The sequence below is a fragment of the Streptomyces canus 299MFChir4.1 genome, assembly GCF_000383615.1.
In the GTDB taxonomy this organism is placed as follows: domain Bacteria; phylum Actinomycetota; class Actinomycetes; order Streptomycetales; family Streptomycetaceae; genus Streptomyces; species Streptomyces canus_C.
The window spans coordinates 1-46160 of record NZ_KB911631.1 but is presented as its reverse complement, the minus strand read 5'-3'; the positions used below and the strand labels follow the sequence as shown (position 1 = coordinate 46160).

Genomic DNA, 46160 nt, shown 5'->3' with positions numbered 1-46160 from the left:
AGATCGCCGCCGTGGTCGGCACCCGCCACGAGCCTGACCAGCGCTTCGCCCAGGTCAGGCCCTGCGTGAGCAGCCGCGCAACCTCCTCATACCCCTGCCCGGAGAACAAGCACATCGCCAGCACGAAGTAGACCACCACCCGCGGCGGCAGCAGCCGAGTGCGCTGACCCGAACGACCGGACTCAGCGACCACCCGGTCCACCAGCTCCGGCGGAAATGTACGCGTTAGCAGCCCGACCGCGATCCGGTCCGACAACCGCTCATCCGTCTCCGGCTTGACCTGCCCAGGGCGTGGCATCCAGGCACCTCCTGGATGCCACGCTACCAGTCGAGACCCTTAAGTCACTGGTATTGAGACTAACCTCGAACTTTCGTGACGGTCCGTCGGTTCTTTCGGCAGGCCGGTTCGGCTGTTCGGGCTGGTGGCAGCCAGGCTGATGGCCCGGCTGTCGCGTCGGGTGGGCGCCGGGTTCCATGGCTCCGGTCGGGTTGATGCTGCTCGCAGGGGCGGGAATGTGCTGCTCAGCCGGGGTTCGGGAGAGCTTCGAGCCGTGCCAGGGCGTCGGTGATCACGCCCGTCCAGGGCCAGTGGCGGGCGAACCGCAGATATCGGCGGCGGGCGGTCGTGACGAAATCTGGGCGGCGGCGGAGAGAAGGCGGAACCGGCGACGGCGGGGCTCCCGCCTGCGCATTTCGCCGCTCAGAGCGAGCATCGGCATCCAGGCCAGCAGGTCCAGGGCGAGCTGGACGATCTCCAGCCAGATCCGGTTCTGCGCGGTGTCGTGCAGGGGCAGGTTGCGCAGGCCGGGGGTCCGCGCGGCCCGGATGCGGTCCTCGGCCCGCGCCCGCTGGCGGTGTCGTAGCTCCAGTGCCGCGATCGGCATGACGGTGGTGTTGGTGGCGAACCAGGTCAGCCGCAGTCCATCGGCGTCGGTGATCCGCGACTGGGCGCCGGGGGTGGGGCCGTTCCTTGCGGACGATCAGCCGCATTCCCTTCGGCCAGCCCTTCAGGCAGTCGCCGGACAGTCCGGCGACCCAGGCGCCGTCGCGGATCTCGCCGCTGGGCTCGATCGCTGCCGTCCAGGCCGTGGCGGGAGCCTTGAGGACGGCCTGGTGGATCTGCTCGGTGATGGTCATGCCGACCGAGTACGACAGCCACGGGCCCCGCTGGGGGAGCCAACCGGAAGAGCTGGCCGCGGCCGTACGGGGCATCGGATCGATCTGGGTGCTTTCTCGCGGCGGCGCCGGCCGAACCATGCGTCCTCCGGCACCGTCATGGGCTGAAGCGGCGCCGCCTGCTTGCGCACATGACCTCATATTGCACGCCAGTACGGGACTGGCCTCCCCGCCGCACCTCCTCCTCGGTACCGGGCCGTACGCAACCTCCTGCGTCTGTCATGACCGGGGGGAAGTAGGTGATTGCTGAGCAGGGCCAACAGCACCGGCGCGAGGGCGGGAGACGAACGCGCCGACGGGCTGCATCCACGCCGCGAAGGGCAGGCAGATGCGTTCCGTCTCGGCCTTGCTCATACCGGACAGCTCCGCGACGACGAAAGCGAGGAACGCGGCTGTCACGAAGGACGCCAGGCGGGCTTACGCGGCCGCTGGGGCGAAGTGGCCGACATGAGCGTGCGTACAACCGGTGGGATGCTGACCTGGACAGGCGCCGAGCCCAGGCCGACTGAAGGAGCGTGCTGCTGACAGCAGGCGATGCGTGCCTTCTGGCCGGGCCCGTGCGACGGCGCGGAAGGGATCGAGGACGCCCGCACTGGAGTTCACCGGCCTCCGCTTCCGGGCCACGGACGGGCGCCTGCCTGGGGCCGGCGTCATCGTGGTGCGGCCGCCGTGGTCGCGCGAGATGCGGCAGGTGCCGTCGTCGATGCGCGTGTACCGGGATGCCATGAGGCCCTGGTCATCCTCGTCCTCGTCCTCGTCGTCGTCGTCGTCGTCCAGGATGCCGCACCAGGCCACTCTCTTGCGCCGGACGTACACGATGCCCGCCGACGCAATGCGGTGCGGCAGCGGCAGCCGTCCGGGATGCCGGTGACGTCGGGGCGGCCGCTCTGGCAGCAAAGGAACCGATACGCCGATCTCACCTGAAGTGCTCGTCGGCCTTCCGCCAGCGCCGACGACCGGTCGGTGAGGCGCGCCTGGTCGGCGTCGTCACCGGCACGAGCCTCGCTGCGGTGGCCCCGTGCCAGGTAGTCCTGGACGATCAACTCGCCAGCGTTCCATTCTGTAACGAGCTCAAGAACCTGGCCCTCTACGGCAGGCAGCGGCAAGAGGTCTCTCGAGTGGGGCAGGCTTGTCGCGCGGGGACATGGTGTTTTCGGTACTGGTTGAATTGGGCCGCTGTCTGCATTCCTGTGTGTGCCGAACGGCAGAACGGTCTATCTCAGTCTCGGGCAGGCACTCCGCCCGCGTGATACTGACTCACCCGGGTTATGTGAGCCGGAAATCCCTCCTCGCCGAAAAGCGGAACTCGGCCCCCGGCCCACTGACGGATCCAGTCGCCGCACGACCGCAGGCCGGGGTAGCCCCTACCAGTTGTATCTCCGGCATGCAGCACACAACATGGCATGTATCTTCCTTGGTATCACTGCAAGGCACTGTGCGGTCGTCGCCGTCGCACACCGTGAAGTACAAGTCGAGAAACATCGTCGGCATCGCCCACGCCACGGGCATCCGCTCGCTGACCGGGACGCCCGAGAAGGATATGAGGACCATGTCTGAAACCACCGCCGAAGCCACCGAGTTGGCTTCGCAGTACAGCGCTCGCGTGGCCAGCGATCTCGAGCACAACGTCAAGGAGCAGGAACGCCTCAGCAATGAGATCGAAGCGCTCCAAGCACAGTTGACCGCTCTGCGGCACGACCAGACGGTTCTGGTGAACATCCAGCAGGCGATCGGTGCCACGACGGTCCCCGCCTCGGAAATCGTCGCGACCGTACCTGCATCTCGAAAGAAGCCGTCCACCCCGTCCGGCAAGGGCAGGAAGCCCGCCGCGGAAAGCCGCAAGCAGGCCACCAAGAAGAGCACTGCGAAGAGCTCGTCTTCCCGAGCGGGCGTGCCCAAGCTCGTCGACCTGGTGCGTGAACACCTTGTAGGCCTGAGCGAGCCGCGTTCCGCGGCCGAAGTCACCACGTCGTTGGTGAAGCAGCATCCGGAGCGCAACATCAAGGCGACTGTGGTGCGCACTACCCTTGAAGGTCTCGTAGCCAAGAACCAGGCCGAACGGACCAAGCAGGGAAGGGCCGTCTTCTACACGGCCACCGAAGCGGCGAATCGGATCACATCGGTGGAGCAGACGAAGCAATCTGCTTGACTGTCGGGCGGTGGTCGCGCGAATCATGTCCTGATTCGCGCGACCGCCCGATCTCGCCCCGCCGTAATGACATCAACTGCCGAAGTACCGGCAAACGAAACGGTGCGCCACCTTTCTGCCGCTTCCCCCTCGGGAGCTGGGCGCCTTCTTGCCGTGGCAGCCTGTCGCCGGATCCTGGATGCGCCCAACTTCAGGCGACGCCGTTGAAAAACATACCGGAGGATGAGAAACGGGCACCTGGGAGCAACGGGCCCGTACGGGAACGGCGTTGAACAGGCGGCTGACCCGCCGCACCGCCCGGCCCGCCGAACGCCGCGACGTCAGCCCGTACTACCTGGCACAGGCGGCATGACTGGATCGAAACGTCCGGGTCGTGCCACCACGGGCGAGGACGGGAAGACGGCTTCCGCGTCGGTGACCGTGTCATAGCCCCGCAGCAGCTGATCCGCCCCGGTCATCTGAAGGATCCGCCGCAACGACCGGGGCACACACGCCGGCACCAGCACAGCCCCGCCCGCATCCGCCCGCATCCGCCCGCCGCCACGAGCCGATCAGCACGTTCAGCCCGGCCGAGTCACAGAACGACACCCCGGCCAGATCCAGCACGATGAAGCGGCCACCACGCGCGATCAGCTCCTTGAACTGCGCACGGAACCACTGATCGTTCACGTGGTCCATGTCACCGCTGACCCTCGCAACCAGGCAGCGGCCGGATGCGACCGTCACGACCGAAAGATCAGCCACAGCGCTCTCCCCCGCCGTCTCGTCCGGAAACCGCGGCGGTATCTCGGCCCGAGCCTGGGGCCCCTGCCCCACCCTGGACGTCCTACGCAGTTCTTCACTCTCCGGGTGTCAAAAAACGCGAACGTTCCTGACCTCTTGCACAATTCACTCATGAAGCCGCTGCCGGTTCCCTGCCCCGCCCACCTCATCCCCAACGCCAGTGGCACCGAGGCGTTCCACACGGCATACCGGCAGGCCATGGCGCACGGCGTCGTGTTCGTCGCCATCGAATCCGACGGCCCACGCTGGACCGTGAAGGCGGACACCCTCACCGCGGGCCCCGGACACTCCGTCGACGACACCGTCAACGACGCCATCCGAGCCGCGATCCTCCGCATGGTCCACGATCGCCAGATCGGTGCGGACGCCTACACAGGACCGATCTACTTCATGATGCACAACGTCTCAAGCGAGGAACGGGCCCGTGACCTCGCAGCCGCACTCCACGCCGCCCTGTACGGCGACCTGGAACCGCTCAACCGCGCCGTCCCTGAGTCCTCCTGACCTCAACGCCCGGCAGCCCTGACGAGCCGACATCACACCTCTCATGTCATGACCTGATCAGGAACAGACACACCGGCGGCAGCCGAGTCATCGGCGCAGGGCCCGCGACACACCCGGTCTCACCGATGTCGTCGTCAACTCGGCCGGCGCCGGAGGGGGCGACCGTCCCCTCAACGACAGCGGCCCCGGGCATGGGACCGCGTCATGGGTGTCCACCTGCGCGGCACCTACCTCGTGGCGCGGTGCGTACTACACAGCGATGAAGGACAAACGCCGGGGCGCAGCGGCCGGCGGCCACCACCATCTGGTCGCCCACTCGCCACGAGAGCGGCATCGTCGGCCTCACGCGCGCTCTGGCACTCGATGCCGCATCGCACTGCGTGCCCGTCGACGCCATTCGCTCCGGGGCCCCTCGCCACCGTGCTCCTGCCCAGGCGCAGCGACGGCCGGCTCGCCGACAAGCGGACCTCGCTCCTCCGGCAGAGTCGGTGAAGTCGAGGAGATCGCCCCCACGGCGCTGCTCCTCGCCTCGGCCGCGGACGCCCTCTCCGTCGGGCAGACGCTTTGCCCACCTCGGGGGGCCTGCTGTAGACGTGCTTCACGTGTCTTCGCTGCGCTGCCGACCGCGATCGACGAGACAGGACCGAACGTTCTCTCTTAAGGTGGCATCGTGATGGCTGGGAGAAACCGCCTCGACGGCGGTGTGCTGGCTCTGTCCGACAGCACGGCACCTGCGACCGCCGCACTGCGGCGCGCGTCGGAGGAGCGGACAACGGTGGATGAGGGACTGATCCGGCCGCTGCCGGAACTGCTGAAGGAACACGCGAAGAGGTCTCCTTCGCGGGTCGCCTTCGCCGACGACGCCCGTGCCGTCACGTACAAGGATCTCGAGCAGCGCACAGCGCGCCTGGCCGCGTCTCTGGCCCGCATGGGACTACGACGCGGGGACCGGATTGCCATCTGTCTGGGCAACTGCGTGGAGCTGGCAGAGATCCTGCTGGCCGCCGTCAGGGCAGGAGCGGTCGGTGTGCCGCTCAATCCCCGGTCCTCCGACGTCGAACTCGCCCACTTCCTCAAGGACAGTGGCGCGTCCCTCCTCGTGACCGACCCCTCACAACTGGCCCGGCGGCACCGCTTCGCCCCCGAATCCGGCAGTCCGCGCATACTGCTCACGGGCGCCGGTCCCGTTCCCCAGGACGCCCCCGAGGGGACGGCCCTTTTCCGGATTGCCGTCACCGACGCCGGCGACGCACCGCGGGACGATCTGGGACTCGACGAGCCGGCCTGGATGCTTTATACGTCCGGCACCACGCACCGCCCCAAGGCCGTGGTGTCCACGCAGCGCGCCGCGCTGTGGTCGACGGCCGCGTGCTACGGCCCCCTCTTCGGTCTCTCGTCCCAGGACCGGGTTCTGTGGCCGCTGCCGCTGTCCCACAGCTTCGGGCATTCCTTCGCCGTCCTGGGCGTCACCGCCACCGGTGCAAGCGCGAGACTCATGCCCGAACACCTCCCGCCCGATGGGCTGTTACGTGAACTCGACAAACCTCACCCGGCCCTGGACGGCCCCTACACGCTCCTCGCCGGAGTACCCGCCACCTACCACCAAGTCGTGGCATCGGCGCACACACCTCTGACGTCCGGCTTGCGCGTCTGCATCGTGGCCGGGGCACCGAGCGCCCCCTCCCTGCGCACCTCCGTGGAGACGCTGCTGGGAGCACCGCTCCTCAACGCCTACGGCAGCACCGAGACCTGCGGAATGATCGCGGTGATGCGTCTGAACGAACCGCGGCTCGACGGCTCGTGCGGACCGCCCGTTCCCGGAATGGACGTACGCATCGTGGACCCCGGTCTCGCCACCGACGTCGCGGACGGCGACGAAGGCGAGATATGGGTACGCGGTCCGAGCCTGATGAGCGGCTACCACAACCAGACCGAGGAGACGGAAGCCGCGCTGTACGACGGCTGGTACCGCACCGGAGACCTGGGCCGGCGCGCCGAGCACGGTCATCTCGTCGTCACCGGCCGGGTCAGCGAGTTGATCATTCGCGGAGGCGAGAACATCCACCCCGCGGAGATCGAGCAGGTGCTTCTGCGCTGTCCCGGGGTGCGGGACGCGGTGGTGGTGGGCCTGCCGCACGAGATCCTCGGTGAAGTACCCGTCGCCTACCTGGTACCGGGACCGGAAGGATTCGACCCCAGCGACGTCCTGGATGCCTGCCGCGCGCACCTGGCCGAGTTCAAAGTACCCGTGGAGATCCGTGAAATCGCGGCTGTCCCCCGCACGGCATCCGGAAAGATCGCCCGCCATGCGGTCGTCACCAGCACGGCCCGGACCACGACAAGTGCCCGTCGGGCCCCTTCCGGCCCCGCGAGCACCGATGCCGCTCTGCGCCGGCACCTGCTGTCCCTTCCCCCGCACGCGCGCGAGCGCACACTGCGTGAAGCGGTGCTCGCCGAGACGGCCGCCGTCTGCGGTGACACAGCGCACGAGGCACTCGACAGCGACAGCACCTTCGCCGATCTCGGGCTGACGTCCGTGGGAGCCGTGACGCTGACCGACCGCCTGGGCGAGGCGACCGGACTGCGGCTTGCGTCGACGCTGGTCTTCGATCACCCCACACCGGCCGCACTGACCCGGCAGATCCACAACACCCTCTTCCCCTCGCACACCAACGCCGAACCACACCCCGCCGCAGACTCCGATACGTCCGACCCCGTGGTCATCGTCGCCATGGCCTGCCGCTATCCCGGTGAGGTGAACTCTCCCGAGGACCTGTGGGAACTGGTGTCGGCGGGCCGCGACGCGATCACCGAGTTCCCCACGGACCGCGGCTGGGACCTGGCCGCCCTCTACGACCCGGACCCGGACCGCACAGGCACCTCGTACACCCGCAACGGCGGCTTTCTGCACCAGGCCGCGGAGTTCGACCCAGGACTGTTCGGCATATCCCCCCGTGAAGCACTGGCCATGGACCCGCAGCAACGGCTGCTGCTGGAGACGTCGTGGGAACTGTGGGAACGGGCCGGCATCGCACCGAGCGCCTTGCGCGACAGCGACACGGGCGTCTTCGTGGGCGTGATGCACGGAGACTATGCCTCCCGCCCCATCGACCCGCACGACGCGGAAGCCCACCTGGCCCTCGGTGCGACCGGAAGCGTGGCCTCCGGCCGCGTCTCCTACGTCTATGGCCTGCGCGGACCCGCCATCACGCTCGACACCGCCTGCTCGTCCTCGCTGGTGGCGCTGCACTGGGCGGCCAAGGCGCTTCGCTCCGGCGAGTGCTCCCTCGCCGTGGCCGGCGGAGTCACCGTGATGGCGACTCCCAGGGCGTTCACGGCTTTCAGCCGACAACGCACGCTCGCACCCGATGGCCGCTGCAAGTCCTTCTCGTCCGCCGCCGACGGCACCGCCTGGGCCGAGGGCGTCGGTCTGGTCCTGCTGGAGCGTTTGTCCGACGCCCGCCGCCACGGCCATCCCGTGCTGGCCGTACTGCGCGGGTCCGCCGTCAACTCCGACGGCGCATCCAACGGCCTCACGGCCCCGAACGGCCAGGCCCAACAACGCCTGATCGAGCGAGCGTTGGCCGACGCGGGCCTCCGACCGGGCGACGTGGACGTGGTCGAGGCACACGGCACGGGCACCATGCTCGGCGACCCCATCGAGGCAACGGCCCTGCTGGCCACGTACGGGCAGGGCCGGCCTGCGGACGGGCCGCCTTTGTGGCTCGGTTCCGTCAAGTCCAACCTCGGGCACACGCAGGCGGCTGCCGGTGTCGCCGGGGTCATCAAGATGGTGCAGGCCATGCGTCATGAGGAATTGCCCCGGACGCTTCACGCGCAGAACCCCACGCCGAAGGTCGACTGGTCCACGGGCCACGTGGAACTGCTGGCCGAGCCCCGCCCCTGGCCCACGAAGGGCTCCACACCGCGCCGGGCCGGTGTTTCGGCCTTCGGTATCGGCGGGACGAACGCCCACGTGATCCTGGAGGAGGCGGCCCCAGTCCCGCCTGTTGACGGTCCTGGCGCCGCGGTGACAGCGCCCTGGATTCTTTCCGGCGCCGACGAACAGGCCCTGCGGTCCCAAGCCCGGCGTCTGACGCACCACTTGGCGGGCCGTCCTGATCTCTCGGCGTCCGACGTCGGTTTCTCACTGGCGGCATCGAGGTCGGCGCTCACCCACCGTGCGATGGTTGCGGCAGCGGACCGTTCCCGCATGACGGCCGCATTGCATGGGCTGGCCGAGGGCCGCGAGGTCCTGGACTCGGTACGAGCTGTCGCCGACACGAGCCTGCGCACCTCGTTCCTGTTCACCGGCCAGGGCGCCCAACGTGCCCGCATGGGCGCACAGCTGCGTACGGCGTTTCCGGTGTTCGCTGCCGCCTTCGACGAGGTCTGTGAGGAGCTGGACGGTCACCTCGGTCTGCCGCTGACCGCGGTGCTCTCCGCCGAGCCGGGTTCGCCCGAGGCTGCCCTGCTCAACCGCACGGACTTCACCCAGGCCGGCCTGTTCGCCTTCGAGGTCGCCGCGTTCCGGCTGCTGGCGTCGTGGGGGGTGTCCGCCGACTTCTTGGTGGGCCACTCCGTGGGGGAGCTGGCCGCCGCCCATGCCGCCGGGGTTCTCGATCTCTCGGACGCGGCTCAACTCGTCGCCGCGCGAGGCAGGTTGATGCAGGCTCTTCCGGACAACGGAGCGATGGTGGCTCTGCACGCCCCGGAGGCGGAGGTGCTCAAGGCGCTGGCGGACGCCGACGGGCCGGTGGCGATCGCCTCCGTCAATGGCCCGCGCTCGGTGGTGATATCCGGCCTGCGGGACGTGGTGCTGGCCATCGAGGCGGAGTTCAGGCAACGCGGCCGCAGAACCGCCCGCCTGCGCGTCAGCCATGCCTTCCACTCCCCCTTGGTGGAACCGATGCTCGACGACTTCCGCCGAGTCGCGCAAGGGCTGACGTTCCGTCCCGCGCGCATACCGGTGATCTCCACCCTGACGGGCCGTCCGACCGAGGCAGATGAGCTGTGCTCGCCGGAGTACTGGGTCAGGCACGCACGCCAACCGGTCCGCTTCGCCGACGCTGTGCTCTCCCTCGCGGACAAGGGCGTCTCGGCGTGCCTGGAGATCGGCCCCGGCACCGGCCTCACCGCCGCCGCCGACGACTGCCTGAGGGGTGACGGCATCTTCGTCGCCTCGTTCCCCGCCGACAAGCCCGAGCCCGAGGCCATCCTCTCCGCGGTGGCGCGGCTCCATGTGCACGGAGCGCGTGTCGACTGGCCCGCCGTGTTCGCTCACACCGGTGCACGGCGGGTGGACCTGCCGACGTATGCCTTCCACCGGCAGCGGTACTGGCTGCAGACATTGCCCACGCCACGTCCCGCTGCGGCCGTTGCCGGTCATCCGCTGCTGGAGCCGGGGTTCGCCGTACCGGACACTGACCGGACGGTGTTCGCCGGTCGACTCTCCGCTGCGGCTCAGCCGTGGCTCGCCGATCACACGGTCTCCGGGTCGGCCGTCATTCCTTCAGCGGTGTTCGTGGAGCTGGCCGTGCAGGCGGGCCGCGAGATGGGGTGCGGTGCACTGGACGAGCTCCTCGTCCTCACTCCGCTGCCCCTCCCACCTGCCGGTGAACTGCGCCTCCAGGTCGTCGTGAGCGCAGCGGACGACGCGGGCCGGCGGCCCATCGACATCCACGCACGGAGTGACGAGCCGGACAGCGCGGACGGCTCCTGGACCAGGCATGCCACCGGCTTCCTCGGACCGGCCTCTCCGCCCGTGGCGACCAAGGAATCGGCGTGGCCTCCGGAGGGTGCTACCGGGATCGACCTCGCCGACGCCTACGACACCCTCGCGGACACGGGCCTCGCCTACGGTCCCGCCTTCCGGTGCGTACGGGCGATGTGGCGGCGGGCCGACGAGCTGTTCGTCGAGGCCCGCCTGCCGGAAGCGGAAAGGGCCGCAGCCGGCGGCTACGGGATCCATCCGGCCCTGCTGGACGCGGCCCTGCACGCTCCTCTGCTCACCGGGGCGGCACCCGATGCAGCCATCCGCGTTCCCTTCTCGTGGAACGGCTTCCAGCCCGGCACGACAGGTCCCACGGAGGTCCGGGTACGGATCTCACTCGGTGCGGCCGCGGACACGGTCACAGCGACTCTCGAAACCCCTGATGGCAGTCCGGTGGCCCACATCGACTCCATGACGACCCGCGAACTGCCCACCGTCGGTCAGGACTTGGCCCAGCCGGCCATGTTGCGCCCCGAGTGGACGGTCATAGCAGGGGAGCACTCCGCCGACACCTCACGCTGGGCCCTCCTGGACGACACCTCGGACGACGGGCTGGACCTGACAGGAGCGATCCCTGAGCTGGCGTTCTCCCCTGCGCCCGATCCGCACACCGTCGTCGTCACGGCGGCCGGACCCACAGGGAACGCCGACCCGCTCACCGCCCTGCACCGGCTGACCGACAAAGTGCACCGCGCTCTCCAGAGCTGGCAGCACGATCCGCGGGCGGCGGGCTCCCAGTTGGTGGTCGTCACACGCAACGCCACCTCCACGACAGCTGCACCGGACACCGCGGGAGCCGCGGTGTGGGGACTGGTGCGCGCGGCCCAGTCGGAGCTGCCCGGGCAGATCGTGCTCGTCGATGTGGACGAGCGACCGGCATCACTGCGGCGGCTACCCGCGGCCGTTGCCACGGGAGAACCGCAACTCGCCATCCGCGAAGGGCGTTTGACGGTACCGCGCCTGGCGCCGTCCGCCGCCGAAGGCACACCCGTGGCATTCCGCCCGGAGGGCACGCTGTTGATCACCGGCGGCACCGGTGCCCTCGGTGCAGAACTCGCCAGACATCTCGTGAGGTCATATGGCGTGCGCCGCCTGGTGCTGGCCGGGCGCCGCGGCCCCGAAGCGCCGGGCGCCGCCGAACTGCACTCCGAGTTGGTGGAGTTGGGCGCCGAGGTTCGCATCATCGCCTGTGACGTCACCGACCGGGCCGCGCTGGCCGATGTGATCAGCGGGTGTGGACCGGCGCTGACCGGCGTGGTGCATGCCGCTGGGGTACTGGACGACGGTGTTCTGGCGTCCCTGACGCCGCAACGCATGGCGGCGGTGCTGCGTCCGAAGGCGGACGCGGCGTGGTATCTGCACGAACTGACCAAGGATCTGGACCTGTCGGCTTTCCTCTTGTTCTCCTCCGTGTCCGGCCTGCTGGGCCGTGCGGGCCAGGGGAACTACGCCGCAGCGAATTCCTTCCTCGACGCCCTGGCCGGCCACCGCACCCGGCTGGGATTGCCTGCCCTCTCGCTCGCGTGGGGGCCTTGGAGCACAGAAAGCGGGATGACCGGCACGCACCGGCTGACGCCAGACGCACTGCGGCCGCTCACCGTGGATCAGGGGCTCGCCCTGTTCGACGCGGCGCTTCGCACGAGCGGGCCCGTGGTGGTTCCGGCTCTGCTGGACCGGGCCGCCCTCCGTTCCGCCCGGACACATCTGCCACCGCTCCTGCGGGATCTGGTGCGCCCTGCCACATCTCCGCCCGGAGGCGGCCACCCGAACTCGGGCGAACGAGAACAGCCAGGCAGCTGGCTCGGGCTGCTGGCTGAAGCGTCACCCGCACAGCGTCTGAACACTCTGGTGGAGTTGCTCAATACTGATGTGGCGCACGTACTCGGTTACCCGGACGCCGCCCCGCTCCCACAGGGCAGGTCATACATCGAGCTGGGTTTCGACTCTCTGACGGCGGTACAGCTCCGTAATCGGCTGAGCGTGGCGCTGCGGCTCAGGCTCCCCGCCACCGTGGTCTTCGAACATCCGACACCGCAGGAGCTGGCCCGTCACCTACTCGGTCTGCTTGAGGACGACCTGCCCACGAGCACGTCACGCGTCGGGCAGCCGACAGGGCGACGGCCCGCGCAGACCCTGTCCTCCCTTTACCGGCAAGTCTGCGAAGCAGGCCGGGTGATCGACGCGATGCACATGCTCGTCACGGCGTCCTGGGCCGTCCCGACTTACCAGGCGGCCGACAGCCGGCGACATGCACTGCCGCCCGTGCGGCGTGCGACCGGACCCGGCGAACGCCCGGTGCTCGTCTTCTTCCCGGGCATCCAGCCGGCCCTCGCCGCCCCCGGCGGCGAATTCGCCAGCTTCCATGCCTGTTTCGAGGGCGAGTGGGACGTCTTCGAGTTTCCGCACCCCGGAGTCAGTGCGGGCGACGAACTGCCGGCCGACGTGGAGACGCTTGCCCTCACGCACGCCGACTCGGTGCTGCGGCACCTGGGCGAACGGCGCTTCGTGATCGTCGGCGCCAGCACCGGCGGCGCGGTGGCGCAGGCCGTCACCCAGCGCCTTGAGGCCATGGGTGCGGCTCCCGCCGGGCAGGTACTGCTGGACACATACCTCATCGACGACGGCAACAGTGACAAGGAGTGGCTGCTGTCGTTGCCGGCAGTCATCGCACCGCACCTGGGCGGGCACGAGTTCACGGGCGACGAGGACGCCGGTGTCGCGGCATTGGGGGCGTATACGCGCATGTTCCTCAACTGGAAGCCGCAGCCGGTGGGCGCACCCACCCTGCTGGTGCGCGCCACCGCGCCGACGATCGACATGGCTGGGCGCGTTCAAGGCGACGAATGGCGAACCTCATGGCCCCTTCCCCACACCCAAGTCGACGTCCCCGGCGACCACTTCTCGTTGTGGCAGCAGCACTCTCAGACGACGGCCGCCGCCGTCAGCGCGTGGATCAAGTCCCTTGTACGTGACGGGGGCGACGAGTGACCGTACTTCATCCAGCGGGGCGCACCCGCCGTGATGCGGACGGTGACGCCGTCAGACTGCGCCGGTCTCCTCCTCCGCCACCAGGCCCATCTCCGCGTCCCGCGCGACCTCGACCTCGCGGCGCAGCAGCCGGAACCACATGAAGAGCACGAAGCCGGCGAAGACGAACCACTCGCCGGTGTAGCCGAGGTTCTGGAACGCCTTCAGGTCGAGGCCGGAGCCGGTGGGAGCCTTGGCCGACACGGCCGTCATCCCGCTGTCGGCCTTGTCGAGCGTGACCCACGCGTCGTATACGTCGTAGGGCACGAGGTTGACCAGCGACGCGGAGCTGATCGCCCCGGTCTGCCCGGCCGGCAGACCGCCCTTGGCGCTCACCCCGTCGTCCCCGGGCGTCTCGGACGCCTGCAGCGCGCCGGTGACGGTGACCTCGCCGGTGGGTGCGACGGGCGCCTTCGCGGCATCGGCGGAACCCGGCAGCCAGCCCCGTACCACGGGCAGCGCCTTGCCGCCGTCGGTGCGCAGCAGCGTCAGGACGTAGAAACCCTGCCTGTCGTCCAGGTCGCGGTCGGGTACCAGCAGCTGCTTGCCGTACCGCCCGGTCGCGGTGGCCTGCCGGCCGGACGTGGCCTTGTTCACGGGCAGCAGCGCACGCAGCGGGCCGGCCGGCTCGTGCCGATCATTGCTGACCCGTTCGCCAGCCTCGCGGTGGTCCTGCATTCTGTCCTCGAACCGGCTCAGCTGCCACGATCCGAGAGAAACGCAGAAGGGTACGGCGAGCAGCACGAAGATGTTGATCGCCCACCAGCGGGACGTCAGCAGAAACCGGTACACGCTTCAAAGGTACGGCGCGGCAAGACGGAGACCCGCCGCGGGGTCAGTACCGATCGGGTTGAGAGGTCACGCGGTCGGGGTCCACCGCTGCGCGGCCGCACCGTTGCAGTCGTAGATCTGCAGTTGAGTCCCGTCAGCCGTGGAGCTGCCCGGGTCGTCGAGACAACGCCCCGACTGCGGGTTGACCAGAGAGGAGTCGGGGCCCGTCACCCAACGCTGCGCGCCAGAGCCGTTGCACTCCCACAACTGCACCTTGGTCCTGTTCTCGGTCCCGCTGTTGCTGACGTCGAGGCAGCCGCCCAGCGCTCGAAGGGCGCCACCCGCGTCCGGTGTGTACGTCCACCGCTGCGCACCTGTGCCGTTGCACCCGTACAACTGCACATGTGTGCCGTTGGCGGTGCCGGAGCCCTGCACGTCGAGACACTTGCCCGCGATCCCTGAACGGAACGCGACGGTGCGGAGTTGGCCGGCGGAGTTGAGGGCGGATTCCACGAGTGACGCCGCCGCCCGCATCCCTGCTTCATTGGGGTGGTACGTGGCACGTCCCGCGGCCGGACGGTACGTCTCGACCCACGGGTTCGCGGCGCACGCGTCATGTCCGTGACTGGCGGCGGCCAGATCGATCAGGGTCGCCCCTGTGGCGGCGGCCGCGGTGGCGGTGGCATCTGCCAGGCGCGAGGCGATGCTGCGCTCGAAGGCCGCCTGGTCACCGGTGAGAGGGACGCCGGCACACACTCCGGCGTCCGGCAGGAGTGTGAAGTAGTTGACCAGGTAGACATGGGCCTGGGGCGCTCTGCCGTGCACCGCGTTGACGATGTTTTCGATGCGACCCGCCAGCGACGGAAACGTCTGGTTGATCGCGTTCTGGTCCACACTGCCGCAGCTGGTGCCGCCACTGGTCTGACAGGAGTAAGTATTGATGCTGCCGGCGTAGTTGACGTCGTTGCCGCCGATCGTGACCGTGACCACGCGGGTCGCCGAGGTCACCGCCTGCACCTGCGGCGGCTGTCCGGCATGACTGGTGGTCAGTACATTGGCGGTGGTCGCGCCGCTGCACGAGACATCCGTCAGGTTCGCTCCGGTCTCCCGAGCCACGACGCTGGCGTAGTTGTTCGCCGATCGGGCGCACGCCGCGGCGCCAGTGCTCGTCTGCACCGGTGGAATCCCCGGACCAGCCGCGAAGGAACTGCCCATCGCCACCTGGTCGAGTCCCGAGCGGGCAACGACCGCGCCGCGGGGCTCGAACGGGGCCTGTGCCCAGGCAGCCGAAATGGGCACTACGGCGGCCCACGCCACCGCGGCGGCGCACGCGCCACGTGCCCATGCCCGGACGGGGACGCCGTTCTTCATGTGCGGACCCGGCATTCGGTTCCTCCCAGAAGTGGGACACAGCATGAGCGAGACAGAGCCCGACTGGGCAACGTTGTCATAGGGACCTTAACGGGTGTCATGTACTGGGCCAAGAGTGCGAACGTGTCCACGAACCGATTGGGTCGCGGTGCCGGTTGCCGTATGCGGCCTGTGCCGTTCCCGCTGCCTGAGACCAGTCCGGGCGGGCACGTCACCCTGGATGCGGTTCTGACTGGGGGCTGTCCACGGCAAGCATGGCGGCTCCCAAAGTGATCACATGCTCGACCAATTGCTGTCTGCTCGTCAGATGGTCGTGCCCGGTGGAAAGTTGGGCCTCCCAGTCGGCCAAAGCGTGAGTGAAGAAACCGACCAGCAGCAGGAAGCGCTGACGACGCAGGTGCTCAGGCAGTCGGCGCAGATGGCGCAGGATGCGCTGCTCCGCTTTGACCGCTCCGCTGGTCCACGGGGAGTCGGGACGGTACCCGACCGCGTTGGCCAGTACGGGATCGGCGGCTGTCTGGGCGAGGAAGCGTGCGTACCAGCTCGGCCGACCCGGCTCGCCGAGGAGCTCGGCCAACGGCAGTACCAGCGCCTCCACCAGCGTCCGCGGGTCCATTCCGCGTCCCTCCGCGTCGGCTTCTGCCAGCATCCGCTCACGAAGTGTGTTGGCCGGGCTCATCCGATGCTCGAAGACCGCCGACAGCAGACCTGCCTTGGAACCGAAGTGGTACCGCACGGCGCCGGTGTTGCGTTGCCCTGCGGCAGCGCCGATCTCCCTCAGAGAGACGCCGTTCACCCCACGCTCGGCGTACAGCCGCTCGGCACACTCGATGATCGCCAACCGGGTTCCGTCGGCGCGGGGCGCCGGGGCCGGCCGGGAACGCTGTTCCGGAGTGGACGAGGTCATGGGCGGATTATCACCGCCGTCGTCGGCTGCCGGAAATCCGCGTCGGGTGCGCGGTCACGTGAGGACACGAACTTGCAATATTGCGTACATGGATCACTTTTGACCCACGTGAGTTAATCGCTCGTGGGGCAGCCGCCATCCCCGTCCCTCCACGAAAGCAGGCATCCCTCGATGACCCCTCCCACCGACTCTCGGGTCCGGCAACTGGGCATCCTTGCCGTGCTCGTCCTGCTCACAGAGACCGCCCCGCTGGAAGTCAGCCTGGTCTACCCGGCGGCCAGGTCCCTCGCGCAGTCCTTCGGCAGCGCGGGAGCCGACGCGGTCACCGGCATGGTGAGCCTGGCCGCCGTGGTGTGCATCCCCCTGTTGGGGCGCATCGCCGACGTGGTGGGCAAGAAGCGGGTACTGCTGTATTCGGGGGCGCTCTTCGCGGCCGGGTCGCTGCTGTGCGCGGTGGCCACAACGCTGCCGCTGCTGCTGCTCGGCCGACTCCTGCAGGGTGCCGTGGGCGGTGCGCTGGCGGTTGCCTACGCGATGGTCCGAGACGCCCTCCCCCGCCATCGAGTGCCGGTCGCCCTGGGCATCGTTTCCAGTGGCATCGGGATCAGCGGGATCACCGCGCCCTTCCTCGGCGGCGCACTGGTGGACCGCTACGGCTACCACGGCGTGTTCTGGTTCCTGTTCCTGCTGAGCGCGCTGGTGCTGCCACTCGGCGCAGTGGCACTGCCCGACGATCGGCGCTCGAACGACACGACGAAGTCCGAACACCGGCGACTCGATGTCCTTGGAGCGCTACTGCTCGGCCTGGCAGCCGCGGCACTGGTAGGGGGCGTGGGCGCCGCCGTCCGCTCGGGCTGGGCGTCGCCCGGCACCATGGCGGCGCTTCCCTCCGCGTTGCTGTTGGCCATCGGCTTCTGGCGACGCGAAAGGAACAGAGCCCACCCGGCCATCGACCTCGGTCTGCTCACCGCTCCGGCCATGCGGGGCACACTGCTCTCGGCCGTATTCACCACGGCAGGCACGTCCGCCGTCGCCTATCTGTTGGCCCAGCTGTTGCAGACCCCGCGCCAGGCCGGGCTCGGCTACGCCTTCGGTCTGACCGCGCTGGCCGCGGCCGGCTGGACCTTCACTCTGGGACTCGGCTCGTTCGCCGGTGGCCCCCTGGGTGGGTATCTGGCCCGGCGCAGCGGCCCGCGAAGCACGGCACTGGTGGCGCAAGCGCTGGTCGCGATCGGGGCGTTCGGCTTCGCGGCGCTGCCCGGGCAACGCGGTGCCGTCCTGTTGATCAGCCTGGTGTTCGGTCTGGGCACCGGACTCGCCTACGTATCCTTCGCCAACCTCATCACCGAGGCCGTGCCCGACGAACAAGCCGCCACCGGTACGGCGTTGATCGCGGTCGCCAACCAGCTGGGAGCGGCAGCCGGGGCATCGGCCCTGGCCTCGGTACGCACCCTCTATCCGGTCGGCCCGACCGGTTCGGTCTTCGCGGGCAGCGGCTACCGGCTGGCCTTCACCTGCGCCGCGGCCGCCGCACTGCTGGCCCTGCTGACCACCTTGCGCATGCGACACGGCCGCACCCCGGCAACCGGCGGTGCCGCCACCCGTCGCATCGACACGCCCGCCACCGTACCCGCGGGCGGCGGATCCACCACCAAGGAGATGATCTGACATGACCTCTGGGACCGAACAGCGCGAGCAGACCGCATTCGCCCGCTCGGCGCGAGCACTGCGCCCGTCCATGATCGGACGGGAGTTCCGCCCGGAGAACGCCGGCGAACCGTACCGGCACCTTTCCCTGATTCCGCGATCCCTCCTCATCGGGGCCGAGATCCGCGGCGTCGACCTCGCCGAGGACCTGGCTCCCGAGGTGCTCGCCGAGCTCAAGCGCGCGCTGCTGGAATGGAAGGTGCTGTTCTTCCGCGGGCAGAAACTCACCGCCCGAAAGCACGCCGACGTGGCCCGGCACTGGGGCGAACTCGAAGATCACCCCTTCCTGCCCAAGGCCGAGATCCCCGAGGTGGTGCGGCTCGAACATGACGCAACACGTCCTGGAACCGAGAACATCTGGCACAGTGACGTCAGCTTCAGCCCTACGCCGCCGCTGGGCTCCATGCTGCGCGCCGTCACGGTCCCCGCACTCGGCGGAGACACCTTGTGGGCGGACATGCACGCGGCCTACCAGGGACTGCCCGAGGACGTCCGCGAACTCATCGACGGTCTGACCGCGCTCCATGAGATTCCCACGGTCACCGCGGAAGCCGCGGGCGAGGTGGCGAAGAACATGCGCGAAGCACGCGCCCGATTCCAGCCGGTGGAGCACCCCGTGGTGCGCACGCACCCCGAGACCGGCCGCAAACTCCTCTACGTCAATCCGGTGTTCACCACCGCCATCGTGGGATTGGCACCGAGGGAGAGCGAGGAATTGCTCGACCTGCTGTTCCGCCAGGCGACGCTCCCGGAGTACCAGGTGCGCTTCCGCTGGGAGCCGGGCTCTGTGGCCTTCTGGGACAACCGGGCAACCCAGCATTACGCGGTCAGCGACTACTTCCCCGACTTCCGGCTGATGGAACGAGTCACGATCATCGGCGACCGCCCGTACTGATGCCCCAGGCGGGCCGCGGCCCGCCGGACAGGACAGGATGTGGACGATTTTTCCATTTTTGTAGCTCTAAGGGCACTGGCGCGCAGCTTCTCCCAGTCGTATAGTGAACGCTACATACATCACTTGATCGGCTGAATACCGGATCGAAACTGGCGCCCACACCTCGGCGGCCCGAGGAACGAGAGGATCTGCAATGTCCCCCACCATGATCCTTACGCCACCCCGGCGAGCCTTCGAGATCACGATCGCTCCGGATCTCGTCCAAGTTCCTCAGGCCCGAAACGCCGCATTCGCGATCATGCAGCTGTGGGACATGGACCAGTCACTCGCCGATGACATGCGGCTGGTCGTGTCCGAACTGGTGTCGAACGCGATCGAGCATGGTTTGGGCTGGGTCGGGCTGCGCATCACGGAGAGGGCCGACGAGGTGAGGATCGAAGTCTCTGACTTCAATCCGGCACCTGCCCGGGTGTCGTGCGCTCAGGAGGAGGACCTGCGAGGGCGGGGCCTCATGATCGTCGCAAGTCTTGCGGACAGCTGGGGCGTGAGTGAAGACGGCTACCGCACCTGGGCCGCCTTCCTGACGGGAAAGCGATAGCGGGCACCAGGGGATGCGCACGGGGAGTGCGTCCCTTGGTGCCCGCTTGCCATCCGGGCATTCGCTGCGCTGGTCAACGCATCGTTTTCGACCCCGGGCGCCACAACGGATGCTTGTGCTTCGCCCATTGGCGGTCGACCGTGCCGGTGCGAAGGCCGGCGCGTGCCTCCGGGTCTCCCATGGCCATGCCGATGTGTCCGGCAAGGACGATCCCGATGGTAAGAGCGAGCCAGTCGTGGACGAAGGTCGCGCTGGTGCGCCACCTGATCGGGGTGAGATGGGTGAACCACATGATCAGGCCCGTGCCGAGCATCACCAGCGTCGCAGCGGCGATCCAGTTCGCGTAGATCTTCTGCCCGGCGTTGAACTTGGCCGCGGGCCGGGACGAGTAGCGCTTGTCACGGCGCAGCGCCGCGCGCAGCCAGACCTTGTCGTGCGGCCCGAAGCGGTTGAGGTGCCCGAGGTCCGCGCGGAAGTACCGGGAGAACAGGCCCGCCAGTACGGGGATGGGGAGGGCAAGCCCCGACCACTCATGGACGCGGACCACCAGATTGCGGCGTCCGACCATCTCCGCGAGCACCGGAATGTAGAGGAAGGACGCCGTCACCACGCACACGCCCATCAGCAGGGCTGTTGCGCGGTGCACCCAGCGCTGTGCGGGCCCGAATCGGCGGATCTCGGCGGTCGGCGGAGTGTGCGCCTCAGCTTGTAGGGTCATCATCCCGCCCGTTCGATTTGCCGACCCAGGCGTCGACGTCGTAGCCGAGGTTCTCCCAGTAGCCGGGCTTGACGTCTTCGGTGACGGTGATGCCTGACAGCCACTTGGCGGACTTGTAGAAGTACATCGGCGCCACGTACAGGCGGACCGGGCCGCCGTGGGCGTGGCCGATGTTTTTGTCCTGCATGCGCAGCGCCACCAGGACATCGGATCGGCGCGCCTGCTCGAGGGTGAGGCTCTCGGAGTAGGCGCCGTCGAAGCAGGTGAAGCGGACGGCGCCCGCCGAGCCGTGCACGCCGGCGGCGTCCAGCAGGTGGGACAGCCGCACCCCCTCGAAGGGGGTATGGGGGACCCGCCAGCCGGTGACGCACTGGATGTCCTTGACCATCCGGGTCTGCGGCAGGGCACGCAGGTCGTCGAGCGTGTAGGTCTTGGGTCGGTCCACCAGGCCGTCGACGGTCAGCCGGTAGTTCGTGGCGTCCTTGTGCGGGACGGAGGTGGTCACGGAGTAGTAGCGGAAGCCACCGCCGTTGGGCAGCAGACCGGTCAGGCCGGACGGGTCCAGCTGTGAGGCACCTGCCAGAAATGCTTCGGTGCCACGTTGCAGGGTTGGTGCGGCGTAGACGCCCAGCGCTCCGAGACCAAGTGTGCCGAGAAAGACGCGCCTGCCCACGGGGGCGCCTCGTTTCTCGGGTCGTTCAGAGTTCACGCACCCACTCCTATGAGTTCGCTGGACTAAGGCCGTCGGGTCGTCGCCGTGTAACGCCGGCGTCTCCCCCGCAGGCGCTTCGCGCTCAGCCCCGGCCACCAGTGGTCGGCATCGCCTGATTTCCGGGAGGCCGACGCTGGAACGGAAGAGGCCCCGGACCCCACCAGGAGAAAGAACATTCTGTCATGCAAGAATGCCGACGACCTCGAAGATTGTCAATACAGAACGTTCTACCTTTACGATGGCCGGCGTCGTCGGCAATGTGACGATCTCCCGTCAGTGGCAAAACGGACACAAGATCGCAAGCGCTCCTCGGTCCGGGACGGAAGGACCCCGCCCGGTGCCTCGAAAGGAATCACAGGCATGACATCAACTGCCGACGCCGCGTCGGCTCCCGCAGAAGCGGGCATCCCAGGACAGGCCGCGCCGAGGGGCTACTCCCACCGCGAGATCATGGTGATCCTTTCGGGCCTGCTCCTGGGTATGTTCCTGGCCGCGCTGGACCAGACCGTGGTCGCCACTGCCATCTACAAGATCGGCGAGAGCCTGCACGGCCTCACCGCACAGGCGTGGGTCACCACGGCGTTCCTGATCACGTCCACCATCGCGACACCGCTCTACGGGAAGCTGTCCGACCAGTACGGCCGCAAGCCGTTCTTCATGTTCGCGATATCCGTGTTCGTGGTCGGCTCGGTACTGTGCACGCTCTCCACGTCCATGTACATGCTCGCCGCGTTCCGAGCCGTCCAGGGCATCGGCGCCGGTGGCTTGTTCTCGCTGGCACTCGCCATCATCGGTGACATCATCCCGCCGCGTGAACGTGCCAAGTATCAGGGCTACTTCATGGCCGTTTTCGGCACGTCCAGCGTGCTCGGCCCGGTCATCGGCGGCGCACTCGCCGGTGCGGGCACGGTCGCCGGCATCGACGGCTGGCGCTGGATCTTCCTGATCAACGTGCCGATCGGCATCGCAGCCCTGATCGTCGTGGCCAAGGTGCTCCACCTCGACCACCAGCGCCGCGATCAAAAGATCGACTACCTGGGCGCGCTTGCTCTGATCACCGCTTTGGTCCCGCTGCTCGTGGTCGCCGAGCAGGGGCGTGAGTGGGGCTGGGGTTCAGGCCGCTCGCTGGCCTCGTACATCACCGGCGCCGTCGGCGTGGTGCTGTTCCTGCTGGCCGAGCGCCGCGCGGGCGACGATGCGCTGCTGCCACTGCGGCTCTTCCGTAACCGGATGTTCGCGATCGGCACCGCTCAGTCGTTCATCATCGGTATCGGCATGTTCGGCGGCATCACCTTGCTGCCGCTCTACCTTCAGCTGGTCAAGGGCAACTCCCCCACCAAGGCGGGCCTCCTGACGCTGCCGCTGGTGCTCGGCATCATGCTGATGTCGCTCGTCTCCGGTCAGATCACCTCGCGCACCGGGCGCTACAAGTTCTTTCCGGTCATCGGCTGCGCGCTGCTGGTGGCAGGTCTGCTGATGCTGTGGAGGTTGTCAGCCGACAGCAGTCTGGTGTACATCGACATCTCGATGTTCGTCGTCGGCGCCGGGCTCGGCCTGAACCTGCAGACGATCGTGCTGGCCATGCAGAACGCGGTCCCCGCACGGGACATCGGCGTTGCGACGTCCTCCGGCACCTTCTTCCGGCAGATGGGCGGCACGATCGGCGTCGCCATCTTCCTGTCGATCGTCTACTCGCTGGTGGCCGACAAGATCGCCGGCGCCTTCGAGGCCGCGCAACACACCCCGGCCTTCGAGAAAGCAGCGGCCGCCCATCCGGACCAGTTGAAGATGCTGAGCGCCACCAACACCGACGCGCTCAACGACACCTCCTTCCTGTCGAAGCTCGACTCGGCCCTCGCCCACCCCTTCAAGGTCGGCTTCACCGACTCGATCTCGGTGGCCTTCCTGGTCGGGGCAGTGGTCCTCGTCGTCGCGCTCCTTCTCTCTTTGCTGATCAAGGAGGTGCCGCTGCGCGCACACGCGGCGGCATTCGACAAAACCGAGTAGCAGAAGGTCCCGCGAACAGCGATGACGCTCCACCCGGCCGGTCCACCACCGGCCGGGTGGAGCGTGCGAGACGGATCAGGCGGTTTCCGCCGACCGCGCGGTGCGGAACCCGGAGAAGATCTGCCGCCGGATCGGATAGTCCCAGTTGCGGAACGTGCCCCGACAGGCCACCGCGTCCACGGCGAAAGAACCACCGCGCAGCACCTTGTGGTCAGACCCGAAGAAGACTTCCGAGTACTCCGGGTAGGGAAACGCACGGAAACCCGGGTACGGTGCGAAGTCGCTCGATGTCCACTCCCAGACGTCGCCGATCATCTGCCGAACCCCCAGCGGTGACTCTCCGGCCGGGTAGCTGCCCGCGGGCGCCGGTCGCAGATGCCGCTGGCCGAGGTTGGCATGTTCCGGACCGGGGTCTGCGTCGCCCCACGGATAGCGGGTCGAGCGGTCGTCGACCGGATCATGCCGAGCGGCCTTTTCCCATTCCGCCTCCGTGGGCAGCCGCCGCCCGGCCCATCGGGCCCAGGCGTCCGCCTCGTACCAACTGACGTGCAGCACTGGCTCGTTGTCCGGAACCACCTCGGTGACTCCGAAGCGACGCCGCAGCCACTGACCACCGTCACGGCGCCAGAACAGCGGGGCGTTGATGGAGTGCCGCCGGATGTGCTCCCATCCGTCCGGGGCCCACCAGCGCGGCTCGTCGTAACCGCCGTCGTCGATGAAGGCCTTGAACTCAGCGTTCGTGACTGGGGTGGTGTCGATGAAGAACGCTGCCACCTCACGTCGGTGTGCGGGTCGTTCGTTGTCCAGGGCCCACGGCTCAGACGAGGTGCCCATGGTGAACGGCCCACCGGGAATCAGCACCTCCGCCGGGCCGGCGAACAGGGGTGCGGGGTGGGGATCGGGGGCGGTCAGGGCTTGCGGCCCGGTGCGCAGCTGATGAGTGACCAGCATGGTCTCGTCGTGCTGCTGTTCGTGCTGGGCGATCATGCCGAAGGCGAAGCCCGCCTCCGTCAGCCGCGTCCCGTGGAACGCGGCTTCCTGCAGCACGTCCAGGGCTCGTGCACGTATGTCGGCCGCGTACCGGCGGGCCTCGTCGGGCGCGAGCAGCGGCAGGCTGGGCCGTTCGGAACGCGGGTGTTCGAACGCGTCGTACAGGCTGTCGATCTCGGGCCGTATCGCCTCCTGCCCGGCGACGGCGCGCAGCAGCCACTGCTCCTCCTGGTTGGCGATGTGCGCCAGGTCCCACACCAGGGGGGACATCAGGGGAGACACCTGGGCGGTCAGCTCGGGGCCTTCCACGCAACTGGTCAGCAAGGTGGTGCGTTCGCGAGCGGTGATGAGCGTGGAGAGGGCCCGCTCACGCAGAGTTTCGGTGTCCGGGGTCGCTTCGCCGGCGTCTGCGGCTGTGGCGAAGGTGTCGTCGGCAGGGTGCTTCATGAGCCGTTCTCCTTGCTGGGTCGGCCATAGCCGGTGGTGCCCTCCATGACCAGCATGTCGTCGGCGGGGCAGCGGCCCCGCAACACGTAGCGCTCCACAAACCCGGATACGGCGTCCATGACCGCAGTCGTGGCGCCGAGCCGGGGCAGGGCGTCGAGTGCGGCGGTGAAGCACGTGACGGCAGCCTCACGCAGCCCCGGATCGGTGAGCCCCTCGCGGGCCGCGACCTCGTACAGGGGATTGTGCGGGGCCGGCCGGCCGAGTGTGCGTGCGGCGAGCGGCTCGACAGCGCGATAGGCGATGTCGGTCGCCTCTCGGTCGTCGAACAGCGCCGCTGTCACTGCGAGGGGCACGATCCAGCCGTCGTCGCCGGGCTGCGCGTCGATCATGCGCAATTCCAGGTGGCCGCGCGGCCGGACGGGCGGGAAGAGGGTGGTCATGTGGTAATCGAGATCGCCGGGCAGTGGCGGTCTCGGCATCAGGTGGCGTGTCCAGTCCCGCAGGGTCAGATCGTCCGGCACGTCCCACGGTCCGCTGTCGCGGCGTACGCACATCACCGGCGCGTCCAGGACGTGCCGAGCCCAGCTGGTACGCGGGTGAGTGTCCAGCGGAGCGCCGCCCGCGCGGCCCGCGCCGATCTGCATCCACCGCAGCTGCCGGGTGGATCGCCAGCCGGTGGGCCTGTTGTCGGCCATCGGCGAGTTCGCGAACGATGCGAGCAGGACGGCCCCCAGGTGATGGGCCAGCCACCAACGGCGTACGTGGCCGAGGGGGCCCGGCTCTTCACACCCGGCGTCGACGCACACCTGCACGGACGCGGTACTGCACATCATGTAGCGGCCGGCGGGGCCGAGGCGCTCGAAGTGGGCCTCCATGGCGTCGTATCGAGGCTGCCGCAGAAAGCGGCGTGGCGTGTGCCAGGGATCGTGGCCCAGGCCGACGAGGCACAGACCGGCGTCGCGCAGCACCGCACGGACGGAGTCAAGGTCGGTTGAGACGGTGCGGATGCACTCCATGAGCGAGGTGGCAGGGAGCGAACTCAGTTCCAGCTGACCACCGGGTTCGACGGTCAAGGAGGACGTGAGGGGCAGAGCCCGAAGTGCGGTGTATGCCGCGGAGAGTCGTTCGGGCGACACGGGCATCTGCGGAGCGTCCAGTTGGTGGACAAGCCATTCCACCTCGACGCCGAGGCGCTCGGGGGGACCGGTCTTGAAGCAGATGCCGTGAACCAGCGCCTCGACCTCGGCCTCGCCGAGAGCGTCAGGCGGTCGGATGCGGCCGACAACCGAATCGGACATGTGGAGATCCTTCAGAAAGACGCGGAGGACACCACAGAGTATAGACCGAACGTTCTACCTTGTGCACGGCGGGGACGCCGGAGAGACGTCATCGACGTCGCCGTCAGGACGCACTCCAACCGCCGTCGAGGGTCAATTCGGAACCTGTGATGGATACCGCCTGCGACGAACACAGGAACGCCACCGCACCCGCGACCTCGTCGGGCTCGATCAGACGCTTGACCGCCGAGCGCGTCAGCAGCACATCCGCCAGGACTTGATCCGCAGGGAGATCATGGAGGACCGCCTGGTCTGCCAACTGTTTCTCGACCAGGGGTGTCCGCACATAGCCAGGACACACGCAGTTGCTGGTGACACCCTTGGCGGCACCCTCCAGCGCGATGACCTTCGAAAGCCCCAGCAGACCGTGCTTGGCGCTGACGTACGCAGACTTGTAGGCGCTGGCTCGCAGGCCGTGGATGCTGGAGATGTGGACGATCCGTCCCCAGCCCCGCTCATACATGCCGGGGAGCACGGCGCGGCTGAGGACGAACGGCGCCTCCAGCATCAGCCGCAGCATGAAGGAGAATCGTTCGTGCTCGAACTTGTCGACGGGCGCGACGTGCTGGATGCCTGCGTTGTTCACCAGGATGTCCGCATCCAGCGTCCGCTCGGCCAGATCAGCTGTCCGGCTCAGGTCGATCACCAGAGCCTCGCCGCCGATCTGATCGGCCGTCCGTGCCGCAGCCTCGGCATCGATGTCACACACGACGACCTGGGCGCCGAGCGTTGCGAGCCGGGTCGCGACCGCCTGGCCGATACCGCTCGCCGCACCGGTGACGATCGCGCGGCGACCAGAGAGGTCAGGACCTTCGATGACGTCCGTCATGACGTCGGTGAAGCGAACGGGTTGGCGTTGGTGTGTTGGTGTCCCCAAACGTCCGAGACCCCGAAGTCGTGCGGCACCCAGTCGTCGCCCACTTCGATTCCACCGCAGCCGATCTCGAGGTGGAAGCCACTGGGGTTCTGCACGTAGAACGAGATCGCCTTGTCGTTCATGTGCCGGCCCAGGCTGATCGAGATGGGCGCGCCGTTGGCCTTGGCCCGGTCGTACGACCGCCCGACGTCATCGATCGAATCGTGTTCGAACTCGAGGTGATGAATCGACGGCGTGTCCGCGTTGGCGAGGGCGATGTTGTGGTGGGTGGAGTTGCACCGGAAGAAGTACAGGCCGGGAGCGCGGTAGTCGGTCAGCTTGAACTCCAGCACAGATTCATAGAGTTCGCGGAGCTCGGCGAGCTTGGGGCTGGCCAGCACGAAGTGGCCGAGGCCGGTGGTGCCGGGATTGGCGCCATCGGGGCGGGCGACACTGGTGCGCGCCTTGGCTTCACCGATGGCCAGCTCCACCCGGTAGCCGACCGGGTCGGTGAACCAGCGAAGATGCGTGGCGCCGCGGAGCTCCATCTCTTCCGGCGAGCCGTCCTCGACGGTGAAACCCGCATCGGTGAGTCTCGCGGTGAGTCTGTCCAGCTCGCGCGGTGTGTCAACGATCCAGCCGACGTGCCGTGGGGTGTCCTCCGCGGACGGGTACAGGGCCACGCGGTACTTGAACTCGTCCAGTTCGGCGAGACCGATTTCCTCCGTGCCTGACTTGGCTGTGGTGACACCGATACCCAGCGTGCGTCCGAGCAGGTCGGTCCAGGCCTCGACATCGGTGACGTTCAGCCCGACATAGCCCAGCTTGCGGATACCCACGGTTTCATCCCTTCGCTGCGGCGACCGCGCCGCCCTGCAGATACTCGCGAACGATGTGGTTGAACTCGGGCGCACGCTCGTACTGCACCCAGTGCCGGCAGTGCGGCAGAACGCGAAGCTCGGCGTTGGGGATGCCCTCAAGGATCTTGGACGCCCAGGTCAGCGGGACGGTTTGGTCCTCCCGCCCCCAGACGAGCAGCGTCGGGGCGCCGATGAGCGGCAGGTCGGGCGTCAGGTCGCCGAAGTTCGGCGGAATCGGCAGTTCGGGGTGGGCGCGCAGACTCGACTCGTATCGTTCGTCGATGAGCGACTCGGTCGCCAGCTTCTCGTCGAACACCATCATCCGCACGAATTCGGCCATCGACTCACGTGACGGCTTCTGGGCCGCCATGTAGGCGAAGAGCCGCTCCAGTCCGGCGGGCCACGGCGGCGCATCTGCCGGAAGGACTCCGCCTGGAGCCATGAGGACCACTCGGTCCACCCGCTCGGGGTAGCGCATCGCGATGCGCATCGCGACGGCGCCGCCGTAGGAGTTGCCCACCAGATGGGCGCGCTCGATGCCGAGTGCCGTCATCGCACGGCTGACGCGGTCCGCCGCGTGGAAGATCAGCGGTTCGTCCGTAGCGGGCCGCGGGGAGCTTCCCCAGCCGGGAAGGTCCACCACGATGTTGCGGTAGTCCTGGAAAGCCGCGAGGTTGCCGCCGAAGTTGCTCATGCCCGTCGCGCCCGGTCCCGAGCCATGCAGCCACACGACCGGAGTGCCGGAACCGACTTCGGTATAGGCCAGCTGCGCGTCTCCGACGTCCACCATGTTCGTCATGCCGACCCCTTCCCTGTATGTAGCGCTCACTATACAAGAATGCGTGGAGGTAACAAGGTTTTCGACCACACCGCGCGTATGGGATTCACCCCGATACGGCGACACGACGCCCTGTCCGGCGACCGGTTGAGAAGTGCACATGCGAAAACCCCCTGCGGGGAGACAGGGGGTTCGCTGGTGTCTCGTCCCGTCGCTGTCCGACGGGACGAGACACCAAGTTTGGGCGTCAGCGGCCGTAGGCTTCCAGCAGCCGCAGCCACACCTCGCTGACCGTGGGGAACGCCGGAACCGCGTGCCACAGTCGGTCGAGCGGCACTTCCCCGACCACGGCAATCGTCGCCGCGTGCAGCATTTCCGCGACGTCCGGGCCGACGAGCGTGAAGCCGACGATCACCTTTCGGTCCTCGTCGACGACCATCCTGGCCTGACCGCGGAATCCCTCGGCCTGGAGGGAGGAGCCGGCGGTGGCGGCCAGGTCGTAGTCGACGACCCGGATCCGCAGCCCGGCAGCCTCGGCAGCGGCGGCGGTCAGACCGACCGACGCGAGCTCCGGTTCGGTGAAGACCACCTGCGGGACCGCGCGCTCGTCCGATGTGGCCACGTGCCGGCCCCATCGGCCCTGCTCGACTGTCTCGTTCTTCGCCCGGGCCACGATGACATCGCCCACGGCGCGGGCCTGGTACTTGCCCTGATGAGTCAGCAGCACGCGCCGGTTGACGTCGCCGGCCGCGTACAGCCATCCGTCGTCGAACAGTGCGCCGTCCTCGGCGACAACCCGCATGGTGTCATCGACGGTGAGCCAGGCACCGGGCTTCAGACCGACAGTGTCCAGGCCGATGTCCCGCGTATTGGGCGTACGGCCGATCGCGACGAGCAGTTCATCGGCCTCCACCTGCTCACCAGTGGTGAGCGTGATGGACACGGTTCCGTCGTCGGCTCGCTTCACGGACGCGGCCTCGGCTCCGAGGCGGACCGAGACACCGCTCTCGCGCAGCGACTCGACGACGTGCTCACCGGCGAACGGTTCGGCCAGCGGCAGCACTCCGTCACGCGCCAGCATCGTCACCGAGGCGCCCAGACCGGCGAACGCGGTCGCCATCTCCGAGGCCACCACGCCGCCGCCGATGATGGCGAGGCGACGCGGGACTTCACGCGTCACAACCGCTTCCCGGCTCGTCCAGGGCTGTGCCTGGCGCAGCCCTTCCACATCCGGAACCAGCGCGCCGCTTCCGGTCGCGACGACGACCGCGTGCCGTGCGGTCAGCGTGGTCGTGGAGCCATCCTTGCCGGTCACCTCGACGACCCGGGCGGAGCTGATCCGACCGTGTCCGCGGTACAGCGGCACACCCACCGACTCGAGCCAGGACGCCTGTCCGTCGTCCTTCCAGTTCGCAGCGAAGGAATCGCGGCGTTCCAGCACGGCGGCGACATCCAGGTCACCCGTCACCGCCTCACGCGCACCCGGCACCTGTCGCGCCGCGCGGAGCGCCGCCCCACTGCGCAGCAGTGCCTTGGTCGGCATGCAGGCCCAGTACGAGCACTCGCCCCCGACCAGTTCCCGCTCGACGATGGCCGCGGTCAGGCCGCCCTGCACCACCCGGTCAGCGACGTTCTCCCCGACAGGGCCCGCGCCGATGATGACGACGTCATACGTGTTGGTGGTCATGTCAGACCTCCTTGCTGGCGCGGCCGAGACGCAGCGCGGAGACGAGGAAGAAGATGCCGCCGAGAACGGCGTAGCCGGCCACGCCGCTGAGCTTCGGGTCCGTCCCCGAGGCGCTCGCGACGAAGTTCCCGCCGGCCAGCACGGAGATGCCGCCACTGAGGATCATCGGCCACTGGCCGCCCATCGTGCGGCGCCGGACGGCTACGATCAGCTGGACGATTCCGGAAACGATCGCCCAGGCGCCCCACACACGCAGGACCGCCGGGACTCCGGAGGCACTGGCGATGGCGAGGCCCACAGCGGCGATGAGACTGATGGCCATGTTGACCTGCAGGCTGCGAACCTGTCCGTTGTCGCCGGACGTGCGAGCGTCCCAGACCGCCGCGGCGACATCAAAGAGCGGGTAGATGACGACCAGGGCGATGCCGAGCGCTCCGAGGTCGGAACCGGTGGCGAACACCAGGACCGCCCAGACGATGGCGAATGCGAACCGCACCAAGTACAGCTGGCGCAGAGCAGGCGCGATGCCTACGGCAGCGGGAGTGTCAACGGTGGTCACGATGATCCTTTCGAGGTTGCGGCGAAGTCGAAGGTGCGATTCAGCGGGCACGTCCGGCTTGCTCCAGACAACGGCCCTGTAAGGGGCCGCTAGAACCTCCGGAGGTAAGACCGAACGTTCTATCTGCAATCAGCATGACGACTTTGCCGCAACCTGTCAAGACCGAACGTTCTACCTATCTTCTGTTCGCTCTGAGGAGGGCCGAACCAAGCCCCATGACCTGGCCCTCGCCCGCCGCAGAACGACTGCGGCAGACGAGGGCCCGGGCCCTGGAACAACGGCACACCACGGGAGGAGCCGCGGCCGACCTACCGTCATCACCGGTAAATCGACTTCACCTGCTGGTAGTTGAGCAGCGCCTCCGGCCCGAACTCCCGGCCCAGTCCGCTCGCCTTGACCCCGCCGAACGGCGCCGCCGGGTCGACCGTGTAGTGATTCAGCCCGACCGTCCCGGTGTGCATACGACGTGCGACGCGCATGGCGCGCTCGTCGTCGTTCGTCCATACCGTGCCGCCGAGGCCGTACTCCGAGTCGTTCGCGATGCGCACGGCGTCGTCCTCGTCGGTGTAGGGGATGACGGTCAGCACCGGACCGAAGATCTCCTCACGGGCGATGACCTGCGAGTTGTCGACGTCCGCGAACACGGTCGGCGTGACGTAGTAGCCCTTTTCGAGGGTCGGACGCGAGCCGCCCACGACGAGCCGGGCGCCTTCCGTCCTGCCCTTCTCGATGTATCCCTCCACCCGGTCACGCTGGCGCGCGCTCGCCATCGGACCGACCTGCGTCGTGGGGTCCAGGGGATCGCCGACCGTCAACCCGCCCACCAGGGAGGCAACCGCGTCGACGATCTCGTCGTACCGGCTTCGCGGCGCCAGGATGCGAGTGCTGGCGAAGCACGCCTGGCCGTTCGCCAGCAGCGTCGCCTGGACGAACGGTTCGGACATCGCCGCGCCGAGGTCGACGTCGTCGAGGATGACGGCCGCCGACTTGCCCCCGAGCTCCAGCGTGACCGGACGCAGGAGGGTGCCGCAGGTCGCGGCGATCTGCCGGCCCGCAGCAGTGGAGCCGGTGAAGGCCACCTTGTCGATGTCGGGATGAGAGACGAGGTAGGCGCCGACTTCGCGGCCGGCCGGAACCACGTTGACGACACCCGGCGGCAGGCCCGCTTCCTCCACGGCCTCCGCGAAGAGAACCGCGTCCAGCACGGTCTCCGGAGACGGCTTGAGCACAAACGTGCATCCGGCGGCCAGGCCGGGCGCGTACTTCGTCGCCGACAGCAGCTGGGGAGCGTTCCAGGGCACTATCGCCGCCACCACGCCGAGCGGTTCCCGGCGGACATGGACCGGCGCACCGAGCATTCCGTCGCGCACGGTCTCGCCCTGGTCGTCCCGGACGAGGTCGGCGTAGTAGCGCAGCAGGATGGCCGGAAGGGCGCCCTCGACCTGCTGGGAGAGCCCGATCGTCATCCCGTTCTGGGCGCTGACGACGCGCGTGACGTCCTCGGCGCGCCGCTCAAGCGCGTCGGCGAGACGGTAAAGGGCGTCAGCCCGCCGCGCCGGCTCCCACCTGGACCATCCGTCGGGATCGTCGAAAGCGGCCCGGGCGGCGGCTACGGCCGCGTCCATGTCCTTCTCCGTGCCCTCCGGAACGCTGCCGAGGATGTCCTCGGTGCTCGCTCCGAGGACCGTGATCCGCGCATCGGATGCTGGTGCCACCCACTGGCCCCCGATGAACAGCGCATCGTGGTGCGGATTCATGGTGTCTCCTTCATCGGGTGGGGCTACGCCCAGCCCTTGTAGTGGTCGGCCGGCAGGGGGTGGTCGACGGGCACGACGCGGGAGTTGACCGCGGTCAGGCAACCGGGGCAGAACAACTGGCGGAAGACGACCTCCGCGTCGACGTACTCCGACGGGTCGTGCCAGATGTGCGGGCCGGCTTCCGTCGGTGCCGAGTCGCGACGGGGCAGGGACGCGATGTACGCGCCCTCGGCCAGCGGGCCGATCTCGGTGGTGCAATGGACGCACACCACCGTCTCCCCGTCGGACGAATCCACGACGGCGAGGTTGTCGTCGAGCCGGCGTGCCTGGCTCAGGTCGTGGATGCCGATCGGCGCGAGCTGGGCGTCGGACACTCCGATGCCCGCGGCCCGGCGGTGCCGCAGCTTCCTGCGGGTTTCGTCCGTCGCCGTCGTGTCCACTTCACCGTCCTCGCGCAGCACGACGCCGTAGACGTCCCGCGCCGCGTCGGCCGACACCCGCACCTGCAGGACGTCCTCACGGACACTGTCGACCGGACGCAACAGCGGGTCGCCGTATCCGCCGCCGGCCTGCCAGTGCAGATAGAGCGCGTCGCCCGCGCCGAGGGTGGACTCCCCTTCGCAGGGAAGCACCTCCATCTCTCCGCCGAGGTTGTCCAGATCGGCGGGGATCACCGTCGCCCCGGCAAGCTGGGGTACGTCGATGCCACGCACCACGAGGTCGAGCTGCGAGTTGCCCGGGTACCCGCCGGCCAGTCCGACGTTCTGGTTCGCGACCTTGCCGGTTCCCGAGACGACCAACGACATCGATCCGGTCTGGTCCGGGTGCTGCACGTAGCAGACCGAGCCGCTCATCCCGCCCCGCTGCCGGCCCGGACCGCCCGAGTCGGTCTGCTCCCGCCGCCACAGGGCGACGAGAGGGTAGAGGTACTCGGTCATCTCCACGTCAGGTGCCCGAGCCGAGGGAATGATGAGCCGGCCGCCGGTGTCGACGCCGTCGTGGTGCACCTGGGCCCCGTAGCCGCCGGCCATGACGTCGAAGACGGGGGACACGAAGCCCTTGCTGCCACCGCCGCGGACGTCGACGCCCGAGACCACGCAGAGGTCGGTGGTGCCGTTGCAGATGGACTGCACGTCGCTGCGGTGGTCGGGTTCGGCGTCCAGCATCTTGGCCAGCACCTCGGCGACGAGGTTGCCCGCCCCCCAGGCCGGTCCGAAGGGCCCCTTGCCCACGGCCGCCGGGAACGACGCATTGGTGATGGTGTTCTCGTCGGTGATGATCTCGAAGCAGCGCATCAACCCGCCCGCTGCCCAGGGGATGTCGCCCGCCAGGAGAGGCAGCATCGTGAAAACGATCCCGGCTCGCAGCCCCGGATAGGGGCAGTTGATGATGCCGGTCTGTTCAGCTGTTCCTCGGAAGTCGAAGACGAGCCGATCGGCTTCCTTGGTCATGGTGACCTTGATGGCGTGCAGGCCCCGATCACCGGTCTGCGACTGCTCCTGGTAACCGACGGCGCTCCACGTCCCGTCGGGCAGGTTGTCGAGCTTGGCACGCAGCCGGCGTTCGGCGTCGTCCATCATCCGGCGCATCACGGCCTTGACGGTGTCGGCACCGTACTTGGTGATGAGACGCAGGATCTGCTCGGCGGCGTTCTTGTTCGCGGCGATCTTGGCGCGCAGGTCGAGACCCACCAGATGAGGAAGGCGTGACCTGCGCACCCAGGCTTCGGAGACGTCGCGTTGCAGCACTCCGCCGCGCACGACCTTGATCGGCGGCGTGGGGACGGCTTCGCCGAACACGTCCTGGGCCGACGGGCTGAACGAGCCTGGCCGCGGCCCGCCGAGGTCGACCTGGTGGGCGATGGCTGTCGTCCAGCCGAACAGCTTGCCGTCGTGGAAGATCGGCGCCAGGATCGCGGCGTCGTTCTGGTGCAGTCCACCGCCGATCCACGGGTCGTTGCAGAGGAACATGTCGCCCTCTTCGATGCCCGGGTTGTCGCTGCGGTTGCGCAGTGTCCAGACGATGGCCAGGTCCATCGAGCCGATGAGACCTACGTTGTAGGCCCCGACCTGGACCTGCTCGCCGAGCTCGTCACAGATGGAGAAGTTGAAGTCGTTGGACTCGGTGACGACGTGTGAGCCCGACATGCGGCGCAGTGTCTCACCCATCTCCTGGGTGATGGCCCACAGCCGGTGCCGCACCACCTCGTAGGTCAGGGCGTCGACCTGGTCGGCCGTATCGGCGTCGATCTGATGCAGTGGCAGGGTGGGCGAGATCTGCCGGAGCAGTTCCTCGCGGGGCAGGGGGCGGCTGGTGAACTCGTCGGCCCCGGGGATCTTCGATGTCATGGAAGCTGTCCTCACTGGTAACGCAGTACGAGGTTGCCGAGGCGGTCGACTCGGCCGGTGACCCCGGCGGGGACCACGACCACCGTGGTCGGGACGTCGACGATGGCCGGCCCGACAAGCTCGTGGCCTGCCCGCAGCCGGGCATAGTCGTAGACGGGGGTGGGCACGTAGCCGATCTGCGAGTCGAGGCAGACGTGGCGTTCCGCGATGAGGGCCTCGGCCGGGTCGGGGCTGTCGGCCTCGGACGCGGTCGGCAACGTGACGGGAAAGCCGAGACTGGCCTTGGCCCGCACGCGGTAGGTGATCGCCTGTACTCCGGCCTCGCGGTAGCCGGCGCCACTGCCGTTGATGCGCTCGTACTGCTCCTCGAAGCGCTCAAGGATCTCGGCACCGGTGTGCTCGTTGAACTCGGTGTCCGGTACGGCCGTGGACAGCTCGGTGACCTGCATCGAGTACCGCAGGTCGATCTCGCGCTGCAGCGTGACGTCCTGGAACTTGACCTTCTGCCGGTCGAGCGCGCGCTGCAGATCGGCTTCCAGGCGGGCGTAGTGGGATTCGAGCACCGTGTGGTCGACCGGGAAGGCGGACGGGTCGGACAGCTCGGCGCTCATGATGATGTCCGAGGCCGCGAGTCCGTAGGCCGAGAAGGCGGAGGCGACGGGCCCGAGCGGCACGACGACCTCGCTGACACCCAGGTCCTGGCAGTAACCGGCGCAGTGCGCGGGGCCGGCACCGCCGAAGGCGTAGGCGACGAAGTCGCGGGGGTCGTAGCCGGCTTGGACGACGGCCCTGCGCAGGAGATCGCCCGCCTGAGCGTTCTGCACCTCGTGAATGGCGATGGCGGCTTCTTCGACGGTGAGGCCGAGCGGCACGGCCACGTGCTCGCGGATCGCTTCCCGCGCCAGGTCCATCCGCAGCGGCTTCCGGCCGCCGAGCAGGCCGTGCGGGCTGAGAATGCCGAGGACCAGGTTCGCGTCGGTGTTCGTGGGGCGGGTGCCTCCGTTGCCGTAGCAAGCGGGGCCGGGGACGGCCTCGGCGCTCTGCGGGCCCAGACGCAGGTTTCCGCCGGCGTCCACCGAGGCGAGTGCCCCACCGCCCGAGCCGATGGTGTGCACGCGGATGGTCGCCGCGTTGATCGGGAACTGGTTCACGATGGAGCCCGGTGCCATGACCGGTTCTCCGTCGACGATGAGTCCGGCGAGGAAGGTGGTGCCGCCGACGTCGGTTGTGATGACGTTGCGGTGCCCCAGTTGTTCGGCCAGGCGCATGCCGCCGATGACGCCGCCGGACAGCACGGAACCGATCGTGGTGATGGCGTGTTCCGGCGCGCGGTCGGCGGTGATGGTGCCGCCCTCGCTCTGCATGACCAGCAGGGGGCCCTTGAGGCCGCCCTCCTCCAACTGCTTTTGCAGAGGGAGGAGATAAGTGCGCAGGCGGGGACCGACCTGGGCGTTCATGATGGTCGTGGAGGTCCTCGCGAATTCGCGGATGCGCGGGCTGACCTCGGACGAAAGGGTGACATACATGTCCGGGGCGATCTCGTGGATCAGCTCGCGGACGCGTTTTTCGTGCGCGTCGTTCTTGAACGACCACAGCAGGCAGACCGCGATCGCCTCGACGCCCTGGTCCACGAGGGATTGCGCGACACTGCGCACCTCGTCCTCGTCGAGGGGGACCAGGACCTTGCCCGCATGGTCGATCCGCTCGGTGACTTCGAGCGCCCGGTACTTCGGGATCAGCGGCGCGGGCTTCCGCTGACGGAGTGTGTCCTGGATTTCATGGGCCGACCGGCCGAGCGTGCGGCCTTCGGCGTTCATGATGTAGATCGCGTCACGGTGCCCCTTCGTGGCGATGAGCCCCACGTCGGCGACCTGGCCCTGGACCAGCGCGTTGATCGAAGCGGTCGTGCCGTGGGCGATGTAGTCGGTCTGCGAGAGCAGCTCGGCGACATCGATACCCAACTCGCCCGCGATGTCCTCGATCGCGCGCATGACACCGACCTCGCGGTGCGGCGGTGTCGTCGGCGTCTTGGCGGACACGATCCGGCCGGCACCGTCGGAGGCGACCGCGTCGGTGAACGTTCCGCCGACGTCGATGCCCAGTGCGTATGACATGTACTTTCTCCTGTTGATCTCTACCGCTGGTAGGCGGCGATCCGCCCGGTGACTGTCTGCAGGACCTCGTCGGGACGAGCGTCCGACCCACCCATCCAGGCCACGTGTTGGTCAGGGCGCACGAGCAACAGCTCGGTGGGATAGCGGTCAGGCCACCGTGCGGGCAGGTCGACGACGACCAGGGGGATGCCGAGGTCGGCGGCCGCCGAGGTCCAGGACGTCACACTGACGCCGGGGTCCGTCCGTAGGAGGGTGAAGCCGGGGCCGAGCACGTCGAGCACGGATCGGCCGTCGTCGAGCCAGACGTGTGGCAGCCGGAATCCGGGCTGTGCTCGTTCCATGTAGCCGCCCATGGAGATCGCCTCCTGGTCCTGGCCGCCGATCACCAGCGGGGAGCCCGCGTAGTGGTAGCCGAAGCTGAAGCCGTCGGGCGAGTACCGATGGGGCTCTGAGACGGCGAGCCGGTCGGCGAACTCGGAACGAGCCTGCTCACCCTTGGGACCGGACAGGTGGATGTCGGGCGAGAACTCCGCGAACGCCCGGCTGGCCGCCGACCCCACCGCGCCGGCGAACTGCTCACCCACCGGCTTGCGCTCCTGCTCATAGGCGTCCAGCACCTCCGGTGAGGCCCACCCGTGATGGACCGCCGCCAGCATCCAGCCCAGTGTCGCCGCGTCCTGGATCCCCGCGTTCATGCCGAATCCCCCGACGGGGATCCAGATGTGGGCGGCGTCTCCGGCCAGGAACACCCTGCCGGTCCGATACCGCTGGGCGACAAGTCGGCGCCCGGTCCAGCGGACCACGCCCAGCACCTCGTGCTCGACCTGACCCCCCACCGCCTCTCGCAGCAGTTCTTCCGGGTCCTCGCTCTCGGTGTCGTGGTCCGGCGCGAAGGCGACGTGGTTGAGCCACAGCGCGTCGCCGTCGATGGCGATCAGCGAAGCGATCTGGCGCCCATAGGTCCAGTACGTCCAAGCCGGGTCCTGTGCGGCCAGCCGCCCGAATTCGGGCGATCGGAAGAACGTCGACACAAACTTCTGGATCGCGTCGACACCCTCGTAGCGGATACCCAGCTGACGCCGCACGGTGCTGTGGGCACCGTCGCAACCGACCACGTACGCGCAGCGCAGGCTGCGACGCTCCCCGGAGGTCTCCACCACCGCCTCGACGTGATCGTCGTACTGCTCGAACTCGACCAGGCGAGTGCCCCGCTCAAGGGTGAGCCCGGGAAGCTTGCGCGCGTGCTCCTCCAGGATCGGCTCGAGGTAAAGCTGCGAGATCCGGTGCTGCGGCTCCGGCGTGGGCCAGGCCTCCTTGCCCACGCCGTCCAGTACGTCACGGGACGAGGGCAGGTCGATGCGGAAGATCTCCTCACCGCTCAGGGTCGTCCGGTACTGAATCGAAGTGGGGTAGTCCTCGGGCAGCCCGGCCCGCCGGATGTCGTCGGCGAGCCCGAGCCGGCGGAAGATCTCCATCGACCGCGCGGACGTGGTGTTGCATCGGGGATTGACGGCCCGTTCCTCGGTCGCCTCCACGACGTGGCACCGCACGCCGCGACGGGCCAAGTCGATGGCCAGTGTCAGTCCGGCGGGACCGGCGCCGACGACCAGGACCTCAACTCGGTCCTCTTCGTTGCTGGTTGACTTCGTCATGCGCTAAGAAACTCTCCTACCAGGCTGCAGAACTCATCCGGTCGGTCGACGTGGATCCAGTGCCCTGCCCCCGCTACCACCTTCAGGCGGGCGTTGGGAAGGGCATCGACGAGGCGCTCGGAGACCTCGACCGGTGAGACCCGGTCGCGAGCGCCGTGCAGAGCGAGGACCGGACTGACGATCTTCGTAAGGTCGACGGGAGGAAGCCCGTCCTCGACGTCGGCGAACATCGACCGGAACGCCGACTCCGCCCCAGGGCGCAGAGCCTGCCGCAACCGGATGTCAGCGAGCTCGTCCAGGAGCTCGGCGTGCACGCTCTCGTCGGCGACCAGCCGAGCCAGGGTGGCCCGCATGGAACTCTTGGTCGGGTCTTCGTAGAAGGGAACGACCCGGGGCAGCGGTCCCGTTCCCGCTCCCCCCATGACGACGGCGCGGTCGATGCGGTCAGGCGCCATGGACAGCAGCGCCAGGGCCGCGGCTCCGCCTGCGGCCGAGTTGCCCAGGAGATGCACACGCTCCAGGCCCAGGCGATCGAGGATGTCCAAGACCCGCTGCGCTCGGGCCCGCGCCCAGGCGCGCGGTCCCTCGATCCCGGCGGAGCCGGCGATCTGCGTGCCAAATCCCAGGAGATCCGGGGCCAGGCAGGAGAACTCACCCGAGAGCCGGGAGCGCACGCCGACCCAGTTGCTCTCGGCGTCGACGCCCGGCCCTCCCCCGTGAAGCAGGACCAGAACCGGATGGACGCCTGTACGGACGGCATCCTCTGATGTGGCCGACACGTGCAGCCTCCTAACTGGATCGTACGTCGGGTCTTTTGTCACGGCAGTGGAGCAAGGCACTCGTGCGTATCGACTAACCGCGACGAGGTCAGGGACATCACCCGCAATGCGGCCATGTGTATCTCCTCGGCAGAATCGGGGCCTGTTCCGAGGTCTGGACAGTCACAGGACGCGCGGCCGTCCAAGATCACCATGGAACGGAATCCGCGTTCCAGGCCGCCGCGAGCTGCTCCGAGCACGCAGCACTCGGTCGTCATACCGGTGAGGATCACGGTTTCGACGCCCGGGCCCCGCAGGATGATCTCCAGGTCGGTAGCGTGGAAGGAGTCGCAGCGATGCTTCTTGATCACGGGCTCACCCGGACGCGGCGCGAGACTGGGATGGGGATGGATCTCCACCCCGCGCTCACCGTCGGCGCGGGCTGCCTCACGCACCTGCTGGACGGCCGGGATCACGCGCCGTCCCTCCGGAAACTCCAGCGGCGCACCCTCCACGAAATCGTTCTGCATGTCGATGTCGAGCAGCGCCGTACGGCCCACGTCGAAGGGCGAACTGCTCATGTGGACCTCCTGGGGCTCGAACGACTGGGATTCGTGGAAGGGCAACGTCATGCTTCGGCCGCTACGCCGTCGACAGTTTTGAGGTCAGTCGGGAAGCTCCGTGGCGGTTCGCGTACGCGGAGGCCAGGACCGGCAGGCCAACGGCCATCGCTCCGACGGCCGCACCGGTAACCAGTCGGCCGGCGAGGAGCTGACCGAAGTTCTGAGAGAGGGACGCGGCGAGCATGCCCAGCGACGCCAAGGCCAGGCCGCCGAGGCTGAGCCGCCGGCGCCCGATGCGGTCGACGAAGGGCGCCAGGAAGAGCGCGCCTACGGCCATGCCGGCCAGTCCGCCGCTCAGCAGTAAACCGACACCCGAAGGGGACAAGCTCCATTCACGGGTGATCGTCGGCCCGACGAAGGATGCGACCAGGAGGTCGAACCCGTCGATCAAGCTGATCACGAGACACAACGCGACCGCCCCGACCTGGACGCGACTCATCGGCGCGTTTTTGACCTGCTCCAGGACGTTCAAAGGGAAACCTCGCTTCTTTGCGACGTTCGATTGGCCCTCGTGAGAGCTGAACCAGCGCTGGGCCCGCGCAGGACGCGAAACGCCCCGTGGTCTGTATGTAGCGTTCACTCTACGGTGTCGGATACGCGTTGGCTATATGCGTGACACGACTGTGGTCGCACTTGTCCGGTTACCGGGGGAATTCGCTGCCGTAGTCACCGGTGCGGGCGCATGCGATCACCGAAGGGTGGTCAACGGAACCCTTTGGGCCGTTGGAAGACCGTCGACGAAACGGCACCACCGCTGGTCGGCGGATGGCACGTGGACCGGATCCGGCATGTCGGCCAGGCCAACGCCGAATCGGCCGGCCGGCTCGCGGCGAAACCGCCTCTAACTGCGAAGACACCAGATCAGGTACACCACTCCCCGAGCCGAAGGACCGGCGGGCCAACCGCAAACACAAGGCAGCAACGGCGGCCGAGCCACCCGCTTCGACTCAGAGATCTACAAGCGCGGCGCTCAGCGCCACTCGTTATGACAAACGCCCCCACGTCTTCCACGGCACCACCGCCGCGATCCTGCTCTGGCTTCGGGCCTGACCAGCTGCCGCAGTCGCGCTTCGGTTCCAAGGCCGCGATGAGCCGGCAGGCCGGTCGCGGCCTTGGAACCAGGGCTCAGTCCACGATCCTCGACTGATCTGCCGTATCGGCCGTGCGGGAGACGGGCTTCCAGCGCCGGCGGCGATCACGTGCGGTCACATCCCCCACCGGGGCGTTATCTCGGCAACAGTCAGGGACGCGGGATGCAAGGCCGCGTTGCGGCGATGCCGCTTGGATGTGGGCATGTCCGCCTTGGCCAGCGCACGGCCGCGGGCTAGGTCGGGGCGGTCGGCGGTGACGATGAAGACATGAACGCCGGAAGTTCCTTCAGCGGTGAGCGTCGGAATGGTGACAGCCCAATAAGTCATAGCGTGTCTCCTGCGGGACATGCGGCAAAGGGGCGGACTGGGCGGGGCGTTCCTCGGTCTGCGTCGGCCTACGACCCGATACTGCGTGGATTGCAGTCTGTGTCGTCGGGTGTCATCGCAGCGCAGCCGAGTGTTTCCGTTCGCGGCAGGTCGACAGCCTGCCAGGCAGCTTCCCAGCCGCTCGAAGTCTGGTGGCTTGAGCGGGGGCAAAGGAGGCCTGGGCCGAGCACAGAGCAGCATAGGGTCTCCACGCTTCCCTTGTAGAGCGCTCGGTACAGAGCGTACCGCGAACCTGCCATCTGGCAAGACAGAACGTTCTACATTTCCGAAAAAAGCATGGAACCCGCGCCCCGTCCACGCTTGAACGCCTTCTGGGTGGAGGGATCAAGGGCAGTGGAGCCGACACGGCGATCGGCAACGCCGCACATCCGCACAGCCTGCGCGGCGGCGTGATTGCCCTGGGCGGAGCCGCCTCAGCCGGCATCCGATGCGTGAGCGCTCGATGCTCCGGCGCCACGTGCGGGCCGATTCCTGCGGGCGTCCGCAGGTCCCGCAAACAGAACCCCGCCAGGGATTCGTTGGACCGCTACGCCAGGCCGCGTTGTGCTGCCAGCCCGCGGATCAACGAAACGAATGGGCCAACTTGGGCGCTGTAGGTCGATTTGTCGAAGCTGTTCATCACCGAGAAGCCGTCTGTCATGGCTCGTCCGAGAACCGCCAACTCGTCGACGAGAACCTTGGCGTCCTCATCACCGTCCGAGGCGAAAATCGGAGTGAGGGCTTCCACCCAGGACTTGTGGGCATAGTCGCGGATGCGACGCACGATCTGCTGAACCGCTTCGACATCCTTGTGCGGGCCAACGCTGATGGCGACCAGGAGACGCAGATAGTCCGGCCGCCGGTCGAGAGATCTGCAAGCCGCTGAGAACCACGCCTCCAGACGCTCCAGCGGCGCCAACTCGTCGAACGAGGACGGGTTGGGAAACAAGGCGTGCAGTTCCTCGAAGGTGCGTTCCAGGAGTGCCGCCAGGACCCCGAATTTGTTGCCGAAGTGATAGTAGATCGAACTGGGTGGAAGTCCCGATTGCGACGACAGGTCCGAGATGGCCATGCCGTCGTAGCCCTTCTCGCCGATGAGCGAGCGAGCCGCGTTCAAGATGACCTCGCGGCTGCTCAAGCCGGCACCAGCCGACGCCGTACCTGATTCCCTCGCCATGTGGGCCATCATAGATCCCAACGCCTGTCGCCCAGTGGGGGACCCGGCACTGGACACGTTCACCTCTCGACCACGGCCTTCGCCGGCGACTGCGACACCCCGGTCAAAGAGCGCGTCTGCCGGACTCGAGAACCGCCCGGTACAGCTGGAGCGCTCGCACCAGCCCCGTGCTTCCGTCCGCGCCGTGGAGCCACCCAACGACTGGACTCCTCGCACGGGCTCGGGATGCAGTGCCCATCCTGTAGTGCTCCGCCAGGGGGCAGGGTGCCTGCGAGCGGGCCACGCATGTTGCCGGTTACCAGGACGAAGCCTTCGCTGGAGCCACTGGCTGGACGATGCCGACGTACACGCGAAATGCAGGTTGCCCAGGGCCCGGGAGCCATCGTTCCGCCCCTGATGCCCCCCTGCTCCGTTGGCCGTCAGCCTCCGCGGGCAGAGAGCAGTCAGCCCATCCTCGCCGCGAGTTGGTCGAGCTTTTCTCCCAGACTTCCAACGGCGATCGATATGTGCCCGCCCTTGTTCTCTATGTGAGCGCGAACGGTCGGCAGATGGGCGGCAAGCCATGCCCCATGGGCGACCGGCACCATGCGGTCCATCGCGCCGTGCCACAGCTCTATGGGGGCGGTGATGCCAGCCGGATCGAACCCCCATGGTGCCGTCAGCGCATGCAGGTCCTCAAACCATCCGGCGTACCCGTCAGCCAGTCCATGGTGCATGTTCACGGCGCTTTCCACGCCATAGGTGCCATTGAGCATCATGGCGTCCACTGTCGGCAGCAGACTCGCCATCGCAGATGCGACCTCGGCAGGGTTCTCCTCCCGGATGGCAGCGGCCATCTGAGAGATGACCGCGCGCTGCGCCTCCTCGCCTCGCGCCAGGGCCCTGAACTGAATGATGTTCATCAACCCCATGTCGCCGACGAAATTGAGTCCGTCGGCGTCGTACGGAGCGAACGAGCCCAGCAGGAGCACGCCCGACGCACGCTGTGGATCTGCCGCACCGGTGGCCATCGCGTGCGGTCCGCCGGAGGACCACCCCGCAACGACGTAGCGGTCAACGCCCAGATGATCCATCAGGGCACGGCTCGCCTCGGCTGTATCGGCGAGCGTGCGCCCCGGCGTCGAGGTTGACGCACCGTAGCCTGGACGTGAGTAGGTGACGATGCGGTATCCCCGTTCTGTGGCCGAGTGGAAGAAGGAGCCGACTGGAACCGCAGAGCCTGGCATGCCATGGTGAAAGAGCACGACCGGGCCGTCATCTTCTCCTCGTACCGCATACTCGAGAACACGGCCGTCCCCCAGGTCCAGGGACTTGAGGGTCCCGTTTGCGGAGCTGTGGCCCCGCCCCATGACGGCTCGGCGCCCGGCTCCGCTTTTGCTCAAGCCGCCCTTCTTGCCGTGGCTCGCAGCATCGAACTGCACTGGTTCTCCCCGGTTGATCGATCGTCCGTCAGCCCTCCACAGCACGTCGTCCGCACTCCGCGCACTTGACGCACACCCGAACATCCTTTCTTCTAGATAGAACGTTCTGCATCGCTAGCATGGCAGCCGTAACTTTGCCCGTCAAGACCGAACGTTCTATCTGGTAGGACTGAGACATGGTGCGTAGTAATCCCACTGGCCGACCCTCTGACGCTCGGTCCCGACTGCTCAGCACGGCTTGTCGGATCTTCTACGAGGAAGGAATCCACTCCGTCGGGGTTGACCGCATCGTCACCGAAGCACAGGTGACCCGGGCGACTTTCTACCGGCACTTCCCCAGCAAGGAAGACCTCGTGCTCGCTTACCTTGACGAGGCGCATCAAACCGAACGCCAGCAGGCGGAGGCGGCTGCCGCTGCCGATCTGCCGGCAGCGGACACCCTGCGAAAGCTCAGCAAGTCCATCGCCCAGAAAATCCAAGTACCCGGCTTTCGAGGCTGCGCGTTCCTCAACGCTGTCGCTGAGTACCCCGACCCTGGCCATCCAGTACACCTGGCCGTACTCGCTCACCGCCAGTGGTTCCTCGAGACGGTTGGGCAGTTGCTGGCCAAGGTGCGGGAAGCTCCTGCCGAAGTCGCCGCTCACCATTTCGTGATGATGCGTGATGGGGCTACGGCCGCCGGCTGCCTGTTCGACCCTTCAATAGTGTGCGAGACGTTTTTGCGCGGGGTCGACGTCCTCCTGCGGGCTCACGCCGCAGCCCCCTACGCGGAGCCGAACATTATGTCCGCTACCGGAACGTGATGGCCGAGTCCGTTGACCCTCACCTCCACTGGCTCCCGTCACACGAGTACCGGAACGGACATCGACCTGCACGAGCAGGGCGGGCGACCGGCGGCCGGCAGGCCAAGCTGCCGGCATCCCGGTGATCGTGGCGGACCACGACCCGGCCCTGTAGGGCGAGGCGGGGCACACCGCCGCGACAAGCGCTCCACACCGACAATCGAAACGCACATTCAGGACAGAACGTTCTGTCTTGACAGCAGTCCACTCAGAGGTCACACTGGCACGAGACAGAACGTTCTACCTTGGTTCTGTCATCAGCCGGGAATCGCCACGGCGATGACTGCGGACGCGACTGCGGCACAGCAGCTCAACCAGGCCACTTACTGAAACAGGAGAGCAAAGTGAGCGACACTATTTACAGGGGTATTGCCACGTCCACTGGTGACGGCAGGGCCGGAGGCCGGGCGCAGACCAACGACGGCCTGCTCGACGTCACGTTGGCAATCCCGAAGGAGATGGGCGGCCCCGGCGGCGCGACCAATCCCGAGCAGCTGTTCGCGGCGGGCTGGGCTTCTTGCTTTCATTCGGCGCTCAAGGCTGTAGCGGCCCAGCAGAAGACGCAGATCTCCGACTCTGCGGTCGTTGTCGAGGTGGGGGTCGAGAAGACGCCGGAGGGGGGATTCGGTCTGAACGCCGCCCTGCATGTCGAACTGTCCGACGTGGAGCAGGAGACAGCGGAAAAGCTGGTCGAGGCCGCCCACGCGATGTGCCCGTACTCCAACGCGACCCGCGGCAACGTTCCAGTGACTATCGATGTCACGGTAGGTTGACGCCGCCGGACCGGGGGAACTGGGCTCCATCTCCCCCGGTCCAAATGGGACACCACACTTCCTCCGGACATCCGGTACTATGGTTTAATATCGAACGTTCTATCTTGTCGAAATCCAAGTGAGCGTATGAGTCGGAGTACGGAAGGTGGGCGTTGTGTCTGAGGCGCGGACGCGGTTGCTGAACACGGCAACCCGGATTTTCTACGCCGAGGGGATCCATTCCGTCGGTATCGACCGGATCGTGGCAGAGGCGCAGGTGACCCGGGCCACGTTGTACCGGCACTTCGCGAGCAAGGAAGACCTCATCCTGGCCTACCTCGCGCAGGCCGACCAGGGCATCCGGGGGCGGGTGGCGGCCGCGCAGGCCAGCAGCCCGTCATCGTACGATCAGGTCCGGGCCGTGGCCAGGACCATCACCGACGGCATCCAGTCACCCGGCTTTCGCGGCTGTGCCTTCCTCAACGCGGCGGCCGAGTACTCCGATCCCGCCCACCCGATCCACCAGGCCGTCCTGGCCCACCGGCAATGGTTCCTGACCACCGTCACCGACCTGCTGGCACAGAGCAGCGAGACAACGGCCGAGGCTGCCGGGCGTCACTTCGTCATGCTCCGCGACGGCGCCATGG

General features: G+C 68.0%; 35 protein-coding genes and 1 pseudogene. 11 read left to right on the top strand and 25 right to left on the bottom strand.

The genetic code is table 11. From position 1 onward, the window contains the following. Positions 1-298: transposase domain-containing protein (locus H293_RS0144470; RefSeq protein ID WP_028808748.1), on the bottom strand; the 298-nt coding region annotated here is incomplete at its 3' end. A gap of 224 nt (positions 299-522) precedes the next feature. Further along, a pseudogene (locus H293_RS53365) lies at positions 523-1179 on the bottom strand (transposase); the annotation flags it as partial. 666 nt (positions 1180-1845) lie between these two features. On the opposite strand from H293_RS53365, the gene H293_RS61850 reads away from it, so the two are divergent. Further along, complete coding sequence (locus H293_RS61850; protein ID WP_158694545.1) at positions 1846-2100, top strand: hypothetical protein; 255 nt, start codon at positions 1846-1848, stop codon at positions 2098-2100. A 625-nt stretch (positions 2101-2725) separates the two neighbouring features. Next, positions 2726-3325 (top strand): BlaI/MecI/CopY family transcriptional regulator, encoded by a 600-nt coding sequence (locus H293_RS0144455; protein ID WP_051138261.1) that lies wholly within the window; start codon positions 2726-2728, stop codon positions 3323-3325. 423 nt (positions 3326-3748) lie between these two features. On the opposite strand, the gene H293_RS53360 is transcribed toward H293_RS0144455, so the two are convergent. Further along, positions 3749-4069, bottom strand: a complete 321-nt coding sequence (locus tag H293_RS53360; protein ID WP_158694544.1) for an STAS domain-containing protein — start codon at positions 4067-4069, stop codon at positions 3749-3751. 150 nt (positions 4070-4219) lie between these two features. On the opposite strand from H293_RS53360, the gene H293_RS0144445 reads away from it, so the two are divergent. After that, complete coding sequence (locus H293_RS0144445; RefSeq protein WP_020124228.1) at positions 4220-4612, top strand: hypothetical protein; 393 nt, start codon at positions 4220-4222, stop codon at positions 4610-4612. A 673-nt stretch (positions 4613-5285) separates the two neighbouring features. Then, complete coding sequence (locus H293_RS0144440; protein ID WP_020124227.1) at positions 5286-13373, top strand: type I polyketide synthase; 8088 nt, start codon at positions 5286-5288, stop codon at positions 13371-13373. Between the two features lie 51 nt (positions 13374-13424). Here H293_RS0144440 and H293_RS0144435 read toward each other — a convergent pair whose 3' ends face one another. The 3 genes from H293_RS0144435 to H293_RS54085 form a co-directional block, all read right to left on the bottom strand. Beyond that, positions 13425-14204 carry an SURF1 family protein gene (locus H293_RS0144435; RefSeq protein WP_020124226.1) on the bottom strand — a complete coding sequence of 260 codons (780 nt, stop codon included), beginning with the start codon at positions 14202-14204 and terminating at the stop codon, positions 13425-13427. Positions 14205-14270: 66 nt separating this feature from the next. Next, positions 14271-15554: a ricin-type beta-trefoil lectin domain protein gene (locus H293_RS0144430; RefSeq protein WP_259294692.1), complete on the bottom strand. Its 1284-nt coding sequence runs from the start codon at positions 15552-15554 to the stop codon at positions 14271-14273. Between the two features lie 211 nt (positions 15555-15765). After that, the gene (locus tag H293_RS54085; RefSeq protein WP_078612880.1) at positions 15766-16461 is read right to left on the bottom strand and encodes a TetR/AcrR family transcriptional regulator; all 696 of its coding nucleotides are present in this window, start codon (positions 16459-16461) and stop codon (positions 15766-15768) included. Between the two features lie 171 nt (positions 16462-16632). On the opposite strand from H293_RS54085, the gene H293_RS0144420 reads away from it, so the two are divergent. From H293_RS0144420 to H293_RS0144410, 3 genes are all read left to right on the top strand, one after another. Further along, on the top strand, positions 16633-18129 hold the full coding sequence (locus H293_RS0144420; RefSeq protein ID WP_020124223.1) for an MFS transporter: 1497 nt from the start codon (positions 16633-16635) through the stop codon (positions 18127-18129). A 1-nt stretch (position 18130) separates the two neighbouring features. Further along, complete coding sequence (locus H293_RS0144415) at positions 18131-19063, top strand: TauD/TfdA dioxygenase family protein (protein ID WP_020124222.1); 933 nt, start codon at positions 18131-18133, stop codon at positions 19061-19063. A gap of 193 nt (positions 19064-19256) precedes the next feature. Beyond that, a complete protein-coding gene (locus H293_RS0144410) occupies positions 19257-19661 on the top strand; it encodes an ATP-binding protein (protein WP_020124221.1) in 405 nt (134 codons plus the stop codon). A 73-nt stretch (positions 19662-19734) separates the two neighbouring features. Here the strand turns inward: H293_RS0144410 and H293_RS0144405 are convergent, their stop codons facing one another. Both H293_RS0144405 and H293_RS0144400 read right to left on the bottom strand, forming a co-directional pair. Further along, the gene (locus H293_RS0144405) at positions 19735-20379 is read right to left on the bottom strand and encodes a cytochrome b/b6 domain-containing protein (RefSeq protein ID WP_028808745.1); all 645 of its coding nucleotides are present in this window, start codon (positions 20377-20379) and stop codon (positions 19735-19737) included. Further along, a complete protein-coding gene (locus tag H293_RS0144400) occupies positions 20363-21088 on the bottom strand; it encodes a molybdopterin-dependent oxidoreductase (RefSeq protein ID WP_028808744.1) in 726 nt (241 codons plus the stop codon). Before H293_RS0144400 ends, H293_RS0144405 begins: the two co-directional genes overlap by 17 nt. A 363-nt stretch (positions 21089-21451) precedes the next feature. Between H293_RS0144400 and H293_RS51575 the strand changes: the two genes are divergently transcribed. Next, positions 21452-23098, top strand: coding sequence for an MDR family MFS transporter (locus H293_RS51575; RefSeq protein ID WP_106968581.1), 1647 nt, complete (start codon positions 21452-21454; stop codon positions 23096-23098). A gap of 75 nt (positions 23099-23173) precedes the next feature. Here H293_RS51575 and egtB read toward each other — a convergent pair whose 3' ends face one another. The 17 genes from egtB to H293_RS0144310 all read right to left on the bottom strand — a co-directional run bounded on the left by egtB (position 23174) and on the right by H293_RS0144310 (position 43919). After that, positions 23174-24535 carry an ergothioneine biosynthesis protein EgtB gene (gene egtB, locus H293_RS0144390; protein ID WP_020124217.1) on the bottom strand — a complete coding sequence of 454 codons (1362 nt, stop codon included), beginning with the start codon at positions 24533-24535 and terminating at the stop codon, positions 23174-23176. Continuing rightward, a complete protein-coding gene (egtA, locus tag H293_RS51570) occupies positions 24532-25833 on the bottom strand; it encodes an ergothioneine biosynthesis glutamate--cysteine ligase EgtA (protein ID WP_020124216.1) in 1302 nt (433 codons plus the stop codon). Before egtA ends, egtB begins: the two co-directional genes overlap by 4 nt. A gap of 103 nt (positions 25834-25936) precedes the next feature. Then, positions 25937-26701, bottom strand: coding sequence for a 3-hydroxybutyrate dehydrogenase (locus H293_RS0144380; RefSeq protein ID WP_020124215.1), 765 nt, complete (start codon positions 26699-26701; stop codon positions 25937-25939). Then, the gene (locus H293_RS0144375; RefSeq protein ID WP_020124214.1) at positions 26698-27567 is read right to left on the bottom strand and encodes a VOC family protein; all 870 of its coding nucleotides are present in this window, start codon (positions 27565-27567) and stop codon (positions 26698-26700) included. Before H293_RS0144375 ends, H293_RS0144380 begins: the two co-directional genes overlap by 4 nt. Positions 27568-27571: 4 nt before the next feature. Then, positions 27572-28387, bottom strand: a complete 816-nt coding sequence (locus H293_RS0144370; protein ID WP_020124213.1) for an alpha/beta fold hydrolase — start codon at positions 28385-28387, stop codon at positions 27572-27574. A gap of 226 nt (positions 28388-28613) precedes the next feature. Then, positions 28614-30053, bottom strand: coding sequence for a dihydrolipoyl dehydrogenase family protein (locus H293_RS0144365; protein ID WP_020124212.1), 1440 nt, complete (start codon positions 30051-30053; stop codon positions 28614-28616). A gap of 1 nt (position 30054) precedes the next feature. After that, a complete protein-coding gene (locus H293_RS0144360; RefSeq protein ID WP_020124211.1) occupies positions 30055-30612 on the bottom strand; it encodes a DUF308 domain-containing protein in 558 nt (185 codons plus the stop codon). A 317-nt stretch (positions 30613-30929) separates the two neighbouring features. Beyond that, positions 30930-32369 carry an aldehyde dehydrogenase gene (locus tag H293_RS0144355; protein ID WP_020124210.1) on the bottom strand — a complete coding sequence of 480 codons (1440 nt, stop codon included), beginning with the start codon at positions 32367-32369 and terminating at the stop codon, positions 30930-30932. 23 nt (positions 32370-32392) lie between these two features. Further along, the gene (locus H293_RS0144350) at positions 32393-34717 is read right to left on the bottom strand and encodes a hydantoinase B/oxoprolinase family protein (protein WP_020124209.1); all 2325 of its coding nucleotides are present in this window, start codon (positions 34715-34717) and stop codon (positions 32393-32395) included. 11 nt (positions 34718-34728) lie between these two features. Then, on the bottom strand, positions 34729-36831 hold the full coding sequence (locus H293_RS0144345) for a hydantoinase/oxoprolinase family protein (RefSeq protein WP_020124208.1): 2103 nt from the start codon (positions 36829-36831) through the stop codon (positions 34729-34731). Positions 36832-36851: 20 nt separating this feature from the next. Then, on the bottom strand, positions 36852-38483 hold the full coding sequence (locus tag H293_RS0144340; protein WP_020124207.1) for an FAD-dependent monooxygenase: 1632 nt from the start codon (positions 38481-38483) through the stop codon (positions 36852-36854). Further along, entirely contained in the window at positions 38480-39262 is a 783-nt protein-coding gene (locus H293_RS0144335; RefSeq protein WP_020124206.1) for an alpha/beta fold hydrolase, read from the bottom strand. The genes H293_RS0144340 and H293_RS0144335 overlap by 4 nt, the downstream gene beginning before the upstream one ends. A gap of 38 nt (positions 39263-39300) precedes the next feature. Further along, positions 39301-39822, bottom strand: coding sequence for a cysteine hydrolase family protein (locus H293_RS0144330; protein ID WP_033416529.1), 522 nt, complete (start codon positions 39820-39822; stop codon positions 39301-39303). Between the two features lie 61 nt (positions 39823-39883). Further along, positions 39884-40336, bottom strand: coding sequence for an MFS transporter (locus H293_RS0144325; RefSeq protein WP_020124204.1), 453 nt, complete (start codon positions 40334-40336; stop codon positions 39884-39886). Between the two features lie 733 nt (positions 40337-41069). Next, positions 41070-41282: a hypothetical protein gene (locus tag H293_RS0144320; RefSeq protein WP_020124203.1), complete on the bottom strand. Its 213-nt coding sequence runs from the start codon at positions 41280-41282 to the stop codon at positions 41070-41072. A 586-nt stretch (positions 41283-41868) separates the two neighbouring features. Then, positions 41869-42498 (bottom strand): TetR/AcrR family transcriptional regulator, encoded by a 630-nt coding sequence (locus H293_RS0144315; protein ID WP_028808743.1) that lies wholly within the window; start codon positions 42496-42498, stop codon positions 41869-41871. Between the two features lie 443 nt (positions 42499-42941). Further along, complete coding sequence (locus tag H293_RS0144310) at positions 42942-43919, bottom strand: alpha/beta fold hydrolase (protein WP_259294691.1); 978 nt, start codon at positions 43917-43919, stop codon at positions 42942-42944. 176 nt (positions 43920-44095) lie between these two features. Here H293_RS0144310 and H293_RS0144305 point away from each other — a divergent pair, with 176 nt between their 5' ends. From H293_RS0144305 to H293_RS0144295, 3 genes are all read left to right on the top strand, one after another. Continuing rightward, a complete protein-coding gene (locus H293_RS0144305) occupies positions 44096-44722 on the top strand; it encodes a TetR/AcrR family transcriptional regulator (protein WP_028808742.1) in 627 nt (208 codons plus the stop codon). Positions 44723-45105: 383 nt separating this feature from the next. Next, complete coding sequence (locus tag H293_RS0144300; protein ID WP_020124199.1) at positions 45106-45534, top strand: organic hydroperoxide resistance protein; 429 nt, start codon at positions 45106-45108, stop codon at positions 45532-45534. A 145-nt stretch (positions 45535-45679) separates the two neighbouring features. Beyond that, on the top strand, positions 45680-46160 hold a 481-nt coding region (locus H293_RS0144295; RefSeq protein WP_033416525.1), incomplete at its 3' end, for a TetR/AcrR family transcriptional regulator.

Excerpts from the sequence above, each read along its gene's own strand:
- H293_RS0144455 (WP_051138261.1), top strand. The coding sequence starts at position 2,726 with ATGTCTGAAACCACCGCCGAAGCCACCGAGTTGGCTTCGCAGTACAGC.
- H293_RS0144445 (WP_020124228.1), top strand. The coding sequence starts at position 4,220 with ATGAAGCCGCTGCCGGTTCCCTGCCCCGCCCACCTCATCCCCAACGCC.
- H293_RS0144440 (WP_020124227.1), top strand. The coding sequence starts at position 5,286 with ATGGCTGGGAGAAACCGCCTCGACGGCGGTGTGCTGGCTCTGTCCGAC.
- H293_RS0144430 (WP_259294692.1), bottom strand. The coding sequence starts at position 15,554 with ATGAAGAACGGCGTCCCCGTCCGGGCATGGGCACGTGGCGCGTGCGCC.
- H293_RS54085 (WP_078612880.1), bottom strand. The coding sequence starts at position 16,461 with ATGACCTCGTCCACTCCGGAACAGCGTTCCCGGCCGGCCCCGGCGCCC.
- H293_RS0144420 (WP_020124223.1), top strand. The coding sequence starts at position 16,633 with ATGACCCCTCCCACCGACTCTCGGGTCCGGCAACTGGGCATCCTTGCC.
- H293_RS0144415 (WP_020124222.1), top strand. The coding sequence starts at position 18,131 with ATGACCTCTGGGACCGAACAGCGCGAGCAGACCGCATTCGCCCGCTCG.
- H293_RS0144410 (WP_020124221.1), top strand. The coding sequence starts at position 19,257 with ATGTCCCCCACCATGATCCTTACGCCACCCCGGCGAGCCTTCGAGATC.
- H293_RS0144405 (WP_028808745.1), bottom strand. The coding sequence starts at position 20,379 with ATGACCCTACAAGCTGAGGCGCACACTCCGCCGACCGCCGAGATCCGC.
- H293_RS51575 (WP_106968581.1), top strand. The coding sequence starts at position 21,452 with ATGACATCAACTGCCGACGCCGCGTCGGCTCCCGCAGAAGCGGGCATC.
- egtB (WP_020124217.1), bottom strand. The coding sequence starts at position 24,535 with ATGAAGCACCCTGCCGACGACACCTTCGCCACAGCCGCAGACGCCGGC.
- egtA (WP_020124216.1), bottom strand. The coding sequence starts at position 25,833 with ATGTCCGATTCGGTTGTCGGCCGCATCCGACCGCCTGACGCTCTCGGC.
- H293_RS0144380 (WP_020124215.1), bottom strand. The coding sequence starts at position 26,701 with ATGACGGACGTCATCGAAGGTCCTGACCTCTCTGGTCGCCGCGCGATC.
- H293_RS0144370 (WP_020124213.1), bottom strand. The coding sequence starts at position 28,387 with ATGACGAACATGGTGGACGTCGGAGACGCGCAGCTGGCCTATACCGAA.
- H293_RS0144365 (WP_020124212.1), bottom strand. The coding sequence starts at position 30,053 with ATGACCACCAACACGTATGACGTCGTCATCATCGGCGCGGGCCCTGTC.
- H293_RS0144355 (WP_020124210.1), bottom strand. The coding sequence starts at position 32,369 with ATGAATCCGCACCACGATGCGCTGTTCATCGGGGGCCAGTGGGTGGCA.
- H293_RS0144350 (WP_020124209.1), bottom strand. The coding sequence starts at position 34,717 with ATGACATCGAAGATCCCCGGGGCCGACGAGTTCACCAGCCGCCCCCTG.
- H293_RS0144345 (WP_020124208.1), bottom strand. The coding sequence starts at position 36,831 with ATGTCATACGCACTGGGCATCGACGTCGGCGGAACGTTCACCGACGCG.
- H293_RS0144340 (WP_020124207.1), bottom strand. The coding sequence starts at position 38,483 with ATGACGAAGTCAACCAGCAACGAAGAGGACCGAGTTGAGGTCCTGGTC.
- H293_RS0144330 (WP_033416529.1), bottom strand. The coding sequence starts at position 39,822 with ATGAGCAGTTCGCCCTTCGACGTGGGCCGTACGGCGCTGCTCGACATC.
- H293_RS0144320 (WP_020124203.1), bottom strand. The coding sequence starts at position 41,282 with ATGACTTATTGGGCTGTCACCATTCCGACGCTCACCGCTGAAGGAACT.
- H293_RS0144315 (WP_028808743.1), bottom strand. The coding sequence starts at position 42,498 with ATGGCGAGGGAATCAGGTACGGCGTCGGCTGGTGCCGGCTTGAGCAGC.
- H293_RS0144305 (WP_028808742.1), top strand. The coding sequence starts at position 44,096 with ATGGTGCGTAGTAATCCCACTGGCCGACCCTCTGACGCTCGGTCCCGA.